This is a genomic window from Dyadobacter sp. HNCC25DJ184 (genome assembly GCF_056895215.1).
Window position 1 is genome coordinate 1 of record NZ_JBXHAQ010000021.1, and the last position, 57,671, is coordinate 57,671.

Below are 57,671 nucleotides of genomic sequence, written 5' to 3' on the forward strand. Positions count from 1 at the left end.
TGGGGGATATCGATCCTCCTCCCTTTTCTGCTAGCCTCTTCAAGTTTTTTATTTAACAATCAATCAGTTAATTAGAATTAGTTTATGAACGACATCTATCCTGCGTTACTCTGCAAAAAAAGATCGACCCTATTCGAAGCACAACCCTTTCCTCCCTTCAATCCTTCCTCCCTTTCGACGCCTACTCCTCTCTTCCCCTTCATCCCTTTCCGCCTTCCCTCCCCCTACTCCCCTCTCAACGTTGCGGCAGGATCCGTTAACGCCGCTTTGATGCTTTGAAAACTTATCGTTAGCAAAGCAATAAGAATAGATATGATACTTGAGGAAGCGATAATCCATACTGGAATCTGGATGCGGTATGGGAAATCCTGCAGCCATTTGTCCATAAAATAGTAGGCGATTGGTATAGCCAAAATAATGGCGATTATTACCAGTTTGATGAAATCTTTGGAAAGCAATGCTACAATTCCCGCAACGGACGCTCCGAGTACTTTCCGGATACCAATTTCTTTGGTTCTGGTTTCGGCAGTAAAAGCTACAAGACCAAACAGGCCCATGCATGCAATAAAAATAGCGAAGCCCGTAAACACAGTAAACATTTGAGACATACGGATTTCCGTCTTGAAAGTCTGGTTAAAAGCATCGTCCAGAAAATAATATTCATATGGCTTCTCCTTATCATACTTTTTAAAAATCTTACCGATGGCTGTGACCTTCTCCTCCATATCTGAATTAGGGTCTAACCGGACATAAAGCAGTCCCTGGGCGCCTTCGCCGGCAAGCAAATTAGTCGTATCGCTCACCACGTACAATCCAAACGCCCCGACGGTATTTTGAACAGACTTGAAATTAAAATCCCTGATCACGCCAGCCACCTCTTCATCCTGAAGTATCTTCTCTCCTATCGGATTCTGTTTCAACCCCAGCTCTTTTACGGCCACTTCATTCAACAAAAAATGAGGTCGATTCTTATATGTACTATTCTCAAAACCAGTCACATACTTCAGGCCAAGTGTTTTTACAAAATCTGGATCGACCGTCATGGTGACCAGCCCCACATTGGTTTTTGTTTTATGGTTTTCCAGAAAAAACATATTGTATGGCTTGAAGAGTCCCGAATTGGCGGTGGCAATTTCCTTAACACCTGCCATTTCGCGGATTTCCTCCTTCATAGCAAAAAAACCTTTACCGGCAGACGCGCTCAAAGGAATACTCAAAATCTGATCTTTATGAAACCCTAAATCCTTGTGCTGCATGTAGTTCAACTGAGTCTTAACGATCAGACTACATATAATCAGGGCTATCGAAACTGTGAATTGCAAAACCATAAAAAAGCGTCTGACTCCCGCACTTCCCTGCGTGCTCATAACCCGTCCCTTTAACACTTCCAACGGTGCAAAACCGGATAGAACCAGAGCCGGATAACTTCCCGCTATCAGCGAACTGACTAACAGTAGGCCGATAACCCAACCAATAAATGACGGAGAAAAAAGGAAAGTCGAGTCGATATGGATATCCATAACACTGTAAAAAGATTCCTGTAAAAGCTTTATCAAAACGAATGCTAATCCAAAGGATATCGAACACAGCAACGCCGACTCGATGTAAAACTGTTTGATCAGGCCAGACCGCCCGGCCCCAACGACTTTACGAACGCCAACCTCCTTGGCCCGCAATGTTGCCCTTGCCGTGGTAAGGCTCATATAATTGAACAATGCGAGGAACAATATCAATGCGGCAACTCCAATGAATATATTGATCAGGCCACTATTCGTGGAATCGGACAGATTGTTCCCAAGATGAATGGACGAAATATTTTCCAGATGATACTCGCTTTCTGCACTGAAAGCATTCGTTCTCAAACCTTCGCGTTTGATATTATTGGTGACTTGCCTAACCGATTGTTCTGAATCTAAAAGCAAGTAAGTATTAAAGGCACCAGCAACCTCCCAGTCATTTTTGTTTCTTTCACTCAACTGAGGGAATGTGGATATAGACGCAACGAAGTCAAAATTCAAACTGGAATTAGACGGCGGATTTTCGACTACGCCAACAACCTGCATTAAATGTTTCCCTTCAAAACTCAAAGATTTCCCAAGCGGGTCTTCATCACCAAAATACTTGTGAGCCGCTCTTTCCGAAATAACCATTGTAAATGGTTTTGTCAAATCCGCGGCTCTTCCGTCTTTCAATGGAAAAGAAAAAACGGTAAAAAAAGAGGGGTCGGCAAATACAAAGTCTTTCTCAAAAAACTCCCGAGAAGGATGGTCCTGACTTTTGATTACGACTTTTTGAAAAACCTGTCTCACCCGTACCTGACTCACAACTTGCGGGTTATATTGCTTAAGCATCGGACCCAGCTTGGCGCTAAAATTGAAGGTTTGCATGGTCTGATCCCCCATTTTCACCGCCGCCATAATCCGGAAAATCCGTTTATAATCCTTGTGAAATTTGTCATAGCTAAACTCATGCATTACGAACATCAGGATCATAATTGACACTGATATACCCATTGCCAGGCCGGTAATATTAATGAATGAATAAGTCCTGTTTTTAAGCAAGTTCCTGAGCGCGATTTTCAGATAATTCTTTAGCATGGTTTGGACGGACGAAGGTACTGAAAAGGCCATTGAATGAAGGATCCGCAGATACTCTATCCAACTGTTTACCAATTTACAAACGGTGGGTGCAAATTTCGTACCCAAAAAGCAACTTGCTGAATATCAATAATATATAAGCAAACAACTCTCAAAACTGTTCAATAATGAACATTGATGAACGATGGTGGACGTTTGTAAAAACAAAAAAATAACCCATCTCCTTAATAGGAAACAGGTTATTCGAAATGACTTTTTCAATTCTCGCATATTCTATTTATGGTACCCAGAGTACGTTGTCAGAATATGCGAAAAATGGCCTTCAAAGATAAACAACCAAGGTTGAAAATATTTTAGGCATGACTTTAAGAGGGGAAAATTACATGGTTTGGCCTTACCGGTTTGTATCCGGCATATTCTACAATTGAATGTCAGGAGCTAAATGCTACTTACATTTTCAAAGGTAAATTCTCTACCAATTTTTTACAATCGAAATATTATTACAAAAAAATATCAATAATTTCTATAGTAGAAAAAATAGACCATTTTCGCGCACCGTCTTAACTCGATTTTGACATTTTCAAATTTCTGAGCGTCCACACTTACTTTCGAAAAAAACAACCCTGAAAGATGCCTGAATTACTTAAATTTTTTGATAACCGTATCATTTAAAATCCACATTCAATTTCATTCTATAGAAATAAAAAGGCCTTAGAAACACAGTATATTTGAACTATCAATAAAACTATTTCTTATTAAACATCAACAATCAGTTAGTCATCCTCGCTTAATCGCTCGATAATTGATGCTCAAAAGAAACAAAACATGACGAAAATCATAATTTTATAAAACAATCAACATAAGCGCATATATGCTCCGAATTTCTTCACGTCGTCACTCCGTCTTCAGACTTTTCACTGGATTGGCGAGTGCTGCTTTCATACTCTGAACACAAATTGTTATCAACGTAAGGGCAAGAAGTAAAACTGGCGGGAAAATAAAGATTGTCCAACTTAATCCGATATGGAAAGCATAATTATCCAGCCAGGAACGGGCAGCGAAGTATACTACCGGAATAGCTACCAGAGATGCAATTCCGACAAGTTTCACAAAATCTTTGGATATCAGTACCAACAAACCACTAACCGAGGCACCCAGTACTTTGCGGATACCAATTTCCTTGGTGCGCAATTTGATCACAAAACTGGACAGCCCGAGCAGTCCTGTACAGGCAACAATGACGGCCAGTGCGGCGAACAGGCCGAAAACCTTCGCTAATCGGCTGTCTGCTATATATTGCTGATTAAAATATTCGTCAAGAAAGAAGTATTCGAACGGGTTTCCCGGAAACGATTTCTTGTAAACAGATTCGACATCGGCTATACTTTTGGAGACATTGGCGACATTCAGTTTTACAGAGATATAACTTCCTGTGAATGTCGGGTAGTAAAACAAAATAGGATCAAATTTCTCTTTGAGCGAACGCTGATGAAAGTTTTTAACGACGCCAATGACTTTGCACAGAATATCTTCCTGCCCCAAGTGAAATACAATATCCTGGTCAACAGCCGCCTGAGGAGACGCATATCCCAAAGCCTTTACAATCTCTTCGTTGATCAGAATTTTGGCGACGACTTTTGAACTGATATCTGAACTATCTGTTAACGCAAAATTGCGCCCAGCAACCATTTCTATATGATAAGTCGGTACAAATTGATTATCAACTTCCATAAGATAGGTTGTAAAATTATGTTGCTTATCCTCACTTGCCTTTCTGACGGAATTACGATATTTGATCATATTTCCGGGGATATCTGAAGTTGTAGTTGCATCCAGCACGGAAGGGACACTTTGAATCTCGGATTTAAAGTAACTGTAACGCTCCCTGATCGTTGAATCTATAATGGCGGGAGCTTTCACGATCAACAACTGATCTTTTTTATATCCCAGACTCTCATTCCTCATATAGTTGAACTGCTTGAAAACCAAGAAGGTAGACGCGATCAAAATGATGGATAGTACAAACTGAAATGAAACCAGCACTCGCCTCAATGATATTCCGGAACTCGCCTGTGAGATCAGCCCCTTTAAAACTTTGGCGGGCATAAATGAGGATAGAACAAATGCCGGATAAGCGCCAACCAACAATCCACCGAAAACAAACACGGCAAAAATCCCGGCCCAAAACTTCGGTTCACTTCCCAAACCATTTACAAAAAAGCCGGTGCTGATGTCCTTTCCGATAAATTGGTTAAAAAACGGAATGAAAAAAAATACCAAACCCGAGGCTACTATAAGGGCTAAGAAATTGATAATGAACGATTCCAATAAAAATTGAACGACCAGCTGATTTTTAACCGCACCCACTACCTTTCGCAATCCAACCTCCTTTGCCCGCTCCATCGACTTAGCCGTTGAGAGATTGATATAGTTGATCCAGGCAATAAAGAGGATGAAAACACCGATTATGCTCAGAAAGTAAATTTCTTTTTGACTACCATTGGCTTCGGGTTCTTTCAGAAGATTTGAGTTCAGGTGAATATCCAAAATCGGTTGTAAATGGACCGCGCATTTAAAGTCGAGCTCCTTCATCTTTGCCCCCAGATATTTCTCAATAAAAGCCGGGAACTTGGCTTCGAGTTTTTTCACATCCGTACCGGGTGCCAAAACAACGTAATTGTAAAACTCAGGCCATGTCCATTCGGTATACCCCCACTTGTCGCCCACTGTCGAGAACGACAGTAACATGTCAAATTTGATATGCGAGTTTTCAGGAATATCCTTAAATACGCCGGTCACCTTCATCGGCATACGTCCGTTCAGCTTCAAAGTCTGCCCGATAGCACTTTTAGTTCCAAAATATTTTTTAGCGACAGATGACGAAATCACAATTGAACTGGCGTCTTTCAGACAAGTTTTTCGGTCGCCTTCGATCATCGGATAGGAGAATATCCTAAAAAAAGAATCGTCGGCGATGAAGATCTTTCCCTCATTAAATGTTTTTGGTTCTCCTTTTCCATCCGAATACGTCATCGTTGAGGCGTTCATAAACAACGATACATTTACAAGTCTCACAAAATCCAGCACTTCGGGAAAATCGGCTTTCATCGCAGGTCCGACCGCAGGATGGTTCGCAGCAGTAGTCGGTACGTTAGCCATACTTCCTGAATATGAAATCGGAACACGATATATGTTACCCGCATTTTCATTAAACCGGTCATAACTCGATTCGAAATAGACATATTGAAAAACGAAAAAGCAGGCAGCAATGCCGATAGCCAAACCAAAAATGTTGATAGCAGAAAAGGCCTTATTTCTCCAAAGACTACGACGCGCAATTTTCACATAATTTTCGAAGAAAGTGAGAATGGTTGATGAACTAAGTGACATGGCTGGAAGTAATGGGTTAAGAGTGAATGGGTTAAGGATTAAAGGCGAATGGTTAAAGGTTAAGCGGTTCAGGAGACACCCTCCAACAAGTCCAGAGTTAGTGTTTTCATTATTTTGAGGTTAGGAAAGGGACAAGGGATCGCGATCAACCTAGCCTACTTTCCTGTTCCTGCCATAATCAGTTCAATGATATCTAGTGTTCTAATTCTATTATTGCAACTCTGCTACTCGTTTCTTATATGCGAAAAACCCTAAAAGCCGCCTCCCTTCGCTCTCCTTCCTCCTTTTATTCAGATCTCAAGCTCTTAACGGGGTCCATCAATGCTGCTTTTACGGCTTGATACCCTACTGTTGTAAGAGCCAGGAAGCTAATAGCCAGGCCGGAAATGATGAATATGCCAGGGTCGAGATTGATTCGATAAGCGAATTCGTGCAGCCATTGGTTGAGTATATATCCGATCAAAGGAAACGCTATCGCCATTGCGATAAGGATCAGTTTCAGGAAATCGGTCGACAATAGCATCGTCACATCTCCTACTGTAGCTCCGACCACTTTTCTTACGCCAATCTCTTTCTGACGACGTTGAGCGGTGAAAGCAGCCAGACCAAACAGTCCCAGACAAGAAATAAGAATCGCTAGCCCTGCAAAATATCTGGAAAGAACGCCTATCCGTTGTTCGCTGATATAGAGCGCCTTATAATTTTCATCTAAAAATTGATATTCAAATACATTGCCCTTATAGTGCGCCTGATAGGTCTTCTCTATTTGGGCAAGCGCCTGTATTTCAGCTCCCTTTTGAATCTTGACCATGATATTCGGCATGACCGGATATGCCTGAAAAAAGCAGGGTTTCACTGTTTGATACAAAGACTCAAAATTGAAATCCTTCACAACGCCGACAATCTGTCGTTCCTGATCCCAGAATTTTACTGTTTTTCCAATCGGATCTTTTAGTCCCATCGCCTTAATGGCCGATTCGTTGAATATGATTTCATGGCTCGCATTTTCGTTTTCGGTAAAACCACGACCCTCTTTCAGTTTGATTCCAATCGTTTCTATAAAATTGAATCCAACTTCCAAATTGGCAAAATCAATATCCTTATCGGGCTCTTTTCCAGGCCATTGAAATCCTGAAATCGATCCATGTGCGCCTGTTAAGTTGTGATAATAACTCGATGCGCTTGCCACACCCGGCAGGTTTTTTACTTCATTCAAAAATGCGTCAGATGCCCGCAAACTAACTGAATCCATTTCCATCGGTATTTCAAAATGGATCACATTCTCGCGACTATAGCCAAGATTTTTACTCTGGATATATTCAATCTGTTTGTAAACAACGAGTACCGAAACAATGAATATCACAGACACAACAAACTGAAACACCACCAGTCCTTTGCGAACCAGCAATTCACTGAGCGAAGTTTTCAGAGTTCCCTTTAAGACTGATATAGTACTAAATCCTGAAAGATAGAAGGCCGGATAACTACCTGCAAGCAAGCCGGTTATCACTGTGATTCCGAGCACGGTAAGGACAAGATTTCTATTCAACTCGATATCGATTTCCTTGCCGGTTATTGTATTGAATTGTGGTAGAATAAGCAGGACAATCAACAGCGCAACAATCAGCGAAAAAAACGACAGCATGAGCGATTCTCCTAAATACTGGATAACGAGTGACTTGCGCATCGCACCGATTGCCTTTTTAATACCCACTTCCTTCATCCGCCCGGATGCCTTCGCGGTAGATAGGTTCATAAAATTGATACAGGCAATGACGAGAATAAAGGCGGCGATCAATGAAAACAATTTTACATAGGTTATTCTTCCCCCCGCCTGAACTCCGTTCTCAAATTGACCATGCAAATATCTATCCGAATATTTTATCGCAACCAACTGAATATCAAGATCTTTTTGTTTTGAACCGAGATAGTTTTTAAGTTTTGCGTTAAAACCGTCCAACTCCGTTCCACCTTTTAAAATTACAAAAGTGCTCGGGTCGCTGTTACCCCAGGATTTCATAGCTGGCCGCTTTTCAACGAAAAGATCGAAGTTGAAGAGTATATCAAAATGTTCGGTCGCGTTCGGTGGGTTTTCTTCAAAAACCAGCCCGATATTATATAGTCCGCTAAATTCGCCGTGATCCCATTTGATTGACTTTCCTATTACCGAATTTGTGGAATGAAACAGTTTCTGTGCAAGCTCTTTCGAAATACCGATTGTCTGATTATCACGAAATATTGCTGCAGGACTTCCATCCAAAGCGGGACATGAAAGCACTTCAAAATACTCCTTCCCAACAAACTGTCCACCAGCTTTCACATGTGTTTCACCCGCGGATATTGTACCCTTATTGGAAAACCACGAAGCCGGAACGACCGATACCGCTTTATCAACCTCGGGCATGTCGGCCTCAAGAGAATTGGCGAGCAAGCCTGCCGTGTGGCTGATCGTTTTGATACCATCATTGCTGTGATGATTAGCCATTATCTGATATAACGCTGCATCTTTCGCGTTGTATTTGTCAACCTGTAGCTCGTCATTTACCCAAAGATAAATCAGCAACGTACAGGCAAGGCCGGTCGACAACCCAACCAGATTCAGCAGCGTAAACTGTCGTTCTTTCAACAAATTCCGCCAGGCGATCTTTAGATAATTTTTTAGCATAGGATTTTTTTAAAAAAAAGGAGGGTGGAGGAAAGGGAGGAAGGAAAATTTCTTCATCTCATACTTCTAACCTCGGCTCATACATTTTATTTATATCTCATAATCAATTAATTAAAATATAGTAAGGATAAAACCCACGTGCTTAAATCCAACACACCTTTCCTCCCCTTCATCCTTCCTCCCTTTCCTCCTCTTAACCCTTCATTCTTCCCCCCTTTCCTCCTCCAATCTCCCCTCACTCCACTTTCAACGATTTCACCGGATTCAGTAAAGCTGCTCGAATGGCTTGATAGCTGACCGTTAGTACAGCTAATATCATTGCTCCGATTCCGGAAACGGCGAAGACCGAAAGGGAGATTTCTGTTCGATAATTATATTTGGCTAGCCAGGTTTCCATGGCGAACCATGCGATTGGCGTCGCAATAAAGCATGCGAGGATAACCAGAACCACAAAATCCCTGGATAGCATTTGCCACAAATTGGCAATGGACGCGCCCAGGACTTTGCGAATTCCTATTTCTTTCGTGCGTTGCTCAGCTACAAAAGACGCCAGCCCGAAAAGACCGAGGCACGAAATAAAAATGGCAAGACTTGCAAAAAATGCAACCAGCTTTCCAATACGTTCTTCTGCCCGAAACTTCGCATCATATTCTTCGTCTGCAAACTTGTACTCGAACGGGGCGGTTGGAACGAGCCTCTTAAAAACAGATCCGATTTTTGATACAGCTTCGCTGGAATTGAGGTTTGGGTTCAAGCGGATATTAATCCAGTTGGGTGAGCCAAACAGGAAAAACACTGTCGGTGCAATCGGTTCAAACGGAGACTTCATCACCATATCTTTCACTACACCCAGTACTTTAAACTGCTTGTCAATATTGTTGGTCATCCACTGACTTTTCCAATTGACGATTTGCCCCACAGCCGCAGCAGCTTTAGAGTTCCCCTTGAAATTCAGTAACTTAGCTGCGGTCTCGTTGATTACGAAACCAGCAGTATCTGACGCAAAATCCTTGGAGAGATTCCGGCCAGCCACAAATTCCAAGCCCACGGTTTCCGCATATTCGGGTGATACAGTGAGGGTTGCAAATGTGGGCAGAACGCCGGAAGGCATTCCCTCCCAACGAAAACCGTCATTTGAAGACCATATCCCTGTCGTCGGGCTTTGGGATTCAGCGACTTCAACTACTGCACCCGTTCTCTTAAGTTCGTTTCTGATCAAATCAAATTTGCCGTAAAAATCGGAAGACTTCATTTCAACCATCATCAGGCCATTTCGGGAATATCCAACGGGACGTTTTTTGGCAAACTGTACCTGATTATAAATGATAATAGTACAGATTACGAGCGAGATAGAAACTGTGAACTGAGTAGTTACCAATACTTTACGCGGCAACGTCGCAAACCGGCCAAAATGCATAGTCACTCCTTTAAGAACCTTAATGGGTTGAAAAGAAGTAAGATATAGGGCAGGATAACTCCCTGATAACAGCCCAGTTACGAAAACGAATAGCAGACTAAAAGTCCAGAAGTACAGGTTGTTCCATGGGATAGTCATCTGTTTCGCCGCCAGATCGTTGAACCATGACAACGAGATCGTCACCAAAAAGATTGATATGGCAAAAGACAACATCACGACCAGAAATGACTCTGTAAAAAACTGACCGATCAGTTGGCTGCGCAATGAACCAACCGCCTTACGAATGCCTACTTCTTTCGCGCGTTTCTCGGAGCGCGCGGTACTCAGGTTCATGAAATTGATACATGCCAGAAGGAGTACAAAAAAGCCAATTAAGCCAACCAGCCATACATATTGAATAGGTCCACTTTCGGCTTTGCCGTTTGCAAATTGAGAATATAAATGCCAGTTAGTCATTGGATTCAGCCACATTTCGGGTTTGGTGGCAGCTTCCTCCTGCATGCCCTCCATATGCCTGATTACATTGATTTCAGAATCCTTTATCGCTGCTGACGCTTTGGCCAGGTCCACATCGGGCTTCAATTCCACGTATATCAAAATGGCATGATTGTCCCATTTCTTTGCGCTCATATATGGATTTTTTGCAATGAAATAATCCCAATTAGCAAGAAACTGAATATCATGAAACTCAGAATTTTGAGGTAAATCAGCATATACGCCTGTGACCTTCAGATCAAAATCAGTATTGATCTTCACCATTCTATTAAGCGGATCTGCATCGCCAAACAATGATCGGGCCGTGGAAGCCGATAGTATGATAGCCTGCTGATCTTCCAGACTTGCCCAAGACCCCTGTTTCATTTCTAGTGTAAACAGTTCGGGCGCTTTGTTTTCAATAAACACTCCTTTTTTCGAGATCTTGTTTTCCCCGGCAGTCAATATATATTCGCCGGGTGGAGTTGAAGCGACGATATTTTTGAAATTTTCGGAATAATTGCTCTTCAACTCATTGACATAGGGATAAGGCAAAGAACGAGATGTGTGAGTTTTTTCATCAAAAAATTCATTCTGCAATACCTGAGCAATTCGGTCGTATCGCTTGTGATTTTTATTAAAGGATAGCTCATCATAAATCCACAACCCAATCAGCATCGCCACGGCCATCCCCACCGCAAGACCACCAATGTTGATAGCGGAATACCCCTTGCTTTTGGCAAGGTTCCGGAATGCGATTTTCAAATAGTTTTTTAGCATTGGGAAAAAAAAGAAGGAAAGGCCGATGGAGGAAAGGACGAAGGGAAGTCGCTTCATCCCAGTTCCTTTTCTTCGACAATTATTATTTTGTATCTAACTAATACACCACCTTGCAAAGCATTATGAAATCTACGGGGCATTAGATCCGTCCGCTCCTTTCCTCCTTTGTCTGTCCTCCCTTTCACCCCCGCTTCCACCCATCACGAAAATTACGTGCCACTACAGCGGCCGCAAATATCTACCTTATTATCAATCATTTAAAACCATAAGACCTCAAGTAACCGTCCGATATCGAACATCAAGTGTTCGGAGTGAACAGCCATCTCCTGGTTAAACGGTCAAAAGGTCAACGGCTGACTTTTTGATACCTCAGTGCGAAATTCTGTCAAAGAAAAGGCGACCAACTTTCGTCAGCCGCCCCTTCAACCTCTTTGCCCTTGTTACCTAATATATTATCGACCCCGGTTACGACTATCCGAATTGGCAAGGACTGTATCGATTGGATCCTTGCCCGAGAGTAGGTCTTGTCGTGAGGGCCTGCTAGTCACGTGAGGCAATACTCCTCGCCCGCTTGCCGAACCGGGCTTAAGAACTGTATAGTAACCTGCAAGAGGAATTCCCAGATCCAGGCCACTTGACGGCAATTTGTATATGGCAAATACCCCACTGCTGTTTCCCTGGTAGGTCCCGCCGGATTCTTCCCCAATGAACAGGCCACGGTTCTCACTGCGCGCGACGGCAAGGAATTCTGATGTAACCGAAAAGCTCAACCCATCCATCAGGAAAGCCACATCTCCGGCGTAGGCTTTATGGTGTGGATGGTGCATGCCCAGGTTTTGATGCTTTTTGAAACGAAAACGACCCTCGGAGTCCTTATCTATAAAGAATCTGGCGATACCAATGAAGCGCGGCAGGTATGCATGCGCGCCATTCGGAACATCTTTTTTGCGTCTCACTTTCACCTCCACACGGTCGTAATACCGAAAATCCTGCCGGGCGATGAACGCGTAGAGATCCTTCCCCAGCGCATCATTACCACCTTCGTTTCCCCTGACATCAATGATCAGTAGACGCACCGGGCGGCTCCGGATTTCAACAAAAGACGAATCCAGAAAGCGCCGGAAATGCTTGTCACTTCGGGTCGAGTAGAAATTCGCGATCCGAAGGCGGGCCACCGTATCCGATGGGAAGGCAATGTGATTATGATTCGTCAGATAAGAGCTGTTTTGATTGAGTACCTGCCAGGCGTCATAGTCAATGCCCGTCATTTGAAGGGTTATACTGTTTTTCGTGTCATCGGTCAAAACGACCGTAAATGGATCGCTGCTATTTTGAATAAAGTTGGCGTACCAGGCACTGAAATATTGCTGTATCTGCGCATCGGCAGATGACTGTACGTAACCGTCGACAAACATCTGGGGGCGCAGAGCACGTAAAACTGTATCGATATCTTGCCCGTTGATCTGCCTGATATACTTTCCTACTGCCTCAGGGTAACCGGATTTTGTCACCAACAAGCCGCCACTATTGTCGAAACGTACGATCATTGGTATCAATTTGTCTGTGAAAAAGTAGAATGGAAAGCCTTTCATCGGTGGAAAAAATTTGGTATGCCCGCAGCGGAGGTTGGTTAATACGGGATTAACTATTCTGAAAAACGAAAGAAGGGCGATCGAGTCGGTTTTGGCGATCGTCGCTCTGACCGAATCCAGAGAATGCATAAAATTCTCACGCGGCTCGAACCGACCGAAGCCCGGATGAAGTGTTACCACGCTGGAACGAAGCATATCAAGATCAGAAAGCAATGCTGCCGATGATATTTTTCCTGTATTTGAGGATTGTGCGTTGACTGCAAAGACGAAACCCATTTGGAGCAGGATTGTTTTCATGATGGTATTTTTCATTTTTATTTTAAATAGTTAATACCCTAAATACTTAAACCAACTCCCATATTCAAACTTCGAAAGAGCCGCACGCCGCCCGGATTGAATTCAGTCTGGATCTGTGCATGGTGATAGTGACGAACGTAAATTTTCCATTTTTTGCCAAGGCGATAGCCTACTCCGAGCAGCAGTGTGGGTGTTAATCCGCCGACTTTAAATTTTTCTGTAAAAAAATCACCTTCACGGCCCTGCAATTCCCTTCCGCCCCGAAAGGTGGTCTGCAGGTAACCAATGCCTGCCTGCAGTTCCAGAAAAGCCGCTGCAATTCCTTGGCGATACCCCACCGATGTTGCCGCCATCCATCCTGCTTCATTTCCCGAACCATATCGCATGAGCGCTCCATTTTGAAATAGCTGCCCGTGTTTTTTTGCGAAATACACATACTCGCCGCCCAGTTGTAATCCTTTCAGGCCCGAAAACTGCATTCTTATTCCGGGAAGCCTGATCGACCCCGCGTAAGTACCGGTGGTCTGCGTGACGGCTTCCAGGTTAACTGACCAGCGGGATAAATCCGGCCTTCCTGCCTGGGCGAGAACCTGCGTCGAAAGCAGGGCCACTAAAATGATTATTATGATCGTTTTCATCTTTCTTTTTTGGATCAATTGCATGAAGCGTAATCAGGGGTTATCTATAAACTGTTTTACCTTCTCTGCCACCTGATAGCCGGTCTCGAGAATGGATTCATCGGCCGCGCTGGACAAGAATATGCTGGTGGCATTGCTTTCGGGCAGGTGCATTACGACCACCGACAAGCCGCCGCTGTGCCCTGCCATCAATTCGCCGTCTTTGTAGCGGTATTCCCAACCAAGTGCAAAACCCGATAATCCTGCTAGCGGCGTGTAAAGGCGCTTGAAGTTCTGGGCATTCAACAATTGGCTAGTCTGAAGTGCCCGGAAGAACTTGATCATGTCACTCAGGTTACTGCATATCCCAGCTGTGGCATAATCGGCGTAAACGTATTCGGGCGTGAAGCTTTTGCCATCAGGCTCGAAAATCCGGGGCTTGAAAGTGACGACCTCCGACCGATGAGTAATGAAATAGGTGTCTGTCATTGCCAGCGGTGCCAGAATCTTCTCACGAACCACTTCCTCGTAAGGTTTGCCGTACACTTTTTCCAGGATTACAGACAAAAGAACATAACCTGTTTGGCCATAACGCGACTTTGATCCGGCTTCAAAATGCAGGGGCAGTTCTGTGGCAAAGGAAAGGTATTTCCTCCTGCCCATGTATTCCGTTGTGTCCAGCGGCAAAGCCTTATAACTGGCGTTTTCAAGAACATCAGGGATACCATCTGCATGGGAAAGCAGCTGGCTGATGGTTACCCGCCGCCACGCCGCGGGTAGCCAGTCCAGGTAATCGGAAGCTTTGGCCGTTAGTTGTATTTTTCCATCTTCCACCGCCTTCATGACCATAACGCTGGTGAAGAGTTTGGCAGTGGACGCCAGTATAAACAGGCTGCGCTCTGACACAGGTACAGTGCCTTCCGGTACCTCATTGCCCTGGAAGTAAGTGGCTTCCTCCCGACCGTTTCTCACCATAGCCCAGGCCACCGGCGCTTTGAAAGGCAACTTTTTGGCACGTGTACTCACCAACCCGGCGATTTGACTTTCCAGCTCACTGGCATTCGCAGGTGCCAGTTCATACTGCTCGCAAGAGCCGAGGATGAAAATAACGACTGTCGCTATCAAAAATGCTGTTCTCTTCATGGGTTATTGCGTAAAAAGTTTAGCCCTGAATCGCCCGCTGGCGGAAGCCTCTGGCTTGAACTGGGTACCCACACCGACGTTAGTCACCGTAAAAGTGCCCTCAGCAATGCCGTTACTCAGCCTTGTAACCTTGACACTTCCGCCGCTCGGCGTCAAAGGCATATTGGGGCCGGGTATGTAACAGCTGTTGTAACCTGTTCCTGGCGGCAAAAAATGGAACCGTGTCCCGTCTGCGGCCAGATCATAGGCATGGCTCCCCACTTCGCCTTTCCAGGTAAGCAAAAAATGGCCTCCGCCCTCATCTTCGGGATTTGCAAGGATATAGCGGGAGCCCATTTTCACCACAGGCGACGCAGGAAAGCGAACCGGGGCTCCTTCATTAATGCTCAGTTCGATCCACCCGTCCCCCATGACAGATATATTGGACACCAGTAAATAAGTACCTGAAACCGGCGCTTTCAATTCCATAATTACCTTGGCCTCGGCAGTTCCGTTCACCGAAGCAGGTGCTTTGTACTCCACCGTCTGCTGGGTCGACTTCGTGAGATCACCGGGACCGGTCAGTTCCCAGGACTTTACGAACCGGGACGGCAATGGAGCTGGCGTACCCACCGGATAGCCTGGCTCATTGTAGGGACCGCCAGGGTTATTTACCAAGGGAATGAATAAATTGTCCCAGTCGGCCTCGGTAAAGAGCATCGCTTTGATGGTCTGTTTCTGTCCGGTTTCCAGACTTGCTTTATAAGGCGAAAGGGAAATCCTGTTCATCAGCGACCAGTCGCTGAAATGGGTGGTTTTAAAACTCACAGTTTTGGACTGCTCGTTGAAGCTATCTGCACCGACAAACTTCCACACCCCATCTGCCATCTGGTAGGCCAGTCCGAGCGTTTGCAGCAAGCCAACACTGTCGGCATAGCTGGCCCAGGAGTAGTTAATGTTGACAGGCTTGGAAAATGTCTGCCCATGCGGCGTGAGCCTGAATGCAGTCCCAATACCTGCAATGTTGGTATTCGAAACCGGCTCTATTCCAACCGTAGTGTTTGACGAAATAGCTCCCTGTGGAATGTCAATGCGTATTCGCCCATCAGCAGATTGCAGCGACCCGCCGGCCGGACCAATGGTCTTAGTAACCGCAGCCCCAACCGGCATTCCGACCGGCCGCACCAGCGGAGTTATTGCCGGCGACTGCTCCGGCTGGTCAATATCCTCGCGCTCACAGCCGAGCGGGAGAAGTGCTGTTAACGCGATCAATAGCAGGTAACAGCTTCGATTGATTTTATTTTTCATGGCTTTTTTAAAAATGAATTGTTAAAACGTGTAATCAATAGGTAAACACGGTCCGTATCACGTGCGTATCCGCTTTGGTCTGCGTAGACCGGTATTTGGTCAGGAGTTCCTTCGGGTAACCGTCCGCGTCGTAGGTGTATTTGAAATCATAAGCTTCAACCAACGGCCGGCCGCCGCTATAATGTTTCCGGGGGAAAACCATATTATGTCTGGTGTACTGGTTAAAAAACAGATCGGGGATTTTCAGTTGCGCATAAGGATTGATGGCGAAATCGAAGTCGTAGTAACCTTCCTCGCGGCCTCCGTTGTGGCTGACATAAACGTCATGGAAGGCGCTCCCCCCGGACATGGTTTTGGAATAATAATCGGTGTATTTCCCATTTTCGAGTTGGTACTGGACGTCGATGCGGTATGCGTGTTCAGCTCCAGAATCCGTATCCAATTTGAAGTAACCCGCTGTGACTGAGATTTTATCAGAACCTTTCATTTCTTCCAGCGCCACCACGCGACCTTTATTATCGTAGCGCGCAGTCAGCTTTTTTTGCATCGTATTACTTTCATCAAAAGATTCGATAGAAGTAATGTTGCCGTTTGTGTAGTTGAAAATGTCTTTTTGCATCAGGTAGGTGGATTGGTCTGCCCTTTTTCCCCATATTTTCCTTTGCAGGATTTCTCCGTTCACGAAGTACTCGTAATCTGTCTTGGTCTGCGGCCTGCTCACCCCGTCTACTATTTTCAATTCCACCACGGATTTCAATTTCTTGCCCGCGACTTGTCCGCCCATCGTGTACAATGCATTTTCCTGCACTTCCGCCTGTGTCAATGTGCGCTCCGCGTAGCTTCCCCATTTGGAGACCGAAAGGTGAAACCTTACCGCTTTCGCTGGCAGATAAATCGCCTGGGTACCCGCCGCCAGATAATGTATCTTGTAATCCATTTCATTTTTCGCGTCCCAGCTTTTTACGATCAGTTGCGCGGGGATGCTGTCGTACAGTATCTCGCCAACTTTGATATGCGCACGGATAAATACACGCTTGTCCATGGGTGGCTGATCGTCGCCGGTTTTTTTTCCAAAGGCCCCGGCGGGGTATCCGAAGCTCTGAGGGGTATCAGTATTACCTACAGGAAGCACTTCGAGTCTGACCTCCTTATCGGCTTTTTCCTCCAAAATCAGCGAAACACTCAGCGGCTTGGTAATTTGGGCTGCTTTTGATGATCCCGCTATGGGCGTAGCAAATTGCGTTGCCCCCGAGTCGTCATTGATGATCAGCCGCTGTATCTTATAAACGCCCTTTGGCAACTTTACGAAAGGTGTGCTGCATTGGTTTTCAAAGAGCACCCGGGTAGTCAGGCTGATTTGCTTCTCTGGTATTTTCGGATTTTCAATTGTGACATAAGCGGTAAGGTTTTTTGAACTGTTCCAATGGCCGCTCAGGTTTTCAAAAACCAGCTTGAAATTTCTCTGCATGACGGAGTCGACGCGGTCGGGGATGCTGATATCCGGCTCAATCAGGTCTTTTTTACAGGAGAAAAAAGCGAAAAATAATAAAAGGAAGGTTGGGAACTTGATAAACTGTTTCATGGCTGATAGTAATGCAATTGTGACTTTTTTAAATGGATATTAATTTTTGGACATAGCAATACACGTACGGAAAACCGTATCAAAAATGACATTGAGAAATGTGACTTAAGTCAATTGACTGACTGGGTACCAGTTGCTGAATGTATGCTGCCCTTGCTTCTTACGGTTTGTTTATAACAAAATTTAACGGAGATCCATATACGAGGTTAGCGTTCTATTTTCAGACGATCCGATTTTTTAAGGCCTTGGCCACGGCCTCACTCTTTGAATTCACCTGTAGTTTTTCGTAAATATTCCGGATATGCGTGCGAACCGTATCAATGGATATCTTTAGATCGGCTGCGACCATTTTGTAGCTGTTGCCATCCACGAGCGATTTCAGCACGGCTTTCTCCTTTTCGGTGAGGCCATAGTTCTCGTCACCCGGCGACATTCCGACAAACATCTGAAGTACCTGTGTTGCAATGGAAGAGTTCATCGGAGCCCCGCCTTCATATACGTCCCTGATCGCGCTGATAATGGCCGAAGGAGTGCTTTTCTTCAGCACATACCCATTTGCGCCGAGCCGGATCGCGTCATAAATATTCCGGTTATCATCAAAGACTGTGAGCATGATGATCTTAACCGACTGGTTCTTTTTCCGGATCATCCGTACCCCATCTATGCCGCTGGCGCCGGGCATATCAATGTCCATCAATACCACGTCCGGTTTTAAAAGGGCCACGTCCGCAGCCGCGGATTCGCAATTTCCAAACTTTCCTACCATTGTGAATTCCTCTGTGCCATCCAGCAGCAGGCCCATCGTTTCCCGAAATTGCTCCACATCATCGTAAAGAAGTACCCGTATCATCTTTATTTTTGCGTTTTTCTAATTTGGTTCATTCATCGAATCGATTTGACACTGCAAAGATCATAGCCAAGGCATTGGAAAACAACGCATATTCATGCGATAGGCATCAACAAGTTAATGGTGGTGCCTTTGCCAGGTTCGGAAACGACCGACAACTTCCCGTTTACATTGCCTGCACGGATCTGCAAGTTTTTCAAACCGTTTCCTCTTAGGGTACTGCCTGGTTGGGGCATCTCGAAACCCACGCCATCATCTCCGATCGTTAACCTCAGTTCCGAACCGTTTTTTGACAACTTGATTACCACCATACCGCACTTGGCATATTTCACGATGTTATTGAGCACCTCTTTAAAAATCAAGAAAATCTCCCGCCTGGATTCCATCGAAAGGTGCAATTCCAGAACAGATGGCTCTGTTTCAAAGCGGTAGTCAATTTGTTTGGGTTCCAAAACGGTTCCGGCTGTTTCCTTCATGCGCGCCACGATCTTTGCGATGCTGTCATTCACAGGGTTGATACTCCACACAATATCGTCCATGGCTTCCATCATCTGGCGGGTACTTTGGCTGATCGTGTTCATGTATTGCTTGTTTTTCACTTCGTCAAGCGACTTCTGCTGCAGCGCGATGGTGCTTAAGATGTTGATTGTACTCAAGGTCGAACCCATGTCATCGTGGAGGTCGCGGGCCAGCCGGTTCCGGACTTTTTCAATATGCAACAGTTTCTGTAGCCTTAGCCGGTGCAGGTAAAAAAGCACGAAACCCGCAGCGGTGGCAACCAGCATGTAAAACCAGATCGTCTTCCAAAACGGCGGTTCGATCCTCAAAGCCACACTGGTTGTGGCCGGAGAATAGTCGCCCAGCTCATTTTTGGCCCTGACCATAAAGCGGTAATGCCCGTCAGGCAGAAAATTGTAGCTCACCTGCCCGCGTGCCGACAGCCGGACCCAAGCCGTATCAAGCCCCTCCATCTTGTATTCATAGCTGATCCGTTCTCTATGTGCAAAGCTGATTGCAGCAAAATCGATCTTGAAACTGTTATGCATATAAGGTAATGTGATCATTCCTGGCCGCAATAGTGAATCCACCGAAAGGTAACGGTTGTTCAACTGAAAGCCGGTGATGGTTACGTTTGGCGGAATTTGCGCCGTCTTATACTCTTCCGGATCAAAAATGACCAGGTGCTGATTTCCTCCGAATGCCAGCCTCCCATTTTTAAGGATGGCACTTCGTTCAGGAACATAGCCGTTGTTATGAATGGTGACGAGTCCGTCTTGCTGGGTGTATTTGGTCAGCAACTTAGTCGACGGGTTGAACTTATAGATCCCCGAAGCGCCGCCGACCCATATGTTCTGGCGACGGTCCTGTTGAAGAGCGAACTGGGTCCCCGACAAGCTTTCAGTATGTTCAACTTCAAAATTGACTTTGTACGTCTTTGGATTAATCGTGCCCAGGTGCTCTCCGGCAAGAAACACCAGCGAATCGTGAACCGGCAGTATATCACGGACACCGGCAATATGGCTGGACCCTGCTTTTTGGATATCGATCGTCCGCATGATCTTACCCTTCTGCGCATCAATGATCAATATACCTTTCCCGCTCACTGCCACCCACAGCCGGTCGCCGGGTAAAAATACCATCCGGTTTATTGGCCCACCCAGTGAGAGCAGCTTCTGAGGAGAGATATCCGACAAAGATTTCGATGGATCGTATCGCCAAACACTTCCATTTTCGAGCCCGATCCAGAGCATGCCCTTGTGATCTTTGGCAATTTGACGTACGCGGCTGTTCTCAAATGCTTTTGGAGCATATAGCACTGCCTTTTTGCTCACAGCTTCATATCGGGCGATCTGTCCCTGATCACAGCCTGCCCAAACGTTGCCCTGGTCATCTTCGCAAAGTGATAATATCCGCTGCGTCGCATCACCTAGCTCGTTAAATGCCTCTACCGGAGCTACATGTGCGCCGTTCATTTCATTGCTCAGCAGAAAAGCCCCCCTTCCCCAGGTTCCTATCCATAGCCTGTTTTGCCGGTCTGTCAGCAAACTGCTGATCGAAGCCCGTCGTTTTTCCTGGCTCAGCAGTATATGGGTGTATTTGTATCTGTTGCCGGCAGTATAATACAGCCCATTGTCGGTGGCCACCCATAAGATACCTTCTCTGTCCTCAAAAACCCCTGCAATGGAATTGAAATGAATGCCGTAAGGATTATTTATCGGCGACCTCAGATCTGCAAAATATTTTCCATGGTGGCCGCGGAAGTAATTGAGTCCGTAGGCTACGGTAATCGAGTCCTCATAGTTGCCAAAACCGTACACCTCAAAAAAATTGTCGTTCCCGGGGTTGTTCATGCCGAGTGTGTCGCTGGTAAATTTCCCTATGTTCCTGTCAAAGCAGAAAAACCGGGTTTTCGATGGTTCAGTGGCGACCATCCAGTACCGGTTTTTGCGGTCAATATGCAGCCTGGCGATTGTAGGCGGGAGCTGTCGGCTGCCAAGCATCGGCTCGAACGGTTTACTTCGGGATCGCGAATGATAGGTTTTTGTTTTTTTATCCCAAAAGCCAAAATCGTTCTGTGACAAAACCCAGAACCTGCCCATGCCGGGATCCGGCACTACATCGGTCACCTGCAGGAAATCAGGTAAGGAAAAGGGACTACTGCTTCTCGAAAAACCGCCTTTCGCCGCATCAAAATACTGACAATTTTTACCTCTGCAAACCAGGAAAATCCGACCTTCATCGTCTTTGCGGAGCCATATCTTAAATGGCCCATATATCTCTTTGCTCCCTTCATAGGGAACATAGCGTACCGAAAAGTTATTGAGATCCAGTATCCCCAGTCTGCTGCCCGACCTGATCCATACCTTTCCATCTCCATCTTCCAGTACCTGATCGACACGTTCTTCCAGGACAATCCGCATACTGACACCGTCAAAACGCTGCAAGCCACTTTGCGTACCGATCCACAGATAACCCGTTTTGTCCTGCCAAACACAAAGTACGTTGTTGGAAAGCAAGCCTTCTCCGATAGACAACCGGTTGAAAATATAGTTTTGCGCACAGCAATATTGGTTTGCCAGCGAAAAGATAATGACGAAGAGTGCCCTGAAAATCATACTGCAAAGTTAACAGAATCCAGGAATGAGCTCATCGCATAAGTATGCTGGACCCGGATGTATCGACAAGAATACTACACCGAATCTACATACGGGTTTGATTTTTCCAAGTGGCGCCATAGACACGGATATAAGAAAAACACATTGCCTTAGCTGCCTATAACTTTATTTCAATCGTATAAATGACAGCTCCCTTCCTTCTTCCTCCTTCGTCTCTTGCTCCTCCCCTATTCCGCCCTCAAAGCCTTCACCGGATTTGCCAACGCTGCTTTGATACTTTGAAAGCCGACGGTTGCGAGGGCTATGGAAATGACGGATATGGCCGCAACAACGAATATCCACCATTCGACACCGATCTTGAATGCGAAGTTGGCCAGCCACTGGTTCATTGCGTACCATGCCACTGGCAAGGCGATAATAATTGCGATGATCACAAGGAGCAAAAAGTCCTTTGACAAAAGCGACACCACCCGTAAAACACTGGCTCCCAAGACTTTCCTTATACCTACTTCTTTGGTGCGTTGCTCTGCAGTATATGAAACAAGGCCTAAAAGCCCCAGACAGGAAATCAGGATAGCCACGCCAGCGAAAAAATTAAATAATTGGCCTGTCTGTTGGTCAGCTTTATATAGCTGGTTATAATCTTCATCCAAAAACGCATACTCAAATGGATATTCAGGCATGTAAGTCTTCCATATTTTTTGTGCAGTTGCAAGTACAGTTGTTGCAGATTCACCCGTTGTGCGAGCCAGAACGACAGTATTTTCCTTTGGATTACTATATATTATCAATGGCCGGATCTCCTCGTGAGCCGGTGCAATATTGAAATCTTTCACGACGCCTATAATCGTACCCTCAATCCCGTTGTCCTTGAATCTCCTGCCGATCGGATTTTTTATACCAGTAAGTTTCACCAGCTTTTCGTTCAATATAAAATGAGCAGAATCAGCCGCTGTTCCGTCAAAGTTTCTACCCGCCAAAAGTTTAATGCCAAAGTCTGGAATAAAATCCTTATCCACACTGGTGTGAGCCAATATCGGTGTGCTTGCCGGATCTTTGCCGTCCCAATCCGCGGATGCCGTACCGCTTCTAACGGCGATGGGCCTGTCACTCGAAAGGGTTACGTCCTTGATACCGGACTCATTCATTAAAGCCTCTTTGAATTTGGATGCGTGTTTTCCTCCATCGAAGCTAAAAACCTGCTCCCGGTTGAAGCCTAAATTTAACTCACGCATATATCGCAGCTGCCTCGCAACTACTAATGTACTGATTACCAATACGGTGGTCAATACAAACTGAACCACTACCAACCCCTTTCTCAGGCCTGCGTCACTATGCCGGCTTGACCGTCCACGCAGTGCGCTGATAGGGCTGAACCGTGCAACAAGAAATGCCGGATAGATTCCTGCCAGGAGGAACGTCAGCAAAAGCGATCCTGATAAAACAAGCCATGCTTGTCCGTCAAGCAACGAAAAATGGCCTGTCTTTCCGGTAATATTAGCGTAATAAGGAAGAAGTAATTGAATAAGAGCAACTGCCAGCACCAAAGACAATATCAAAGTCATAGCCGACTCGACCAATAATTGGCTTGCTAATTGTTTGAGTTGCGCTCCGACAGCTTTTCGAATCCCAATTTCTTTGATGCGTCGGGAAGCTCTTGCGGTAGTAAGATTGACATAATTGATACATCCGATACTCAACAAAAACAAAGCGATCAAGCCAAGAATCTGAACTTGTTGAAGTGCGGAACTAGTTCCTTCATCCATATTGTACAAATGGATTTGGCTAAGTTCCTGCAATTTATAAGTGGATGGATCCTCGCTCGGATCCACTATTGCACTTTTTATCGCGGTCAGCTTTTTACCGATTAATTCCTGATTAGCTCCTGGCACCAACTTTACATAAGCAGTAAGCCAAACGTCACTCCAGTTCTCGTCGAAAGATTTTCCTGGATGAGCCTTTTTAAAAGCCTGCTCCGTCATTGAAAACGGCCAGTATATCTCATAGCGCAGCGACGAATTGTCGGGATTATCGGCCAACACGGCGCTCACGGTAAATGTCTCATTATTCTCGACACTGCTAAATACTCGCCCAATTGCGTTCGCCGATCCGAAAAACTTTCTGGCCACCTTCTCTGTCATTACTACCGATGAAGGTGTGGTAAATGGACGGGTTCGATCGCCATATAGCACTTTTAAACCGGAGAACATCCGCAGGAAATTATCGTCGGCATAAGCCAGATCCCCTTTCTCTGTAAAAGTTTTCCCTTTAACCCGAAAAGTATGACCTTCATAGAAGGTGGTAATTCTTGTAACCTCCTCCACTTCCGGTAAAGATTGTTTCGCTTTAACCGCCAGAGGGGCCGGAGTGTCTTCAAACGATTCCTCATCCTCCCCTTTCCCGAAATGCGAATTGATCCGGTAAATACGATCAGCGTCAGCATGAAAACGATCAAAACTAAGCTCATCTTTTACCCACCAAAAAAGTAGCAAGCTCACTGCCAGTACCACTGCAAGCCCACCAATATTCAAAGCCGAATACCACCGGCCCTTGATCAAATTTCTGAAGGCGATTTTTAGATAGTTTTTGAACATATGTAGGAAGAAAGGAGGAAGGGAGGAGGGATGAAGGGAGTACCTCGATCCATCTTCACTTCTTTGTTAAAAGACAATCTCGTAATTCGTTTATTATCAATTATATTCAAAACCTGTTTATCGACAATATCTGTTTCTTGCCACCCCTTCCTCCCTTTTGTCCTTCATCCCTTTCCTCCCTTTACGTTCAACTCATTCACTTCGCAAGCTCTTTACTGGATTTACCAACGCTGCTTTGATACTTTGAAAACCAACTGTTACTACTGCTAATAATATGGCCAGGAAGCCTCCGATGGCATATATCCACCATCTGATTTCAATCCTGGTTTCGAAGTCTTTGAGCCAGTTGGTCAGGAAATACCATGCGACCGGGCAAGCTATCAGGATTGCTATAAAAACGAGCTTCAGGAAATCGTAAGAAAGCATACTCACGATGCTGGCAACCGATGCCCCAAGTACTTTCCTCACTCCTATTTCTTTAATACGCGTTTCTACGGTAAATGTGGCAAGACCGAAAAGACCAAGACAGGCGATGAATATAGCCCATACCGATGCAGTCGTAAATACCTGGCCATACTTTTGCTCTGAAACATATTGTTTGCTAAAATTCTCGTCGACAAAAAAGTATTCAAATGGGTTGCCACCAAAAAAACTTTTATAGAGCGTTTCCAATTTGGCAATTTTGCTACCAAGTTCGTCCGGAGTGAGTTTGATGGTGATATAGGTGTTGCTGTTTTGGGGATAAAAAATCGTTGGTGCAATGGCCTGCTGCACGCCCACATGGTGATAGTCTTTGACCACGCCAATCACCTCGAGATATCTTTCGTCCCACCGGATCTTGTTCTTAACAGCTTCTTCCGCGGAACGGAAGCCAAATTGCTCCACCGCACGCTCGTTGAGCAGCACTTTGCTATTGTCGTTCCATTCTACATTAGCTTCCTCAGGCGTAAAATTCCTTCCGGCTTTCAGGCTGATCCCATAGGTTTTCAAATAACGATCGCCAACAATTGCGAAAGAATAGGACTTTAATTCGTCCCCTGCCTTGGACCCTGGCTGAGTGAATCCGGAAGTCTGGAAATTGTACCAGCGTCCGGGAACTGTACCCGACAAACTATAATCTTTGACAAAACTTTGTTGCTCCAGCTCGTTCCAAAACGCAGCCTGGCGCGCCTTGTAAGAACTATCCTGCCCGGCTTCCGGTCCGCGCACCACCAATAGCTGATCGATATTGATACCCAAATTCTGGTTCTGCATAAACCTGAGCTGGGTATATATTACAATGGTCGCCAATATCAGAACAATGGAAATCGAGAACTGCGACACAACCAGCGACTTCCTTAGAATCGCACCCGTGGAAGTTTTGGTGAAGCTGCCTTTCATGATTTTCACCGGGTTGAAATTCGACAAAGCATATGCCGTATAAGCTCCGGATATCAACGTCCCGGCAACCAAAACGCCAAGGCCCATCCACCATATTGAGGAATGGAGAATAGATTCAAGCGATAGATCCATTCCAATCAGCTCATTGAAAAACGGCTGGATGATTTGTATCGAAAGGATTGCCGTCAGCATACTGAGTACAGTAACCAGCACGGACTCGCCAAGAAACTGGGTTACCAAATTGCCCGAGGTAGCGCCGATTACCTTGCGAACGCCCACTTCATTTGCACGTTTTAGTGAGTTAGCAGTCGATAGATTGATATAGTTAAACCAGGCAATGCTCAATATCAAAACCGCAATAATCAGCAACATATATACATACTTCAAATTCCCGACCGTCTGGTAAGTCTCAGTCAGACTCGCGGCCAAATGGACGTTGGAAAATGGCTGCAATCTGAATTTGATACCATCTTTGTCTTGCTGAAGGCCATCCCGCATCCTGGTCAGTTTCTGATCAAGCCCCTTGTAGTCAGTATTTTTAGATAACAAGAAAAAGGTATTAAATCCCTGTTCATCCAAATTATCAATATCTGCGTCCTGGGCGATGGTTGCAACCGAAAATACCATATCATACTTGATATCGGAATTCTCTGGCATCTCATAAACTGCTTCCACCGAAAAAGGAGTGGTACCGTATTGGTTAGAAAGCGTCAGGGTTTTGCCCAAAGGATTCTGAGTTCCAAAATATTTTGTAGCTGTCTTCCTTGAAAGAAAAACCACCTTCGGTTTGCTCAACGCTTTTTTGTCGCCGCTAAGGATATTGAACGTGAAAAAATCAAAGAAATTTCCGTCTGCATAGCTGACATTAGCTTCACGAAACGACTCTGCATTTTTGCCTTCCTTCTTCACAATACCCTGCCCACTTCCCTCAGTAAATCGACAAAAATCCTTGATTTCGGGGAAGGTGCGCTTGGCGATAGTGGCCCAGCCAGGTTCAATTTCTCCCCAGGTTTCACCTTTTTGACCCAGGTTTAGCAGCCGATACATCTGCGGTAAATTGGTATGGAACTGATTCACGCTTTTCTCAAAACTCACATATTCCAAAATCAGCACGAAAGCAGCGATTCCCATGGCAAGCCCGCCGATATTGATAAAGCTGTAAACCTTATTCCGAAAAAGGTTTCGCCAGGCTATTTTGAAGTAGTTTTTGATCATGACCTTAATAATTTATATGTAGTCAGGTTGAATTGTTTTTAATAAAGGCCAAATGCATGCCAAAAACTAAGTAGCTCATAATAAGGAAGATATAAAAATAAAACGTCCACTTATTGTTCAAAATCGAACGCTCAGCGGACGTTTTTTACAGTCAAAAGGTTAAGAGGTGAACGGTTAATGGACCCATTTCGGACCGTTTTAAACATCGTCTTTTGGGATACAAAGATGGCATCAAATTGAAAGGCTTCGAGTTCTCGTTTTTCCAGGAGCCGAATAAAAAAAGTGATCCCGAAGCTCCGTTAACCCTGTTCCCCCTCTCCTTCTCAATATCATTCACTTCTCAAACTCTTCACGGGATCCAGCAACGCTGCTCTTATCGCTTGCGAACTAACGGTCACCAATGAAACCACAATGGCCAGTACACCCGCCAACGCGAATATCCACCATTGTACGTCGATCCTATATGCGTAGCCTGCAAGCCATAATTCCATTGAATACCAGGCGACTGGCGTTGCGATAACGATAGATATCACTACCAAAATGAGGAATTCCCTGGAAAGCAAAGTGGTGATATTAGCAACTGACGCACCCAGCACTTTTCGCACGCCGATTTCCTTAATTCGATTTTCGGCCATATAAGCGGCAAGTCCGAATAAGCCAAGACAGGAAATAAATATAGTCAATCCGGCAAACAATCCCGTCAGCGTCGCAATACGCCGCGTATCTTCAAATTTCAATGAATAGTCCTGATCCAGAAAGTGGTATTCGAAAGGATAATCGGGATTATATTTTTTAAAAATGGATTCTATCGCCGCCAGATTGTCGCTCGTGCCTTTTGTATCTGTCAATTTGATATGGATAACATTAAAATAGCTTCTCGCTCCCTCGATAATCATCGGTTTGAAGTGATTGTACGGAGAACCTAAAACGAAATCCTTGATCACCCCGATGACATGATATTCCATATCACCATCCTTCACAATTTGGCCAATCGGCTCTTTGAAGTTCATTACCTTTGCCGCCGATTCGTTGAGTATCATTGCATTAGAGTCAGAAGGGTAGGCACTCAGATCCATATCTCTTCCCTTTAACAACTGAAGACCTACGGTTTTAACCAACCCTTCGTCCTCGCTAAAACGGTCAAAATCAATCTTTTCAGTTGTGTTTTTACCTCGCCATTCAACACCCCATGTATCACTCCACGACATGCTCATTGGCGAACTGGTTTTACTCACTGACGAAGCTATTCCAGAATTAATTAATTCGCTTTTGATAGCTGTATAGTTCTTCTGCAAATCACCTGTAAACCAATGATATAAGACTTGCTCCCGATCATATCCAGCGTTTCTGCTTTGGGCATATCGGATCTGCTGAACGACAATCATGGTCGACGTAATCAGGATAATTGCAAAACTGAATTGGACGACAACCAATATTTTGCGTGGATTTATGGCCGCGTTTGTTTTCCTAAACGTTCCCTTCAAAACTGCAATCGGCTGAAAAGATGAAAGAAAAAATGCCGGATAACTACCTGCTATAATGCCAGTTAAGAATACAAATGTCAAGATCAGCAACCAGAAATAGGGATTACCATATGGAACGGCCAGTTCTTTGCCGACAATTAAACCGAAGGAAGGTAAAAACAGAGCGACAAGCAGCAAAGCGAGTACTCCTGCAAAAAGCGAAATGAGAATCGACTCGCCGATAAACTGACCAATCAGCAGACCTTTATTTGCCCCGGCTGTTTTGCGAATGCCCACTTCCTTGGCACGCTTTTCGCTACGGGCAGTACTCAAATTCATGAAATTAATACAGGCAATAATCAATATGAAGGCAGCGATGATGCCAAACAGCCGGACAATTTCAATCCGCCCTCCCGCAATCTTGCCGTTTTCAAAACTTGAATAAAGATGCCATTTGCCCGCCGGATGCAGGAAAACTTCATTTTCTTCTATGTTGTTGGAGTGCCTTTCGGTAATATTCTTTATTTTTTCACCGAGTGCAGTAACGTTCGTATTTGGCTTAAGAAGGATAAAAGTGTTGACCGAATTATTGCCCCAATATTCATCTTCCTGGCCATTTTTTTTGAGATACTCCCAAGGCAATATGTACTCAAATTCAAACCGGGTATTGATTGGCAGATCCTTCAATATGCCGGTGACTGTAAAATTATCCTTGTCAATTGTGATCACCTTATTTAGTGCATCGACCGTTCCAAACATCTTTTTCGCCATTTTCTCAGTAATGACGATCGAGTAGACTCCATTCAAAGCGGTATTAATGTCACCCTGAAGTAATGGGAAACTAAACATTCTCAAAAATGCAGGATCCGTGGTGAGTGCCTGTGAAGACATTTTTTTTTCGCCAACTTTGGTTACATACCAGCGAGAATCCGCTCGCGCAACATCTTCGATTTCAGGATATTCATTTTTCAAAGTCGGACCCAGAATTTTTGGTGTATTGTCCCAACATTGTAACTTTCCGTCGAAAGTCGCGCGGTTCCAGGCCTCGTATATATTGTCCTTTTTGGTATGAAACTGGTCATAGCTAACCTCGTTGTATATCCAAAGAATTATTAGCACGGCGCTAGCCATACCCACCGCCAACCCGGCTATATTGATCCCTGAAAATGCCTTGTTGCGAAGCAGGTTTCTGAATGCAATTTTTAAATAGTTTTTTAGCATGGCTTAAAAAGAAATAAGTACGAAAGAGATGAAGGACTAAGGGGTAAAAGGTTTACTGCTGAACACTTAGTCCATATATTTTTGGAGATTTGGTAGCTACTAACAATCAAATTATTGAACTGATCAGGGAAATCATCGTATCGACTGGCAATCGAGAAAGAACTTGCTGAAATTCGTGAATTTCTTAAGGATAGCGGAGTCGATAACCGAAATTTTAAACTTGACGGGCAGAGGCCAGCAATTACGATAAATAAAATCGCAGAAGATAAAAAACTCATTGAAAGCCGATTAACAATCATAAATCCATCTATTTGAGCAGTCTATTTCTTTTGATCAACGTTAAGATTTGTCCCCTCGAGCTTAGCCCCCCTATCCCTTTTCTCCCTTTCGTCCTTCGTCCCTTCCCTTCATTCCACTTTCAAACTCTCCACTGGATTCGCCAACGCGGCTTTGATACTTTGGAAACCGATTGTCGCTAATGCTGTCATAATTGTCAGAATCGCGGCAATGGCAAATATCCACCACTCAATATCAACTTTATAGGCGAAACTTTGGAGCCAGGCGTCCACAGCATACCAGGCAAGCGGCATGGCAATTAAGATAGCAACGAGAACAGGTTTTAAAAAATCCTTAGACAAAAGAGTCGTTATGCTCGCAACGGATGCACCCAACACTTTTCTCACGCCGATTTCCTTCGTGCGTTGCTCGGCGGAAAATGCACTCAAACCAAAAAGTCCCATACAGGCAATCAATATGGCAATTCCGGCGAATGTCGTGAATAGCTCTTGCACGCGTTGTTCGGATCGATACATCGCGTCGAAATCCTCACTTAGAAAAGAGTACTCAAAAGGAGTTCCGGGCGCGATTTTATTCCAAACAGTTTTGACAGAGGCAACCGATGATGGTATATCCGAAGCGTTTAATTTGAAAGAAACGGCTTGCAAAGCTGCCTTTTCAACGCTAGTTCCTAAAGCATTACTGCTCACAAATAACCCCAAAGGCGCGATTTGATTTCGAAGTGACTCGAAGTGAAAGTCTTTTACAACACCGATAACCGTTGCTGTTTCTCCTCCTGATTTATGAATAATTTGTCCGATTGGATTTTTATATCCCAAACTTTTTGCGGCGCTTTCGTTGATAATTACTCCGCTTTCATCGGCCACATTTCCAGTCACAAAATTCCTTCCCCCTATCAATTGCAGGTCAAGTGTCGGGACATAATCGGCATCCACCATCCATTCCTGCATATTGAAGGAATATTTTTGATCCGTTTGTCCTCCCGGAAACCACATATCATTCCATCGCTGTGAAGTCACGGGAAGAAACCCACTCACGGAACCAGATAATATAGAGGGATTTCGAAGTACTTCGTTTTTAAATGTACGAACCTCCGACGCTGTGGACTGTGGCGTTTTGACCACCAAAATTTGCTCTTTGCCGAAGCCCACTCTTCTGGACCTGATGAACCGAAGCTGCTCATTGATCAGCAAAGTCGCTACGATTAGCAAAACCGAAATTGAAAACTGAAATACCACGAGATAACTGCGCAAACCGGATCTGGTATTAATGACCTTTAACCCGCCTTTCAATGCTGATGCCGGTTGAAACGAGGAAAGATAAAAAGCGGGATAAACGCCTGCCAGCAACCCTATAGCTCCGGTTATCGCCGCGATATAAAAAAGTGTATTGACATCGAACACGTCAGATATCGACAACTGCTTGGCCGACAACTCATTAAACATCGGCAACAGGCTATACAAAAGCAGCGCTCCAACCCAAAAAGCCAGAAAAGTTGTGAGCATAGATTCAGACAAAAACTGAAATATCAATATGCTTCTGTCTGAGCCCATAACTTTGCGAACACCAACCTCGCGCGCCCTTTTAGATGAACGGGCCGTTGTTAAATTGATAAAGTTGAAGACCGCGATTAGTAAAATGAACAAACCGATCAGCAGGAAAATATAGAAATATTGAATACTACCATTTGGCGCAAGTTCGCCTTCCCGATCAGAATAGAGATGAATTTTGGAAAGCGGCATCAGGGAATAACTGAAATTATTACCCTGCTTTCTGGATTCCGCCAAAGTTGTATTGAAATACTGACGAAGCGCACCATCCATATTAAGTTGAACCAATTTTTCAAATTTCAAATCAACATTCTTTGGGAGAGCTCCGGCCTTTAAAACTACGTAGGTGTTGAAAATATGGTTGGCCCATTTGTTGACTTTCGCATCTTTGGTAGCGTACAATGGCAGCAGAAAATCTGCCTGGAAATGTGACTGAGCCGGAATATCGCGCATAACCCCCGTCACTTTCCGCGCATCGTCGTTGTCAAAAATCAAAGTTTTATTCAACGCATCAGCAGTCCCAAAATACTTCAGGGCCATACTTTCCGTGATCACAACGGATTGCGGGTCAGTCAGTGCCTTTTTCGGATTTCCGGCAAACATTGGCAACGTAAACACTTCAAAAACAGTTGAATCGGCATACAAAATCCTTTGCTCGCGTATCCCTGCTTTTTCTCCTTTCACCATCTGACTTCCATACTTTCCAAACCTTGTCGACTCTTCAATTTCAGGAAAATCTCTTTTTAAAGTTTCCGCGAAAGGTGTCGGAGCAGAAGCCAGTTTAATTGTTCTACCCGCCTGGGTTAACTCGCTATTGATCCTGTATATGCGGTCTATTTTTGCATTATGTTGATCATACGCCCATTCATCTTTAACATATAAAACACTTAACATGCTGATCGCCAGACCAAGTCCGAGGCCAAAGATATTAATAGCGGAATACGTTTTATTCCGGAACAGATTGCGAAGCGATATTTTAAGGTAGTTCTGGAGCATGGGGTTAGAGTTGGGACGACGGAGGATGGACGAAAGGGAGGAACGGACTGGCTCGTTCCTACGTTTCTAATTGATCCTTTTTATAAAAGTGAATAATTATACCAGACTTTTTCCAAAAGACAAATTGCTCCTTATCAGATGATTACACTTATCATACTACATACAAGTGTCCGAAACTGGACAGGTTTGTTCAGTATTGGGCGATTTGAAGGGTGAGCAGGTTTTATCATTAGTGGTAATTTTTGGTCAAGCTTTGTCAACGAATATCAAAAGCGCCAATCCTTTAGAAAAAGTGGCAACAAATGACCATTCCCGATCTCCTTTCCTCCCTTTCGCCGTTCCTCCATTCCTCTCATTCCTCCCCTACTCACTACTTAACGATTTCACCGGATTTGTCAATGCCGTTTTTACACTTTGAATACCGACTGTCAAAACGGTCAATATCAATGACACGATTCCCACAAACCCATAAACTTGCCAACCTAACGTGATATGATATTCGAAGCTTTGCATGTAACTCACCACGAAACTATATGCGACGGGCACGCCGATGATATTGCCGATCATCACTAGAATCACAAAGTCTTTCGATAGTAAATAAGCAACTTCTGGAATACTTGCCCCCAAAACTTTTCGTATTCCCACTTCTTTAGTGCGTTGGCTGGCGGCTTGGGTGATCAATCCGAATATTCCGGCGAGTGCAATTACCACCGATAATATCGTTACGAAGTTTAGCATTTTCAAAATCCCGTCCATATGGTTGTATTGCTGGCTGAGCTCGTCTCCGATGTAGAAGAACTTAAATGGCTTTTTGGCCGGGATCTTTTTCATTTTTTGTTCCAAATCGGCCAACACACCCTTTGCCTGATTGATATCATAAAATTTAAGACTCAGATAACTATTCAACCCGGCTGGCCCTTCATACCAATGTAAAAGCGGCTCAATTTTCTCCTTTAACTCCTGATAATGAAAGTCCTTCATGACACCGACTACGGTATATATATCCGGGTTGCTTTTCTGACGCAACCGTTTTCCAACGGCAGTTTTCCACCCCATCGCTTTCATGGCAGCTTCGTTGATCACCACTGGATGGTTTTCTCCGTTTTTATCTAGTGCATCTGAAAAATCCCTGCCTTCAACCATCTGAATTCCGTAGGTCTCAGCATATCTGGAACCGGTTCCCACATGCCTGAATTTCAATTCTGTCTCACCCTGACCCTCTGCCATATATGTATTGTAATTTCCCCAGTATTTTGTTGGGACAACGCCGGAAGTAGCAATACTTTTTATTTTCGAATTTCGGTTCAACTCGTCCAAAATCGGCTTAAACTGGCTCATGGCCTGCTCTTCATCTTTGTATTGCATATCCGACTGCACAACCACGATATCATCTTTATCAAACCCCATATCGGCTTGCCTCATAAAACTAACCTGTTTTTGAACGGCAATTGCACTGACTACCAGTCCGAAAGAAATCACAAACTGCACCACGATAAGGCTTCCCCGAGACCATTTCCGTGAGGTGGGTTTACCAGAAAGTTTTCCTTTAATGGTATCGCGTATATCCAGCTTATTGAGATATACCGCCGGGTAGGTCCCGGCAACAATCGCGATGGTCGAGATGATTCCGACCAAGGTCAAAATTGTTACATAATCTTGTTCCCAACTAAGAACCAGCTGCATCCTGCCCTGGCGAAACTCATTGAACTGCGGAACCAGATAGTATATAGCCAGGATCACCGAGATCCCCAATGAAGCGAGTAATACAATGCCTGATTCCGTCCAGAACTGGGTTAATATCTGTCGAAGCGTAGACCCAGTGACCTTTCGAACTGCAACTTCCTTGGCTCTCGTCAAAGACGAAGCGACGTTGAGATTCAAAAGATTAATACTGATAATCAGCAGGATAAACACAACCATGCTGGTCGCACCATATAGCATCCATTTAAATGCGGGATTTTCGTAGAATATGAAATCCTTGAACGGCAATAAATGTACTTTCCGGTTTTTGGCATCTTCGGCGAAGTATGTTTTTACGAACTGAGGGAATTTCGCATCCAATTTTTGCAAGTCAGCGCCTTTTCTCAATTTGACATAAACCGTCGCGAAGGTATTGAACCAGTCGATATTGTCTTTAAAATTCTTATTTGCTTCAAGATTGGAGACCGGAAGTAAAACCTCAAATTGTATGGAGGAATTTTGAGGAACGTCGTCCAGCACACCGGTAATTGTGAAGTTGGAAGTATCATTAACCGCAACCGTTTCACCAATCGGATTTTTATCTCCGAAAAATGACGTCGCCATATTTTTACTAATCACAATTGACTCTCTCTTCTGCAGCGCCGTGGTCGGATCGCCATATAACAGCTTGAAAGAAAACACATCGAAAAAAGTCGTATCCACATATCGGGTATCGCCCTGAAGATCCTTTCCCTTATAATTAATCCAAGCGTTATTCCATCGCTGAACGTGCGTTCCTGTCTCAATTTCCGGATATGTTTTAATCAGTTGACCCAGAATTGGATATACAGTCTGGTTATATTTCTGATCCTTTTCCTCGGATTGTACAAAGAATATTTGATCATTGTCTTTATGAAAAGTATCAAATGTCATCCCCCTCTGAACAAACAAAATCAAAACCGCAGCACTAGCCAACCCAAGTGAAAGGCCCAGCATATTAATGGCAGTAAAGAGCCTGTTTTTCCAGAGACTGCGAAGGGCAATTTTTAGGTAGTTTTTTAGCATAGTAGAAAGGGAGGATGGAGGAAAGGAAGGGAATTGTTTCGTCTCAGGCCGGCATCTTCGGTTTACAATATTTTTATAACTATTTAATAATCAATTAAATTTCAATAAAAAAAAGCCCACACACTGAAATCCTGCGCACTTTCCTCCCTTTCGTCCTTTACTCCCTTCTTCCATTTTGTCTTTACTTCCCTTCGCCCCTTACTCCCTCATCCTTCTATTCACTCCGCAAAGACCTCACAGGATTCATCAGCGCGGCTTTGATACTCTGAAAACTGATCGTCACCAGGGCGATAATGATGGCCAGAATACCAGCTCCAGCAAACATCCACCAGGCAATATCAATATGATATGCAAAGTCTTCTAGCCATCGATTCATCGCATACCAAGCTATTGGGCTTCCTAATAATATTGCGAGTAGTACCAGTTTAATAAAGTCTCTGGACAGCAGCCCGACTATATTGGAAACGCTTGCACCGAGCACTTTACGAACTCCGATTTCCTTGGTGCGTCGTTCGGCTGTGTAGGCAGACAAGCCAAAAAGTCCGAGGCAGCCGATAATAATTGATATCGCTGCGAAAATGATAAATATCTTACCCACACGCTGTTCACTGCGGTACTCGTTGTCAAAATCTTCATCCATAAACCGGTAATTGAAGGGCTGCCCCGGAGCCATACGCTTCCACAGACTTTCCACCTGGCTTACAGTGTGCGCATAATCTCCACCTTTTAGTCGAACGGCTACCAGGCCATAACTGGGTTTCAGCACCAGACTCAACGCCCCGATGTTCCTGCGAAGCGACTCAAAGTGAAAGTTCTTTACTACACCCAAAATAGTATAAAGTCGCCGTTCCTGGCTCTCTGGATTTTCCATGTCAAAAATTTTCTTGCCGATCGGGTTGGCATATCCCAGCACTTTTGCTGCCGTCTCGTTAATTACAATTCCAGACGAATCAGAAGGAAAACTTTGGTCAAAGGCTCGCCCATCCTTCATTTGAAGATCCAGCGTTTTGACGAAATCATAATCGACGGTCCATTTTTGCATATTTACCCCCTTATCCTGTTGCAATTGACCTTCCGGAAAAAACGAATTGTCGCTTCTGGACGATGGCGTGGGCAAATAACTCGAAACTGTGGCATTTTGCACATTTGGTAATTTCAGAACCTCCTCCTTAAATGCATGCGACTGATGATCAAGCGCGTAAGCGTTCTTTACGATCAAAACCTGCTCCTTATTAAAACCTAGTTTTTTGGTTTGTATATAGTTCAACTGTTTGTAAATCACCCCAGTACCGATGAGCAACATAACGGATATCATGAATTGAAAAACGACTAGCGAATTTCTCAGATATCCTCCCTTTCCTTCCAGCTCAACCGAGCTTTTCAGTACTTTCAACGGCTTGAAAGCCGACAGAAAAAACGCGGGATAGCTACCAGCTAATATTCCGACAAGGACGCCCATTGCGATTGCTATAGCCCAGAATATTACGCTTCTGAAAGGAAAAATAATTTGCGCATTTGCAAGATTATTAAAGAACGGCAATGCAAGGTTGGCCAAAGCAATTGCAAGGATTAAAGACAAGAAGCTTAGCATAATAGCCTCTGTCAAAAACTGGCTGATCAGAGACGAACGCTCTGACCCAAGGGCTTTCCTGACACCAACTTCTTTGGCCCGGTTTGCTGATCGCGCCGTCGCCAGGTTCATGAAATTGACACAAGCAATGACAAGCAAGAACACTGCTACAACTGAAAAAATATAGATATATTGAATATTGCTGTTGCTGCTGATTTCGGCCGTTCTGTCTGAACGCAAATGAATATCCGTCAAAGCGATAAGGGTATACCGTATATAGCTCCCCGATTTGGAAAGATCATCCAGCGACGCACCCATGATTTTCTGCACCCACTGGCCAGTATATTTTTTGATCACTACGTCAAAATTCTTCTCAAACTCGGCCGGATTTACACCTTCTCTTAATTTGAAATAGGTGTTAAAATTATGACTCCCCCAATTGTCCTGACGACTCTCTGGATTAGAACTCATTGAAAGCAACATGTTCATCGCCGTAAAATGCGAATGAGTTGGAATATTTTCCATAATACCAGTAATGGTATAAGTCCTGCTGTTGTCAAGTAGGAGCGTTTTGCCCAACGGATTTTCGTTTCCAAAATACTTCTTCGCATCCCGTTCCGAGATAATCATGGTATTAGGTTCCGAAAGCACCTTCCTGGTATCGCCCGCCAGAAGAGGAATGGCAAATACTTTGAAAAAAGTAGAGTCTGCATATACCACAAGCTCCTCTTTCAGATTTTCGGTTGCACCGGTGCGTCTCACCAATGAACTCCCGTCTTCTCTCAGCCTGGTTACGGCTTCGAGCTGCGGGTAATCCTTTGCCATCGTAAATGCCATAGGATCTGGCGCCACGGCCAGCTTCATTTCCGCTCCTCCAAACTTAATATCTGAGTTGACACGATATATTCTGCTGGCATCTTCAAACGACCGGTCAAAACTGAGTTCGTCGACAACATAGAGCGTTATGAGCAAGCAACTAGACAATCCCAGCGACAATCCAAAGACGTTCAGAAATGTATAAAACTGATGTTTACGTAGGTTTCGCCAGGCGATTTTAAGGTAGTTTTTTAGCATGGTTTAGAATCAGGAAAAATGGACGAAGGGAAAAAGGAAGGAAGGGATTTATTTTATAGCATGCTTCCGTTGCCTAACTCTCCGTTAGTGGAGCGTGGTGCAAATATTGAACCACTCAACAAGAATTTTATAATTCATTGAAAAATAATTAGTTACCAGCCAGCAGATCTCTATTCAGTGTCCAATATCGAACAAGAACTGTTCGCCAGTATGATCTGTTTACGACGCATTTAGCAAAACGAAATCGACCAATGAGTACTTTTTGCTTCTCCGGGAAATCGCCTCCGCATGATTCTAAGCCGTTAGAAAAGGTTATGAAAACGACGATACTAAAATTGATGAAAAAAATTTCACCTTAGAACAATCGTCTGAATAGACTAATCTATTCGTCCAAGATTCATCCGCGTTAAATTCAATTAGCAATCAGGGCGACAAAAGAGTGACTTGATGCGATCTGATGATCACTCCTACTCCGATCTCAAAGCCTTCAATGGATTCATCATAGCAGTTTTGACCGATTGGAAACTTATGGTTAAAAGCGCAATTGCAGCCGCTAATATTCCAGCCAAAGCGAACATCCACCATTCAATTTGAATTTTATAAGTAAAATCTTTTAGCCAGATATTCATACCCCACCAGGCGATCGGCGACGCAACTAATACCGAAACGAAAACAAGTTTCAGAAAATCTTCCGAAAGGAGTCTGGTGATGCCGAATATAGAGGCGCCGAGCACTTTTCTGACACCAATCTCTTTCGTTCTTTGCTCTGCCGTGAACGTCGCCAGTCCAAATAGTCCGAGGCATGCGATAAAAATGGCGACCAAAGCGAAATATCTGATCAGTTGCCCAGTGCGCTCCTCCTTCTGATAGTTTTTTTGGAAATCCTTACCCAAAAACGAATACTCAAATGGAGTTCCAGGATTCACCTTTTTCCATAATTTTTCGATTCCGGATAACAGTTTTTCATAACTATCACTTTTCAGATCAATGATCATATAGTTATTGGTCGAGCTGAATAAAGGAGCAATACTCAACCCAATCGGCTTGATCTCCTCTTGCAGGCCTTCAAAGTGGTAATTTTTGACAACCCCAATGATCGTCATAGCCGATTTCACTCCCTGAAACTCATAGTATATCTTCTTTCCAACGGCATTCGACAGGTTATAACCCAATTTCTTTATGGCCATCTCATTGACAACCAATGAGTTTGTATCCGCAGTAAATTCTTTGGAGAAGAATCTGCCGGCTAACAGTTTTATACCCAGTGTTTTAGCATAGTCGTTATCGACATATGCAGTATTGATATCCACATTTTCTTTCAGGGATTTCCCTTCTGCATAAAAAAGCATATCCTGCACGTTTTCAATGCCCGGATATGTCGACGCTTTTGTGGTTGCAACCACCTGAGTTTCGGATGCTAACTCATTCTTGAATAGCTGATAATTTATTCCGGATTCGGTGCTTTGAAGCGGGATAACTAATTTCTGACTTTTACTAAAACCCAAATTCTGGTTGCTCATAAAGTCCATTTGGCGGCTGACCAATATGGCCCCCAGGATCAATATGATCGATATTGTGAATTGAAAGACGACTAACCCTTTTCGTACAACGACTGCTGCCAAATTATTTCTCAATCTACCTTTAAGCGCAAGAACAGGTTTAAAAGATGAAAGGTAAAAGGCAGGATAAAACCCGGAAATAAGGCCAGTAAAAAGCGTCAAAGCCGCCAGGCCCACAAAAATTTCAGGATTTTGACTCATTATCAAACCCTTACCGGTCAACTGATTAAAAACCGGCAACAGGAGCTGAATAAACAAAAAAGAGAGTACGAGTGAGAAAGCGCTCAGCAACAAAGATTCTCCCAAAAACTGAGCGATCAACGCACTTTTTACTGCGCCAATCACTTTTCTGACGCCAACCTCCTTAGACCTTTTTTCACTTCTGGCTGTACTCAGATTCATGAAATTGATACACGCAATGAGTAGCAAAAATGCGGCTATGGAAGAAAATACATACAGATATTGAATATTGCCGTTCGGTGCGATTTCAAATCCAAAATTGGAATGGAGGTATATATCGCTAAGAGGCTGAATAAACAGGGTTTTGGTAAAACCCTGTCCGGCTACGTCAGAACCGCCATTTCGCTCAAGGAATCCCTTCAATTTACCTTCGAAAGCAACCGGATCACTGCCATTTGACAATTTTACATATGTGTGAAAAATGTTATTAGTCGCCCAGTTGGTTTGACTTTTCGCCAACTGCCCTACATCAGCGTTATTCATGGACAACAATATGTGCGCGGGAATATGAGATTTGTTTTGGGAATCTTTCAATACCCCCTTTACGGTATATCCCGTAGTCGCAAACGGAAGGCCAACTTTGATAATCTGCCCCACCGGATCAATTTCACCAAACAGCCTGGATGCAATTTGCTTTGATATAATAATGGAATTAGGCTCGTTTAAGGCCGTTTTCGGATCTCCATATTCGAAATCATAATTGAAAATCCGGAAGAAAGTGGAGTCAACATAATATCCATTGGTTTCATAAAACTGCTTTTGACCCCGTTCATTTTTCAAAAGAAATTTGTCAACATTTGGCATCCGTAAAAGCCTGGCTACCTGCTCAACTTCCGGAAAATCCACCTTCAAACCAGCCGCAACCGGTGCGGAAAGGGCCACCCATTTTTCCCCTTTGACCTCGGATGCAATTCGATATACCCGATCACCATCGGCAAACTGCTTATCATAAGCAGTTTCATCGAGCACATATAGCGCGATCAGGCAACAAGTGGTGATCCCGATGGCGAGCCCAAGGATATTAATAAAACTGAAAACCTTATTACCCATCAGGTTTCTCCAGGCGATTTTTAGATAGTTCTTTAGCATGAGTTTGTTTGGGCGACTAAAGGAGGATGGACCGGGGGCCGCGAACGACATAAATCCTGCCACTCAACCTTCCTCCGTTAATATAAAAGTTTTTAAAATATTGTATTTCAGAAAGTTACATTCAACTAGTCTATAATAAAATCTGCAAAATCCGAAGCTCCTCACTTCATGCCCAGCCTCCCCGACAAAATCAATTGCTCTACCCGATTACACTCCTTTAGTAGAAAACTCAGAGGTCTCAACCAACTCAACTTATTCGTTCCCTCGTCCTTTCTTCCCTTCATCCCTTTCTCCTAAATTACTCACTCCTCAAGCTCTTCACCGGGTTCATTAACGCTGCTTTTATACTTTGGAAGCTGATGGTTAGTAGCGCTACTCCGATTGCCAAAAGTGCAGTCAGAACGAAAACCCACCAGTCGATATCGATTCGGTAAGCGAAATCGTGGAGCCATGTGTGGACTGCATACCAGGCGATTGGGGTTGCGATGAGAATGGCGATTAAAACGAGTTTCAGGAAATCACGGGAAAGTAAAGCGACCATACCAGCGACAGAAGCGCCCATTACTTTGCGAACGCCGATTTCTTTGGTTCGTCTTTCAGCTGAATAGGATGCAAGCCCGAACAACCCAAGACATGAAACAAAAATGGCCAATCCCGCTAATATCCCCACTATTTCACTCACCTGCCCGTCGGCGCGATACAACTCCTCAAAATGCGCGTCAAGATATGAATAGTCAAAAGGTTCGTCAGGAAGCTGTTCTTTCCAGATTGTCTGCATGGCCGCTATAGCTTGTTTCGCGTTTTTGCCTTTAATCCGAACCGACATTTCGCTATATCCCCAGTCTTTCTGATTGAAAATACAAAGCGTCTCAATCTTGTTATGCAGTGAATTAAAGTTAAAATCCTGGGCTACGCCGACGATTTTCGACAATGAATCCATGCCTCCGAAGCCAAATCTTTTACCGATCAATGACTCGTAAGTCTTGACCTTCTGGTCTTTCAACAACTCTTTTGCCAAGGACTCGTTTACTATATATGTCTTCGCGTTATCCGCCTCGGTATCCTGGAAATTACGGCCAGCCAGGATCTTGATTTTATATAAGGTCAGATAATCAGGATCTACCACGACTTGCGATGACGCCATACTTCTCGCGGGTCCATCTCCATGGAACGTAACTCCGGTTTGATGCAGATTATTCCCTAATCGCTGATGTGAACCGCTGACAGCTTCAACAAAGGAAGAATTTAAAAATTCCTGCTTCAGTGTACGATATTTCGGGTCTGATTTGAAATTGAGCGGAATAACTACAACCTGCTCCCTTACAAAACCCGGATCTTTATCCTGCATAAAATGCAACTGCTTCACAGCAAAACCGGTGGCAATCATCAGGAAGACAGCACTGGCAAACTGAGCGATCACAAGTATATTTCTGAAATTGCTTTTCCCTACTTTAAAAGTTCCTTTCAAAACTTTGACTGGCTCAAAACCGGAAAGAAAACCAGCTGGGTATAATCCAGATAACACTCCAATCACGACAGTACCGGCAAGTACAGTAAGCATCAGCTTAATGTCCGTAAAAACAGCAAAATCTAGCTGGCGCTGACTAAATTCAGCCATATAAGGCAAGATCAGTTTGACCAGTAAAACCGCCAGTATCAACGAAATAAATGACAACAAAACCGACTCTCCGATAAACTGGCTTGCTAACTGGTATCGTTGCGCCCCGATAGATTTCCGCACACCTACTTCCCGGGCCCTGCCCATTGAACGCGCGGTAGACAAGTTCATGAAATTAACACAGGCAATAATGAGTACAATGGCCGCGATCACAAAAAAGACGTAAGTATAGCTTTTATCAAATTTCTGATAATTGATATAGTCGTGCGTTATATCGGTCGACTTGGCATGCACTTCGGCTAGCGGTTGTAAAAACAGTACGTAGCTTTTAGCCCCCTCCTTTCCCATCCGTTTCTCCAGAAATGCGGGAAATTTCTTCTCAAGGTTCGCAATATTGGCTTTGGGTGCAAGTTCAAGATAGGTCGTAAGCCAATTACCGCCCCAGTTTTCCATCAATTCCGGCTTTATAATTGTCTTGAATGAGAAAAGCGCATCAAACTGAAGATGCGAATTTCCCGGAACGTCTTCAAATACACCGGTAACTTTGAAAACAATGGTATCGCTATCATATCGTGTTAAAGATTTCCCGATCGGATCCTGATTTCCGAAAATGCTTTTCGCACTTTTTTCAGAAAGTACCACCGTATTAGGCTCAGCCAGCACGCTTTGCTTCTTCCCTTCAAGTAATTTATAATCAAACATTTCGAAGAAATTCTCGTCGACCATCAGCCCCTTTGGCAGTTGCAATTTTTTTTGCTGATAATCAAGGGTGACCTTATCCATCCTCCTGATCCGAACAAAATTCCTGACATCCGGAAAGTCGCTTTTAAGCGTAGGGCCCATCGGAAACATCGAAAGCGCCACCTTTTGCGGTGCCACCATACCCTCAAATTTCTGGATCTCATCGAGCCTATATATGTTTTTCGTATGGACTTTGTCAAAACTGTTTTCGTAAAACACGAAGACCATAATGACGATACAAGAAGCCAGACCGATAGCCAGACCGACAATATTAATAGCTGAGAAAACCTTGTTCTTCCAGATATTCCGAAGGGCGATTTTTAGATAGTTTTTTAACATGGGCTTTAAAGGGACGAAGGAGAAAGGGGACAAAGGGAGGAAGGGAATTCGCTCACTCGATCTTCTTAACACAACCGAATACTATTTCATGATGAATTTATTGTCAATATTTTACCAAAATGCTACATAAAACGCCGGACCCTCACTTCTGCCACCTTCCCCTTCGCCCCTTTCCTCCTTCCTGCCTTTCTCCTCTATTCCGTTTTCAACGCCACGACCGGGTTTCTCACTGTTGCTCTTATTGCGTGGTAACTGATCGTAATCAGGGTAATAGCAAACGCGATCAGGCCGGTTACAGCGAATACCCACCACTCGATTTTAGTACGATAGACATAATCTTCCAGCCATTGTTTCATTAGGTAATAGGCTAACGGCGTGGCAATTACGATAGATATAGCCACCAGTCTGAGGAAGTGATTGGTCAATAGCTGGAAAATGTTCTGCATAGATGCTCCGAGCACTTTACGAATGCTCATTTCCTTGCTGCGCTGTTCCACCATAAACGCCGAAAGTGCATATAATCCAAGACAGGCAACAAAAATGGCCAGCACGGCAAAGATTGTAAAAATGGTTTCCACCCTTTTCACATTGTCATACATACGCGAATAGGACTGATCCATGAAGTTATAACGGAAGGCCAGATTCGGTGCAAATGTTTTCCATTTTGCTTCCAAAGCGTTCAACAAAGCGGGCATATCAGCAGATTTCGCTTTAACAGAAATGATGCTTGGGCTGTAATTATAGAACAAGCATATGGGCTCAATTTTCCTTTGTAATGTATTGAAATGGAAATCTTTAACAATACCAATGATTTCATATAACCCTCCATACCGAGACAACTTCTTACCAACAGGATTTCCCATCCCCAACTTCTTGGCCATTGTTTCGTTAATGATCGTGCACTGCTGGTCTGTTTTTCTATCTTTTGAAAAATTACGTCCGGCAACGAGTTTCAGTCCCAACGTCTCGATATACTCTTCATCGACATCCCAAGCCTGTCCCGGAATTCCCTCCTCCTGATTTTCTTTCCCTTCATGATTAAAGCTGTTGCCATTTCTTTTTGTACCCTCGATTGGTAAAAAATCGCTGATACTTGCGCTCGATACTCCGGCGATTTCCTTGATCTCGGACCGGAAGCTTTGGACTTTGTCGCCCAGCATATTGGTTCCGTACAATTGAATGACCTGATTTCTATCGTAACCGAGCTTTTCGGTCAGAATAAATCTCATTTGCTTATTAATAATGAGCGTTCCAACGATCAGGATGATTGAAATAGTAAATTGAAAAACCACCAATGTGCTCCTCAACCCTGATGAACGACTTCCTATTCTGAGCTTGCCTTTTAAGACCTCTGTCGGATTAAAGCGGGAAAGATAAAAAGCCGGATAAACACCTGCCAACAAGCCAATTACCAGAGCTGCGCCAGCAAGTATCGGAATGATCCAACTAATCCTCCACGGAAATTCGAGTTCTTTGCCCGCAACTGAATTGAAGGTAGGCAAGAGTAAAAAAGCAATGATAATTCCGATCACAAAGGATATGAATGTGATAAGCGTAGATTCGGTCAAAAACTGCCGAATCAGCTCAATGCACTGAGAACCAACGGCTTTCCTTAACCCAACCTCCTTCGCGCGGTTAGCAGACTGGGCAGTGGAAAGATTGACAAAATTGATACAGGCAATTACCAAAATAAACACTGCGACCGCTCCAAAAAGCCAGATAAAGCGAATATCTCCTCGAGGATGCGGATCACCGAAATCTGCGGAATATAGTTGAATGTCGCCAAGAGGCTGAAGAGCTTGCGAAAACTTCTTATCAATACTGTCTAAACCCGGGAAGCCAATATCCTTCAAAGCGGGAACCAAATATTTAGACATCAACGCTTTGCTAGCTCGTTTGCCAAATGCCACATAATCAACACCTTCCTTCAACTTAAAATAGACGTAATAGTTACTTTGAAGCCAACGGGTTTGTTCACCTTCCCCAAATTCCACTCCTTTCAATGTGATCAGGAATTTGTAATCCATATGCGAGTTGGAGGGAAAATCCTTCATCACGCCTGTTATTTTAAATGGAATACTATCGTTGCCGTTGAGATATATGATCTTCCCAAGCGGATTTTCATTCTTGAAATATTGAACAGCTTTACTCTCCGTAATTACCATTGTGTTCGGCTCCGATAATGCGGATTGAACATCACCATATACCATCGGGAATTTAAAAATATCAAGTATCTCTTGATCTGTATATACAAATCCCTCCTCATGATGTTGCATCGGCTCACCCTCTATGCGGATCTCGTTCGTGCCCGCTCCGTAAAACAATGGATTGTCCATCATCCGGCCGGCCACTTCTATTTCCGGAAAATCCTTTTTCAAGGTTGGTGCGGTATTCGCCGAGAAATAAATTCCCATCTGGGCCTTCGCCTCCCTGTTATCTATTGAATAAAACCTATAAATCCGTGACCAGTCGGGAACCTGACTGTCGTAGCTCAGTTCATGAAAGATATACATCGAAATAAGCATACATGCAGCAACGCCAATACTCACTCCAGTCATGTTGATCAGCGAAAACACTTTATTCCTAAGAAGATTTCGCCAGGCGATTTTTAGATAGTTTTTTAGCATAACAATTATCTATAATGTAGATACCTCTAACCCTCTTTGACACTGGAACCGATTTGCAATCGATCCCAAATGGTTCAGCGTTTCTAACGCGAAAAATCTTCAATATGATCATCTCATTCCATGCGAATGAGTCTTAATTGTGTATCACTTTAAATGCGTTGTAAACGCTTTACCATACAACTCCGATTGCAAATCGGAGTTAGCGATCCGCTGGAACCGATTTGCAATCGGTTCCAAATGGTTCAGCGTTTCTAACGCGAAAAATTTTCAATATAATCATCTCATTCCAGGCAAATGAGTCTTAGTAGTGTATCACTTTAAATGCGTTGCAAACGCTTTACCATACAACTCCGATTGCAAATCGGAGTTAGCGATCCGCTGGAACCGATTTGCAATCGGTTTCAAATGGTTAAGCGTTTCTAACGCGAAAAATTTTCATTATAATCATCTCATTCCATGCAAATGAGTCTTAATAGTGTATCACTTTAAATGCATTGCAAACGCTTTACCATACAACTCCGACTGCAAATCGGAGTTAGCGGCTGGAACCGATTTGCAATCGGTTCCAAATGGTTAAGCGTTTCTAACGCGAAAAATCTCCAATATAATCATCTCATTCCACGCGAATGAGTCCTAATAGTGTATCATATTAAATGCGTTGCAAACGCTTTACCATACAACTCCGATTGCAAATCGGAGTTAGCGCGATCTAACCCTTTCTTCCCTACTCCGATCTCAAAGCCTTCACCGGATTCATCAATGCGGCTTTAATGGACTGAAAGCTTACAGTAATGACCGCGATGAGTAAAACCATGAACAATGGAAGGACAAACAACCACCACGCGATACTGGTATGGAAGGCATATCCTTGTAGCCAGCGATCCACTGCGTACCATGCCAATGGTATTGCAACGACAAAGGCGATAAAAATCAGGGTAGTGAATTCTTTGAAAAGCATGCTCACAATTTCAAAAACGGATGAACCCAATACCTTTCGAATTCCTATTTCCTTGGTTCTCTGAGCTGTTGTGAATGAGGCAAGACCGAATAATCCAAGGCATGCAACCAATATCGCGAGCCCAGTGAAGACTCCGAAAACCTGACCGAAGCGTTGATCAGCGGCATATTGATTGTTATACCTTTCGTCCAGAAACTGATATTCGAATGGGTTTCCCGGAAAGAACTTATTCCATTCTGTATGAATTTTTTCGATCGTCTGGCTAACCGACCCCGTTGTAAGTTTGACAGAAAAATAACCGCGAACGTCTGGTATTAATCTCAATATCAATGGCTCGTAAGCATCTTTTAATGATTGTTGGTGAAAATTATCGGTTACTCCGACAATCGTAAAAATCTCACCCCAGAAATTGATTTCTTTACCTATTGCCTCTTCCGGATGATCAAATCCAAGCTGTTTGACACCCATTTTATTAAAAATGACTGCTTTAGGATCTGCACCAAAATCCTTTGAAAAGTTTCTGCCTGCGAGCAATTTCATATTATATGCATCGACGAAATCATGGTCAACCGCCAAAACCCGGTATTGTTTTCCCATCTTATCATCGGCTCCTTTCAAGCGTATACCTCCAGCATTCCATTGAGAAGCCTCACCCGGCACTACACCCGAAGCCGCCACTTTTTTGATTCCCGACTGCCGCAAAAGCTCTTCCTTGAACGCCGCCATCTGCCTCATAAAAGTTGAATCTTCGGCAACGATTGGTGGATTAATAATCAAGGTTTGTGTGATATCCAATCCCAAACTTTGGCTACGCATAAAGTTGATTTGATGAAAGACAGACATCGTGCCGACCAACAAAAACATGGAAGCGGCAAACTGGAACACAACCAACGACTTGCGTAACAATATGCCTTGAAATGTATTGGCAACCTTTCCTTTTAATACCAGAACCGGTTTATAACCTGAAAGAACAAACGCAGGATATAACCCTGAAAAAAATGCTCCTACCAAAAACAACACGACCAGCGGAAGCCAGAAGACTTGGCCCCTCAGCAACTCAAACGACAGCTTCTGTCCTGACATTTCGTTGAAACCGGGAAGCGCAAGCACCACGAATATGATCGCCAGACCGATAGCCAGGCCATTCAAAACAACGGATTCGGTCATAAACTGCCAAACCAGTTGGCTTCGCTGAGAACCCACGGCTTTCCTTACCCCAACTTCCTTCGCACGATTGACGGCACGGGCAGTGGCCAGATTAATATAGTTCACCCAAGCAATAACTACGATGAAAAAGGCAATGCCCAATAATAGATATACCGTATTACCATCTCCGTTTGGCTCAGCTTCCATCATCAGATGTGAATAAAGATGTATATCCTTTAGAGGTTGTAAATGATATATCGCCGCTGAATTGTATTTCTTGTGCTCCTCGCCCGCCAGTTTATCGACGAGGGCGGGAAATTTCGCTTCAAGAGCTTTTACGTCTGTTCCTGATCTAAGTTTAACATACGTCAGACAGCCGTCCCATTGCCAGGCAGTTTCGGGATTATCAGGTTTTACGTTGTCTAAAAATGTGGCATATGACACCAAAACATCTGCTTTAAAATGCGAATTGGCTGGCATATCGGCATATACTGCCGTCACCTTAAAGGGACGCCTTTTATTACTAAGAATTGTTTTTCCGATTGGATTTTCACTACCAAAGAGGCTTTGAGCTACCGATTCCGATATTGCCACCGTATTGACGTCCGTTAAAGCAGTTTTCGGATCACCGTAGATGACTGGATAGGTGAATATTGAGAAAAACGAATTGCTCGCGATAGCAACTTTTTCCACCTTGCGGCTCTTCTCTCCAAAATCCAGAATAGTCGAACCGCGTTGAAGTATCTTTACATAGTCTTCCACCTCGGGGAATGCTTCTTTGAACGAGTTTCCTGCCGCCATCACGCCAGCAGCCCATTGAGTACTTAATTTTCCTTCATTATATCTGTCTTGGGTAACGCGATATATCTGATCCTTGTTCTTGTTAAAATCGTCGTAACTGAGTTCGAAAGCAACATATTGCAAAATAAGTAAACACGCCGCCACTCCAATAGCAAGACCGACAATATTGATTGCTGAAAACGCTTTGTTGCGAACAATGTTTCTCCAGGCGATTTTAAAATAGTTTTTTAGCATGGTTACGACGAGGATAAAGGAGGAAAGGGAGGTGGGATGAAGGGAGTTCCCTTGCCAACCGTCCATTCTCTAAAAGACTGTTTTTAAATGTTTGAATATTAATTACTTACCTGAATTTGCTGGTGTCGCTTTCGTATTATATCCAGAATATTTTCGAATCGCACAGGCTGCCGGTTTTTGAAGCCTTTCAGTCCATTATGTTCCATTTTCCAAACCATTCCTTCCTTTCGTGCGCTTACTCCGTCCTCCCATCTCAAAATGCATACCAAATACCTAACCGCCTAAATATCAACAAATTAAAATTACACTTGCCTCTTACGTGTCCGCTTGTGAACACTTTTGTTCAGGATTGAACGGTCAGATAAATAGTGAAGAGAAGGGAGTTGTCGGTCGCTGACAGCTACGGATTGTGCAACTTTCAGAATATCTGCATATAGATACCAAAAAGGGTTCAAAGCAAATGCCTGAACCCTTTCATTAACCAACAAACTGGTCTATTTAGCGGTGATCGTTAAATTGGCAAAATCTCCGTTCGATCCGTAACCAACCCACAATCCGATCTTTCCGGTTTTCCGGTCGTTCAATTTGGCTACGCTTAAACTTGGCTCGCTGTTGTTATTCACGTAAACTTTTACATTCGGATAATCGACGACGATTTTAGCATGAAACCATTCATCAGGATTTGGCGCGGGAGCTACTAGTTTCTCATATTTCGCGTTGTGCTCTTTCCGCAACCTTTCCCACGGAAAATCGGGATGAGAGATATATTGTACCGCATGAATATGACGAACAGAATCCGAACTCTTGAAATTGAAAGGACGAAAATATACAGCATCGAAAGTCTTTTGGTCTTGCCCGTGAAAAGCGACGCCCACAAAGCTTTTTTGGAGTAGGTCTCTGCCTCTGATATCAAGCTCAATAACGCCATTTGTAAAATTGGCACCTTCAAGCCAAGCCAGACCATCTCCATCAGCTTCCGAAAACCTTACCAACCTCCGATCGCCATCGACCACTGAGGTAAGTGTCCGGTTCAGCACCTCCAACTTCCCCTTTTTATTGACGTCGTAAAGGTCAAATGTTGCAACTATGCTTTGCCCCAATAAAGATGTTGAAATCATCAGAGCTACAATGGCAGAAAAAAGGTGTTTCAAGTTCATACAGAATGTTGGTTAAGGTATATCAAAGGCATATCCGGTTGCTAACGCTTCAATGTTCCTCAATTTCTAAAAAACGCATACCAAAAACACAACTATCTGATATACAACCATTTAAAATAATATATCCATTATTTTCTGTCCGCTATCGAACAGGTATGCACCAGTTCGAACTAGCGTAACGCTACGTCTGACTTTTTTACGATCTGTAAATTAATATCGGTAAGCCGAAAAAAGGGTTTCAACCTCCGCCGAAACCCTTCAAAATCTAACTTAAAAATCTTTAACTTGATTCAGGACATGACAACCTTTCCTCCATCCTCCCTTTCGTCCTTTCCTCCTTACTTCCCTCCCTTCATCTGAATCACCTCACCCGGCATAATCAAAGAATTGAAGTCAGCAAGATCGGTAGGTTTAACACTTGCCTTGTATCCATCAAAATTGAAAGTAGTTGGCTTGTAGGGCCCAACAAAATCATAATTGTTAGTTGGTTTTATTTCCTTTTCCATACCTAGTCCCCAGAACATCGCGTTCAGTGCCATACGTCTGAAACCTTCGTTCAGGATATCCTCAGATGCACCATGCGTGGTGGTGAAAGTCTTTCCTTTTTTACCGCCCTCCAACTGATATTCCTTTGTCCATGCAACTGCTACGTGTTCTTTGGATTTATTGGGTTCCGAAGTCGGCGTCATCCCGTCCAAAACTTGTCCGAGTGCCAATACTTCTCCTTTTGGGTATACGGTATAATCTCCCGTCGGCACCCATATGTCTTTCACGCCCGTCATGATCGGATGTGATTTTTTTTCAATGATAAATTTCGATGACTGCTTGTGGTTTGTGCCCAAATGAGATACCCAGGTTTCACCCAAAACGTATTCTCCAAAACCATCCTTCCAGGCCGTCATCGGCCCTTTGTAGTCCCATGAATAATGTGCCCATTTAGGATTGTCTTTGATATTAAACGCATGTGTCGAAGTTCTGAAGGCGACGATACTGCCCCCTCTTTTCAGATAGTCGTCGAAATGCTGTAGCTCGTTGCTATCGAAATTAGAAAAGCGCGTGAACAGCACCATCAAATCGGCCTTGTCCAACACTTCCAATCCCCGCAGGTTCGAGCTGCCGGGCTCGATGAATCCTTTGTCGTCCAATCCAAACAAGACCGTACATGTAAATCCATATCGCTTGGCCATTATGCGCGCAAGTGCAGGCAATGATTCTTCACTCCTATATTCGTGATCGGAGGCAATGAAAACAATATTTTTCCCGACTCCCGGGCCTGACTCACCCTTGTAGACGATTTTATATTTATCCTTATCATCCTGATTACTAACAGTTTCTCGATTTTTTTCCGATAAGTTGATAGAAAATCCCTTCGGGTTAATAGTAAGAACGAAGGTAAATGAAAGAACCGCTGCGACAACGATTTTAGGAATAGTTTTCATCATTTTGCTTTGAAATTAAATGAATTGAGCACATTGAAAGCGTGCGGCGCTTCCGCATCTTACAAAAGTTAAAAGTACAAAGTACCAGGGCATATACTTTGATGACCATAAAAATCCAAAAAACCCCTATCGGCAAAAGAAAAGAGCCGCAATATCAATTACGGCCCTTTTTAACTATCACGTTCAACTTTAAAATCAGCTAATTTCCTGAAGCGCACCAACGAACGTTTTCATTTCGTCCATCGTGCCGATACTCACCCTGCACCAGGGTTTGTTCTGAATATCATATGCCTTGACGGCAATTCCCTTGGCTGTCATTTTACCCAACAATTCTTTACCCGGAATGTTGATCGGGAATATTACAAAATTGGTATATGACGGAATATATTTATAACCCATCTTATCCAGATTCTGGCACAAATATGTTTTGGCTTCATGATTCAGTTTACGTGTAGTATCCTGAAAAGTCATATCGTCCATACTTGCCGACGCTGCGAAAATAGAAGTGTAAGAAACACCCATTCCACCGCGTGTTATTTTCTGGATCTGATCAAGGAACGCCGGTTGCGCAGCGATATATCCGACACGAATACCTGCCATCCCCATAATTTTAGAGAATGTTCTGGCGATAATTACGTTTTTATTTTGAGCGAGCAATGTGTTCATACTCTGCGTATCCGCTCCAACTGCTAGCTCGATGTAGGCTTCATCTACGAAAATTGGCACTTTTTCGGAAACTCTTGAACAGAAATCAAGCAACTCTTTTCCGGAAGTGATACTGCCAGTCGGGTTGTTAGGATTACATATATATACGAGTTTTGTATCCTTGTCAATAGCCGCCTCCATTGCTTTTAAATCGTGCGACCAATCATTTTTACATGGAACGGCCTTCCAGGTTGCGCCAACAGATTTGGCCACATTCACCAGTGACATGTAACACGGATCAGCCGAAACGATATTTCCTCCATTCATAAATAACACGAGAGCCACCTTTTCCAAAAGGTCGGAAGAACCTGGACCCATCATGATATGTTTCGATGTAACTCCCTCTTTTTTAGCTATTTTATCAATGAGGTCGTACATTTCCTGCCATGCATATCTGTTACCTCTTTTTACCGATTCGGCCACTGCAGCTTGCGCTGTTTGTGGCGGACCATATGGGTTTTCGTTGGAACTTAGCTTCGTCGTAATTTTCGGTCTGTCGGCGAAATCCAGAAAATGCTCCCTCACCATAGGGCTTCGGAAGATCCTCATTTCAGGATCAAGAGACAAAGGGGAATCTGCAAATGCACCGTCGTTGTAGAACCCGCTCGCTGCTCTGCTGAGCTGTGGAAATGCTGCCATCGCCCCAAGGGAAAGCAATCCTGCCTTGAGCGCTTTTCTGCGATTAAGTGGTTGGCTCATAAATTGATTTTTTAACGATTTTATAATAGGAGAAAAATGAATTCTCAATTTAAAAAATTTGATGGTTACAACCAACTAGTTTTCAACAACATAGTAATGTACAGATAAAATTTATTTGATATAAATATTATATTTAGGTCAAATCCTGCTTCCTTTCTCATTCTCTATGGATCAGGTGCAATGACCGGAGTACAATAATTACCGAATAACCCATATGAAAAGTCCAAAGAGAGCTGGTAGTGAAATAATTATAATTGCCCTGTTAATTTGCTCAGTAGCCGCGTGTGTCGTCCGCCCGGAAGCACATCGTCCATCCCCCCCACCTCCCATAGAGGAGGTCAGACCGAAGCCACCATCTCCGAAACATTACTGGATACCCGGATATTATCGCTGGAAAGGCGGAAAAGGCGGCCATTACGTCTGGATGAAAGGCAGATATCAAAAATAGATTGCCGGAAAATCACTCGAAAAAAATTAAATAACTTATACTCAATTGTAGAAACTAAGACCTAAAAGCTAAAAGCCAACCCCTAATAGCTCCCCCAAATCATGATTAAAAAACTAATTTCCTGCGCCCTGTTTCTGGCTCTCCATACTTTTTTTGCATCCGCAGCAACGGTCGATACCATTACAACTTACAGTGCCGTGATGAAAAAATCTATTAAAGCGGCCGTGATAACACCGGATGGATATGCCAAAGAAAGTGCGCTACCGGTAGTATATCTGTTACATGGATATAGCGACGATTATGGCGGATGGCTGAAAAAGGCACCAGGTTTTCAAAAGATTGCAGATCAGCACAATATCATTATTGTTTGTCCCGATGGAGGATATAGTAGCTGGTATTGGGACAGCCCTGTCGACCCCTCATATCAATATGAAACCTATATTACCAAAGAGCTGGTTGGGTTTATTGATCAAAAATATAAAACTGTTAAAGACAGGAAAGGTCGTGGCATAACAGGTCTGAGTATGGGCGGACATGGAGCTTTATACCTCGCAATCAAGCATCAGGATATTTTTGGAGTGGCTGGAAGCATGAGCGGAGGAGTGGATATTACGCCGTATCCAAACAACTGGGATATGGCAAAACGCCTGGGAAACTATGCTCAAAATGCCGAAATCTGGAAAAAGAACACGGTGATCAATTTACTACCGCTCCTCACTCCAAATTCACTTTCCATTATTATCGACTGCGGAACAGACGACTTCTTTTATAAAGTCAATGAAAAACTGCACCAGGATTTAGTATATGCCGGAATTCCACACGATTATATCTCGCGTCCCGGGGGCCATACATGGCCATACTGGCAAAATGCGGTGAAATATCAAATTCTATTTATGAAAAGCTATTTTGACAGGCAGATTTCACAATAGACTTACATATAGTTTATATCGGAAAAGGATGGGTGGAAGCGATTTCCACCCATCCTTTTTCGATATGATTGACAATTCCTGCACCTCAGCCTGGCCCAGTGCTGCCGCCTGCTTTTGTTACCATGCTACCCGTGGTAAATGAAGCTCCCTCGGTTCCTCCATTATATGTTCCAGAATTATAAAGTCCGTTAATATTCTCTCCGCCTGTAACAGTGCCTCCTGTGTATATCTTGTATCCGGTGCTGATTTTCAATTTCGGACTAGAAAACAACATGGTGGTATAGCTCGCCGGGATCGTAAACGTGAGTGCTTCGGCTCCATCTGTCGACCGGATATGAATGATCTGATTGGCGGTGCCACCACCCAGAATCACAGACGGTTGCGTACTCACGCTGGCAGTCGGACTACTGGTTGCACCCGCAATTCCCACCAAAATTCCTCCGGTTACTTTGAATTGATTTCTGTCGCAATCGAAGCCTTCTTCGGGCGATTTTGCCCCCACTGCAACGGTTCTTCCTCCGGTAACCGTGATTTGACCGTTAGAATCAATGGCATCATTTCCCGTACTATATGCATATATACTTCCGCCATTGATATAGATAAATTTCGCTGCATTCAGTCCGTCGTCGGATGTTTTAGTATTTATAGTCCCGCCATTGATGGTCAGCACACTTTTAGACTCAATTCCCTCTCCGGCAGACGAAATGATATTAATTGTTCCGCCATTGATCGTCAAATAAGGGTCAATCGTAGTATCGGTATCCCACGCGGCAGAGATACCTTTATCTGCCACACTGATCGTAAAATTGCCGTTATTGATCACCACATATCCTTCCTCGCACTGGATTCCGTCACCTTTGGTGGTGATACTCAACGTTCCACCATCGGCGATAAACGCATCGTTGGTATGGATTCCGTCAGAACTTGCATCGGTAACGGTTATTTTCCCGCTGATAATCCTGACATAATCATCACTTGCGATCGCATGTTTGTAATTCCCTTTCAATGTCAAGCTCCCTTCTCCACCGAAAATTAACTGCCCTTCGCTGAAAAGTGTTGCCTTCTGATCTTCCTCACCACTGGCAGCATAAGTAGCCCCATCTATTAACGTATTGGTTGTGTTCGTGTTAAGCACAACAAACGCCCGCTTACTCGATTGGATATTGATCGCCGGCCCGTCGGAATTCGTAATATTCGCGCCATTCAAAGTCAGCTTGAATTTCTTATCACTATATATTTTCAAGGAACCATTCGACGTGGTTCCGGAAATTACATATTCTACTTCTGGTACGGTTGCATTGACTGTCACGTCGCCACTTGCCTGCGAAACGGTTACCCCTGCACCTTCCAGGGGATTTGTAACCGTGATCGTTGTTCCATAATCGATGGTTACCACGGATGAAAAGGTCGAGTTAGCCAGCAAATCTTCTTCATCGGCGGCAGTATCCATATTTCCCTCCGGGGCAGCCGAAGTCGTCGACACGTCGCTGATCGTAAAGTTCGTGTCAGGATTATCTGTCCCTCCGGTCACATCCTCAGAATCGTCTGAGCAAGATATAGATGAGCATAAAACCAAAACGATGAACATCCTGGAAGCAAGCTTACCAATAGCATTGGAGATACCTGAAGAGGGCTTTGTTAAGTTTTTCAAAAGAAATGGTGTCATATATGATTGATGAGTTAAGTAATATGCCGGTATGCCCCATGAGCGCTCGATATTTACAGGCCAACATTTTGATTTACGCAGCAAATCGGGTCGTTGTTGCCAAAGCCTAGAAGGCACCTCATATTTCCCTGTTCCTATTTGCCAATATCATCAGTAATTTCATGCTATTTTTTTCTTTTTCTCTCAATCAGCGGAGATTGTTAAAGGCTGAGTTCGGAGCGTTTTTTCGCAGAGTCTCGTAAAAATATGCGAAAACTAAGGGAAACTCAGCTGGAACTTATATTAACTCTGCGTTCAAAAATGATATGCGTTAGTAGACAATAGCATCACCTAAATTCAAATGATCAACATGGCAGATTTCACCCAACCGACAGCTGAAGAACTGCAACACGAACTTCAGGAAAACATAGATAACGACGATGTGGGACATACTTTACTTTTTGAAAACGACAAAGTAAAAGTATGGCATATAGAGCTCCAGCCAGGCGACAGAATTCATTACCACCGTCACAACTACGACTATTTTTGGACGGTTTTACAAGATGGAAGCGGAATATCAAACCAGGAAGATGGAAGCCAGGTGAGCTTTACTTTTAAAAAGGGACAGACATCTTTCCAAAATATCATCGCTCAAGGCAGCACAGTGCACGACCTGCAAAATACAAGTGATGGTGTTGTTGAATTTATCACAACCGAGTTAAAATACTAAGTTGGCGGTAGGTTTTCGGCAGTCGGCCTTCAACAGCTCGTCCCGATTTGAAAACGGGACGAGCTGGTTCAGCGTTCGTAATGCGCCTTGATTTAACGCAACGATCTCAATTCAAAGCCATTTCTCTGCGAAATATCAGTTTAAAACCCAAGGCGCAGCCCAGACAAAGTATTACCATGAAAAGCCACAGCATTTCATAACCACCTTTTTCAGCAATAAGTCCGCCTAAAGATGGCCCAACGATTTGCGCTACGGCCCAGGATATCGCATATGCAGCTGAATATTTCCCCCGGTTATTGTCATTAGAACGGTTCATAACAATTGTAGTCATATAAGGCAAGGTTAGCATTTCGCCAATTGTAAACAAAATGATGGCGAAAGCTGCCAGCGCAATCGGCATGACATCAGCTACAGTCAATACTAAAAACGATAAACCGGTAAATATAATACCCGCCCGTATCAGCCAAGAATCTGTTTTCCTGTTGCCCAAAGTCTGAATCAAGACCATCTCAAAAACGGCAATAATGATCCCATTCATTCCCATTAATAAGCCGACCTGAGTTTCGTTGATATGCAAATGCTCTTTCCAGAAAACAGGAGCAAGTCTGAACAACACCAGAAACGTCATAGTAAAAGCAGTAACCAGAATGATGAACCG

The 57,671-nt window shown here is 43.9% G+C and carries 29 protein-coding genes (1 of these 29 running past the window's edge); 3 read left to right on the forward strand and 26 right to left on the reverse strand.

Going from position 1 to position 57,671, the window contains the following annotated elements:
• Nucleotides 1–224: 224 nt before the first annotated feature.
• The 24 genes from AC1XUD_RS24210 to AC1XUD_RS24325 form a co-directional block, all read right to left on the reverse strand.
• A complete protein-coding gene (locus AC1XUD_RS24210; RefSeq protein WP_483363620.1) occupies nucleotides 225–2,597 on the reverse strand; it encodes an ABC transporter permease in 2,373 nt (790 codons plus the stop codon).
• A gap of 894 nt (nucleotides 2,598–3,491) precedes the next feature.
• Entirely contained in the window at nucleotides 3,492–5,987 is a 2,496-nt protein-coding gene (locus AC1XUD_RS24215) for an ABC transporter permease (RefSeq protein WP_483363621.1), read from the reverse strand.
• A 286-nt stretch (nucleotides 5,988–6,273) separates the two neighbouring features.
• Nucleotides 6,274–8,652, reverse strand: coding sequence for an ABC transporter permease (locus AC1XUD_RS24220; protein WP_483363622.1), 2,379 nt, complete (start codon nucleotides 8,650–8,652; stop codon nucleotides 6,274–6,276).
• A 235-nt stretch (nucleotides 8,653–8,887) separates the two neighbouring features.
• The gene (locus AC1XUD_RS24225; protein ID WP_483363623.1) at nucleotides 8,888–11,380 is read right to left on the reverse strand and encodes an ABC transporter permease; all 2,493 of its coding nucleotides are present in this window, start codon (nucleotides 11,378–11,380) and stop codon (nucleotides 8,888–8,890) included.
• Between the two features lie 395 nt (nucleotides 11,381–11,775).
• Nucleotides 11,776–13,227 carry a S41 family peptidase gene (locus AC1XUD_RS24230; protein ID WP_483363624.1) on the reverse strand — a complete coding sequence of 484 codons (1,452 nt, stop codon included), beginning with the start codon at nucleotides 13,225–13,227 and terminating at the stop codon, nucleotides 11,776–11,778.
• A gap of 23 nt (nucleotides 13,228–13,250) precedes the next feature.
• Nucleotides 13,251–13,850 carry a hypothetical protein gene (locus AC1XUD_RS24235; RefSeq protein ID WP_483363625.1) on the reverse strand — a complete coding sequence of 200 codons (600 nt, stop codon included), beginning with the start codon at nucleotides 13,848–13,850 and terminating at the stop codon, nucleotides 13,251–13,253.
• A gap of 33 nt (nucleotides 13,851–13,883) precedes the next feature.
• Nucleotides 13,884–14,972, reverse strand: a complete 1,089-nt coding sequence (locus tag AC1XUD_RS24240) for a serine hydrolase domain-containing protein (RefSeq protein ID WP_483363626.1) — start codon at nucleotides 14,970–14,972, stop codon at nucleotides 13,884–13,886.
• A 3-nt stretch (nucleotides 14,973–14,975) separates the two neighbouring features.
• Nucleotides 14,976–16,259, reverse strand: a complete 1,284-nt coding sequence (locus AC1XUD_RS24245; RefSeq protein ID WP_483363627.1) for a hypothetical protein — start codon at nucleotides 16,257–16,259, stop codon at nucleotides 14,976–14,978.
• A 34-nt stretch (nucleotides 16,260–16,293) separates the two neighbouring features.
• Nucleotides 16,294–17,841, reverse strand: coding sequence for a hypothetical protein (locus tag AC1XUD_RS24250; RefSeq protein ID WP_483363628.1), 1,548 nt, complete (start codon nucleotides 17,839–17,841; stop codon nucleotides 16,294–16,296).
• 220 nt (nucleotides 17,842–18,061) lie between these two features.
• Nucleotides 18,062–18,691 carry a response regulator gene (locus tag AC1XUD_RS24255; protein ID WP_483363629.1) on the reverse strand — a complete coding sequence of 210 codons (630 nt, stop codon included), beginning with the start codon at nucleotides 18,689–18,691 and terminating at the stop codon, nucleotides 18,062–18,064.
• A gap of 92 nt (nucleotides 18,692–18,783) precedes the next feature.
• Nucleotides 18,784–21,804: a sensor histidine kinase gene (locus AC1XUD_RS24260; RefSeq protein ID WP_483363630.1), complete on the reverse strand. Its 3,021-nt coding sequence runs from the start codon at nucleotides 21,802–21,804 to the stop codon at nucleotides 18,784–18,786.
• Nucleotides 21,805–22,031: 227 nt separating this feature from the next.
• Nucleotides 22,032–24,398, reverse strand: a complete 2,367-nt coding sequence (locus AC1XUD_RS24265; RefSeq protein ID WP_483363631.1) for an ABC transporter permease — start codon at nucleotides 24,396–24,398, stop codon at nucleotides 22,032–22,034.
• Between the two features lie 192 nt (nucleotides 24,399–24,590).
• Nucleotides 24,591–26,993: an ABC transporter permease gene (locus AC1XUD_RS24270; RefSeq protein ID WP_483363632.1), complete on the reverse strand. Its 2,403-nt coding sequence runs from the start codon at nucleotides 26,991–26,993 to the stop codon at nucleotides 24,591–24,593.
• Nucleotides 26,994–27,322: 329 nt separating this feature from the next.
• Nucleotides 27,323–29,677, reverse strand: a complete 2,355-nt coding sequence (locus tag AC1XUD_RS24275; RefSeq protein ID WP_483363633.1) for an ABC transporter permease — start codon at nucleotides 29,675–29,677, stop codon at nucleotides 27,323–27,325.
• 407 nt (nucleotides 29,678–30,084) lie between these two features.
• On the reverse strand, nucleotides 30,085–32,520 hold the full coding sequence (locus AC1XUD_RS24280) for an ABC transporter permease (RefSeq protein WP_483363634.1): 2,436 nt from the start codon (nucleotides 32,518–32,520) through the stop codon (nucleotides 30,085–30,087).
• Between the two features lie 363 nt (nucleotides 32,521–32,883).
• The gene (locus AC1XUD_RS24285; RefSeq protein ID WP_483363635.1) at nucleotides 32,884–35,265 is read right to left on the reverse strand and encodes an ABC transporter permease; all 2,382 of its coding nucleotides are present in this window, start codon (nucleotides 35,263–35,265) and stop codon (nucleotides 32,884–32,886) included.
• 214 nt (nucleotides 35,266–35,479) lie between these two features.
• The gene (locus AC1XUD_RS24290; RefSeq protein ID WP_483363636.1) at nucleotides 35,480–37,909 is read right to left on the reverse strand and encodes an ABC transporter permease; all 2,430 of its coding nucleotides are present in this window, start codon (nucleotides 37,907–37,909) and stop codon (nucleotides 35,480–35,482) included.
• Between the two features lie 467 nt (nucleotides 37,910–38,376).
• Nucleotides 38,377–40,797: an ABC transporter permease gene (locus AC1XUD_RS24295; RefSeq protein WP_483363637.1), complete on the reverse strand. Its 2,421-nt coding sequence runs from the start codon at nucleotides 40,795–40,797 to the stop codon at nucleotides 38,377–38,379.
• A 298-nt stretch (nucleotides 40,798–41,095) separates the two neighbouring features.
• Complete coding sequence (locus AC1XUD_RS24300; protein WP_483363638.1) at nucleotides 41,096–43,495, reverse strand: ABC transporter permease; 2,400 nt, start codon at nucleotides 43,493–43,495, stop codon at nucleotides 41,096–41,098.
• A 194-nt stretch (nucleotides 43,496–43,689) separates the two neighbouring features.
• Entirely contained in the window at nucleotides 43,690–46,122 is a 2,433-nt protein-coding gene (locus AC1XUD_RS24305; RefSeq protein WP_483363639.1) for an ABC transporter permease, read from the reverse strand.
• 724 nt (nucleotides 46,123–46,846) lie between these two features.
• A complete protein-coding gene (locus tag AC1XUD_RS24310; RefSeq protein ID WP_483363640.1) occupies nucleotides 46,847–49,261 on the reverse strand; it encodes an ABC transporter permease in 2,415 nt (804 codons plus the stop codon).
• A 494-nt stretch (nucleotides 49,262–49,755) separates the two neighbouring features.
• A complete protein-coding gene (locus AC1XUD_RS24315; protein ID WP_483363641.1) occupies nucleotides 49,756–50,418 on the reverse strand; it encodes a 3-keto-alpha-glucoside-1,2-lyase-like domain-containing protein in 663 nt (220 codons plus the stop codon).
• Between the two features lie 338 nt (nucleotides 50,419–50,756).
• A complete protein-coding gene (locus tag AC1XUD_RS24320) occupies nucleotides 50,757–51,860 on the reverse strand; it encodes a ThuA domain-containing protein (RefSeq protein ID WP_483363642.1) in 1,104 nt (367 codons plus the stop codon).
• A gap of 192 nt (nucleotides 51,861–52,052) precedes the next feature.
• Nucleotides 52,053–53,261 carry a pyridoxal phosphate-dependent aminotransferase gene (locus AC1XUD_RS24325; protein ID WP_483363643.1) on the reverse strand — a complete coding sequence of 403 codons (1,209 nt, stop codon included), beginning with the start codon at nucleotides 53,259–53,261 and terminating at the stop codon, nucleotides 52,053–52,055.
• Between the two features lie 214 nt (nucleotides 53,262–53,475).
• On the opposite strand from AC1XUD_RS24325, the gene AC1XUD_RS24330 reads away from it, so the two are divergent.
• Together AC1XUD_RS24330 and AC1XUD_RS24335 are read left to right on the forward strand one after the other, a co-directional pair.
• Entirely contained in the window at nucleotides 53,476–53,709 is a 234-nt protein-coding gene (locus AC1XUD_RS24330) for a hypothetical protein (RefSeq protein WP_483363644.1), read from the forward strand.
• Between the two features lie 101 nt (nucleotides 53,710–53,810).
• Nucleotides 53,811–54,638, forward strand: a complete 828-nt coding sequence (locus tag AC1XUD_RS24335) for an alpha/beta hydrolase (RefSeq protein ID WP_483363645.1) — start codon at nucleotides 53,811–53,813, stop codon at nucleotides 54,636–54,638.
• An 85-nt stretch (nucleotides 54,639–54,723) separates the two neighbouring features.
• On the opposite strand, the gene AC1XUD_RS24340 is transcribed toward AC1XUD_RS24335, so the two are convergent.
• A complete protein-coding gene (locus AC1XUD_RS24340) occupies nucleotides 54,724–56,304 on the reverse strand; it encodes a carbohydrate-binding domain-containing protein (protein WP_483363646.1) in 1,581 nt (526 codons plus the stop codon).
• 349 nt (nucleotides 56,305–56,653) lie between these two features.
• On the opposite strand from AC1XUD_RS24340, the gene AC1XUD_RS24345 reads away from it, so the two are divergent.
• Nucleotides 56,654–57,013, forward strand: coding sequence for a cupin domain-containing protein (locus tag AC1XUD_RS24345; RefSeq protein WP_483363647.1), 360 nt, complete (start codon nucleotides 56,654–56,656; stop codon nucleotides 57,011–57,013).
• A gap of 106 nt (nucleotides 57,014–57,119) precedes the next feature.
• Here the strand turns inward: AC1XUD_RS24345 and AC1XUD_RS24350 are convergent, their stop codons facing one another.
• Nucleotides 57,120–57,671, reverse strand: partial view of an MFS transporter gene (locus AC1XUD_RS24350; protein ID WP_483363648.1) — the 3' end only. Its footprint extends 657 nt past the window's final position; the window shows 552 of its 1,209 coding nt (coding positions 658–1,209); its start codon lies beyond the right edge, outside the window; its stop codon occupies nucleotides 57,120–57,122.

What these genes read in the sequence shown, in the direction of transcription:
- AC1XUD_RS24210 (WP_483363620.1), bottom strand. Translation starts at nt 2,597, where the DNA reads ATGCTAAAGAATTATCTGAAAATCGCGCTCAGGAACTTGCTTAAAAAC.
- AC1XUD_RS24215 (WP_483363621.1), bottom strand. Translation starts at nt 5,987, where the DNA reads ATGTCACTTAGTTCATCAACCATTCTCACTTTCTTCGAAAATTATGTG.
- AC1XUD_RS24220 (WP_483363622.1), bottom strand. Translation starts at nt 8,652, where the DNA reads ATGCTAAAAAATTATCTAAAGATCGCCTGGCGGAATTTGTTGAAAGAA.
- AC1XUD_RS24225 (WP_483363623.1), bottom strand. Translation starts at nt 11,380, where the DNA reads ATGAAGCGACTTCCCTTCGTCCTTTCCTCCATCGGCCTTTCCTTCTTT.
- AC1XUD_RS24230 (WP_483363624.1), bottom strand. Translation starts at nt 13,227, where the DNA reads ATGAAAAATACCATCATGAAAACAATCCTGCTCCAAATGGGTTTCGTC.
- AC1XUD_RS24235 (WP_483363625.1), bottom strand. Translation starts at nt 13,850, where the DNA reads ATGAAAACGATCATAATAATCATTTTAGTGGCCCTGCTTTCGACGCAG.
- AC1XUD_RS24240 (WP_483363626.1), bottom strand. Translation starts at nt 14,972, where the DNA reads ATGAAGAGAACAGCATTTTTGATAGCGACAGTCGTTATTTTCATCCTC.
- AC1XUD_RS24245 (WP_483363627.1), bottom strand. Translation starts at nt 16,259, where the DNA reads ATGAAAAATAAAATCAATCGAAGCTGTTACCTGCTATTGATCGCGTTA.
- AC1XUD_RS24250 (WP_483363628.1), bottom strand. Translation starts at nt 17,841, where the DNA reads ATGAAACAGTTTATCAAGTTCCCAACCTTCCTTTTATTATTTTTCGCT.
- AC1XUD_RS24255 (WP_483363629.1), bottom strand. Translation starts at nt 18,691, where the DNA reads ATGATACGGGTACTTCTTTACGATGATGTGGAGCAATTTCGGGAAACG.
- AC1XUD_RS24260 (WP_483363630.1), bottom strand. Translation starts at nt 21,804, where the DNA reads ATGATTTTCAGGGCACTCTTCGTCATTATCTTTTCGCTGGCAAACCAA.
- AC1XUD_RS24265 (WP_483363631.1), bottom strand. Translation starts at nt 24,398, where the DNA reads ATGTTCAAAAACTATCTAAAAATCGCCTTCAGAAATTTGATCAAGGGC.
- AC1XUD_RS24270 (WP_483363632.1), bottom strand. Translation starts at nt 26,993, where the DNA reads ATGATCAAAAACTACTTCAAAATAGCCTGGCGAAACCTTTTTCGGAAT.
- AC1XUD_RS24275 (WP_483363633.1), bottom strand. Translation starts at nt 29,677, where the DNA reads ATGCTAAAAAACTATTTAAAAATTGCATTCAGAAACCTGCTTCGCAAC.
- AC1XUD_RS24280 (WP_483363634.1), bottom strand. Translation starts at nt 32,520, where the DNA reads ATGCTCCAGAACTACCTTAAAATATCGCTTCGCAATCTGTTCCGGAAT.
- AC1XUD_RS24285 (WP_483363635.1), bottom strand. Translation starts at nt 35,265, where the DNA reads ATGCTAAAAAACTACCTAAAAATTGCCCTTCGCAGTCTCTGGAAAAAC.
- AC1XUD_RS24290 (WP_483363636.1), bottom strand. Translation starts at nt 37,909, where the DNA reads ATGCTAAAAAACTACCTTAAAATCGCCTGGCGAAACCTACGTAAACAT.
- AC1XUD_RS24295 (WP_483363637.1), bottom strand. Translation starts at nt 40,797, where the DNA reads ATGCTAAAGAACTATCTAAAAATCGCCTGGAGAAACCTGATGGGTAAT.
- AC1XUD_RS24300 (WP_483363638.1), bottom strand. Translation starts at nt 43,495, where the DNA reads ATGTTAAAAAACTATCTAAAAATCGCCCTTCGGAATATCTGGAAGAAC.
- AC1XUD_RS24305 (WP_483363639.1), bottom strand. Translation starts at nt 46,122, where the DNA reads ATGCTAAAAAACTATCTAAAAATCGCCTGGCGAAATCTTCTTAGGAAT.
- AC1XUD_RS24310 (WP_483363640.1), bottom strand. Translation starts at nt 49,261, where the DNA reads ATGCTAAAAAACTATTTTAAAATCGCCTGGAGAAACATTGTTCGCAAC.
- AC1XUD_RS24315 (WP_483363641.1), bottom strand. Translation starts at nt 50,418, where the DNA reads ATGAACTTGAAACACCTTTTTTCTGCCATTGTAGCTCTGATGATTTCA.
- AC1XUD_RS24320 (WP_483363642.1), bottom strand. Translation starts at nt 51,860, where the DNA reads ATGATGAAAACTATTCCTAAAATCGTTGTCGCAGCGGTTCTTTCATTT.
- AC1XUD_RS24325 (WP_483363643.1), bottom strand. Translation starts at nt 53,261, where the DNA reads ATGAGCCAACCACTTAATCGCAGAAAAGCGCTCAAGGCAGGATTGCTT.
- AC1XUD_RS24330 (WP_483363644.1), top strand. Translation starts at nt 53,476, where the DNA reads ATGAAAAGTCCAAAGAGAGCTGGTAGTGAAATAATTATAATTGCCCTG.
- AC1XUD_RS24335 (WP_483363645.1), top strand. Translation starts at nt 53,811, where the DNA reads ATGATTAAAAAACTAATTTCCTGCGCCCTGTTTCTGGCTCTCCATACT.
- AC1XUD_RS24340 (WP_483363646.1), bottom strand. Translation starts at nt 56,304, where the DNA reads ATGACACCATTTCTTTTGAAAAACTTAACAAAGCCCTCTTCAGGTATC.
- AC1XUD_RS24345 (WP_483363647.1), top strand. Translation starts at nt 56,654, where the DNA reads ATGGCAGATTTCACCCAACCGACAGCTGAAGAACTGCAACACGAACTT.